This is a genomic window from Streptomyces sp. NPDC048696 (assembly GCF_043198895.1).
Lineage (GTDB): Bacteria > Actinomycetota > Actinomycetes > Streptomycetales > Streptomycetaceae > Streptomyces.
In genome coordinates this window covers 603,715-660,298 of sequence record NZ_JBICVJ010000002.1, presented here as the reverse complement: position 1 = coordinate 660,298, position 56,584 = coordinate 603,715, and the positions used below count along the sequence as shown (strand labels likewise).

Sequence of the window (56,584 nt, the reverse complement as noted above, 5' to 3'; positions counted from 1 at the left end):
GTGGACACCCTGCCCCGCAGCAGCGAGCGCGCCATCGCGCCCCAGGGCGCCCACAGCAGCCCGAGCAGCGCGGCGAGCACCACGATGAACACGTTCAGGCTCGGCATCAGCCAGTGGTGCACCGCCAGCATGAACCCGGTCCCGCCCAGCCAGCCGTCCAGGGCCGCCCGCCGTCCGTCGCGGGCCGAGCGGATCAGCAGCAGCCACGGCACCAGCGCGACATAGGCGAGCCACCACAGGCTCGGCGCGGGGAACGCGAGCGCCGGGAGCGCACCGGCGAGCAGGGCGGCGCCGCCGCGCCACCACCGCGAGACCGCCACGCGGTGGCGCAGCCCCGTGAGCAGATGCCGCAGCCCGACCGGAATCCGCATGCGCTCCTCCTCGACCACCCTGAGCGGTGCTTTTCGCGTGTCCGCCCCCAGTGTGCGTCTTCGGTGTGCTTTCCGGGTGTCTGCCCGGGTGCGCGTTTCCCCGGCGAGGGGTCAGCTGCCGAGCGCCCCCGAGACATGCCGCCACTTCTCCTGGACCGTCACCGTGTCGATGCGCCAGCCGGGCTCCGCGCGCCGCAGGGAGAAGGCGTACCGGCCGCCGGAGACGAAGTTGGGCGCGGCCGGTCCACCGTCGCCGTTGGCGCTCGCGCCCAGGCACATCGGGTTGATGTAGTCGGCCCGCACGCGCGCCCGGTCGCCCGGGTAGCCGCCCAGGTCCTGGAGGGTGAGCAGCCGGTTCACGATCAGATGCTGGCGGACCGGGAAGAGCCGCATGGTCTCGGTGAGCCAGGCCGCCACCTCGGCGGCCGGGCCCTCGATGCCGCCCGCCGCGCGGTAGTCGGCGCGCCCGTCGGGGGTGAACAGCGCCCCGTACGCGGCCCAGTCGGCGTCGTCGACGGCCGCCGCGTAGCCGGTGATGAGTTCGTCGATGGCGAGCCGGTCCATCACGGTCGCGAGTTCCACACGCTGGGTCATCGGCTCAGTCTCGGGCAGCGGGGGCGGCAGGCCAAGAGTGCCGACCGGCCGGGCCGGAGGCCGGGGCCGCTTTCGTGGGCGCCGCCGTGGGCCGAGGCGGCGGGTGGCTCTTGTGGGCGGCGGAACGTACGTGCTACCCGTGGGCGCCATGACCGTACGCAGTGAACGCACCGGCCCCGTCACCACCGTGGTGCTCTCGCGCCCCGACGCGCGCAACGCCGTCGACGGCCCCACCGCCCGCGCCCTCGCCGATGCCTTCCGGGCGTTCGAGGCCGACGACGAGGCTGCGGTCGCGGTGCTCTGGGGCGAGGGCGGCACCTTCTGCGCCGGCGCGGACCTCAAGGCGTTCGGCACCGGGAGCGGCAACGTCGTCGCCGACGAGGGCGACGGCCCGATGGGCCCGACCCGGATGCGGCTCTCCAAGCCGGTGATCGCGGCGGTGGCGGGCCACGCCGTGGCGGGCGGTCTGGAGCTCGCGCTCTGGTGCGATCTGCGGGTGGCCGAACAGGACGCGGTGTTCGGCGTCTTCTGCCGCCGCTGGGGCGTCCCGCTGATCGACGGCGGTACGGTACGGCTGCCCCGGCTGATCGGCGCGGGGCGGGCGATGGACCTGGTCCTGACCGGCCGCCCGGTGGACGCCGCCGAGGCGCTGGCGATCGGCCTGGCCGACCGGGTGGTGGCGACCGGGACGGCCCGGGCGGCGGCGGAGGCACTGGCGGCCGAGATCGCCGCGTTCCCGCAGCTGTGCCTGCGCGAGGACCGCCTCTCGATGCTGGAACAGGAGAGCATGAGCGAGCCGGAGGCCCTGCGCAATGAACTCGCGCACGGCGTACGGTCCCTGAAGGCGGCGGCCGAGGGTGTGGCGCGGTTCGCGTCGGGGGAGGGGAGGCACGGCTCGTTCGGCGGCCCCGGGCCCGGCGTCAGCCGTCCGTGACCTCGCCCGCGTCGGGAAGCGACTTGCGCTGTGCGGAGCTGTCGGGCGAGGGCTCGGCCGCCCCGCGCGGATCGGCCGTCTCTTCCGTCCCAGTCCCCTCGGCCCCGGTCGGCTTCCCCGGCAGGTGGTGGCGCTTGTACCAGGCCAGTACCACCGCGCCCAGGCCGGTCACCGCGATGAAGCCCGTCGCGATCAGGAACACCGGCGAGCTCGGGGACGCGGCGCGGCTGCCCGCGACCACGTACGCCGCCGTGTTCGGGACCGAGCCGAGGCCCGTCGCCAGGAGGAACGGCAGCCAGCCCATCCGTGAGACGGCCGCGCAGTAGTTGGCCGCGGCGAACGGGACGCCGGGGAAGAGCCGGATCGCCAGCATCGAGCGGAAGCCGTGCCGGCTCAGCTGGCCGTCGGCCGCCGTCAGCCAGCGGCCCCGCAGCAGCGGCCGCAGCGCGTCCTGGCCGAGCACCCGGCCGAGCCCGAACGAGATCCCGGCGCCCAGCACCGTCCCGGCGAGCGCCGAGGCGAGGCCCGCCGACGAGCCGAAGAGGGCGCCGGCGGCGAGGTTCAGCAGAGGGCGCGGTACGAACGCCGCGGTGCACAGCCCGTACGCGACTCCGAAGAGCACGACCGCCGCGCCGCCGCTGAGCTGCGGCGGCCAGCCCGTGGCGAGCAGCCGCTGCGGCTGGAGCAGCAGCACGGTCGTGGCGGCCGCCGCGAGTACCAGGACCAGCAGGGTGAGCCGGGACCAGGGCGAGAGCAGGGCCCTGGTGCAGCGCACGGCGAGCCCGGCGGACGGGCGGGCGACGGGGTCGTCGAGCATCCGGGGAGACTAACCGACCCGGGTGTGTGATCGCCGTAACGGGTGTCGCACCGGCTCGGACGGTGAGGTGAACACCTGGCGTGACGGTGAGCCGAACGCCCGGCCCCGACGACGGCGTGACCGGGGACGTCGACGCCCGGCCCCGACCGTGAGGCGAGGACCCGGCCGCCCGACGCCGCCTGCGGGTCCCGCCCGGCCGCGCCGAACCGCCCGTGGGGCCCCGCGTCGCCCCAACTCCCCGGTGGGGAAAACCATTCGACGCCACCCCGTCCCCAGGGGCATGATCGGCCACATGTTCCGGCACGCCTTCCTCGCAGCGCCGTCCGCAGTCGCGGACGCGCCGAAGGCTGCCCTCGCGGCGGCGGCAGTCGCAGCCGTCGCGGCGTTCATCGCTGCCGCAGCGCCCCTCGACGGCGCCCGAAGCTGACCCTTCCCGGAGAGACCGGCGGACCCCGCAGGGGGAGGGTCGGTCGGACTCAGGGGTCCCGTCGCGGCTTCGAGCCATCAGCATCCCGAGGGACACAGCCATGCCCAAGACGGCATACGTACGCACCAAGCCCCATCTGAACATCGGCACCATGGGCCATGTCGACCACGGCAAGACCACGTTGACCGCCGCCATCACCAAGGTGCTCGCCGAGCGCGGCACCGGCACGTTCGTCCCCTTCGACCGGATCGACCGGGCGCCGGAGGAGGCGGCGCGGGGCATCACCATCAACATCGCGCACGTCGAGTACGAGACCGACACCCGCCACTACGCCCATGTCGACATGCCGGGTCACGCCGACTACGTGAAGAACATGGTCACCGGCGCCGCCCAGCTGGACGGGGCGATCCTCGTCGTCTCGGCGCTCGACGGGATCATGCCGCAGACCGCCGAACACGTGCTGCTCGCCCGCCAAGTGGGCGTCGACCACATCGTGGTCGCGCTGAACAAGGCGGACGCGGGTGACGAGGAGCTGACCGACCTGGTCGAGCTGGAGGTCCGCGACCTGCTCTCGGCGCACGGGTACGGGGGCGACTCGGTGCCGGTCGTCCGCGTCTCCGGGCTCAGGGCTCTGGAGGGCGACCCGCGCTGGACGGCGGCCGTCGAGGCGCTGCTCGACGCGGTCGACACCTATGTGCCGATGCCGGTCCGCTACACCGACGCGCCGTTCCTGCTGTCGGTGGAGAACGTCCTGACCATCACCGGCCGGGGCACCGTCGTCACCGGCGCGGTCGAGCGCGGCACGGTCCGCGTCGGCGACCGCGTCGAGGTCCTGGGCGCGGACGTCGAGAGCGTCGTCACGGGCCTGGAGACCTTCGGCAAGCCGATGGACTCCGCCGAGGCGGGCGACAACGTGGCGCTGCTGCTGCGCGGGGTGCCCCGCGACGCGGTGCGGCGCGGTCATGTGGTGGCGGCGCCGGGCAGCACCACGGCGAGCCGTCGGTTCAGGGCGCAGGTGTACGTCCTGTCGGCGCGCGAGGGCGGGCGCACCACCCCGGTCGCCACCGGCTACCGCCCGCAGTTCTATCTGCGCACCGCGGACGTGGTCGGTGACGTCGACCTCGGCGAGACGGCTGTCGCGCGCCCCGGCGACACGGTCACCATGACCGTCGAGCTGGGCCGGGACATCCCGCTGGAGCCGGGTCTCGGCTTCGCCATCCGCGAGGGCGGCCGCACGGTCGGCGCGGGCACGGTCACCGAGGTGCTCTGAGCCGACGTGCTCCGAGCCGACGTGCTCCGAGCGGTGCCACGGTGGGCCCGCCTTCTTCGGTACCCCCGAAGGAGGCGGGCTCCGCGCGCTCCGTCAGACTCTGCGGCATGGGAGACACGGCACTCGTGCTCGGCGCGGGCGGAATCACCGGCGTCGGCTGGGAGATCGGCATGCTCTACGGGCTCGCCGAGGCGGGCGTCGACGTGACCGGCGCGGACCTGGTCGTCGGCAGTTCGGCGGGCTCGGTGGTCGCCGCGCAGATCACCTCGGGGCGCATCGGCCTGCCCGCGCTGTACGAGCGCCAGCTCGCGCGCCCGGACGGCGAGGTTCCGGCCCACCTCGGCCCCGCCACGGTGTTCCGGTTCGCCCGTGCGGCGCTGACCTCCCGTACGCCCGAGGAGTACGGACGCAAGCTGGGCCGCATGGCACTCGCCGCCGACACACCCGGCGAGGCCGAGCGGCGCGCGGTGATCGCCGGGCGCCTGGTGTCCCACGAGTGGCCCAGGCGGAGGCTGCGGATCACGGCGGTCGCGGCGGACAGCGGCGAGCTGCGGATCTTCGAGCGGGAGAGCGGGGTGGAGCTGGTGGACGCGGTCGCCGCCAGCTGCGCGGTGCCCGGCGTGTGGCCGACCGTCGGCGTGGAGGGCCGCCGGTGGATCGACGGCGGTGTGCACTCCCCGGCCAACGCCCAGCTCGCCGCCGGGTACGACCGGGTGGTGGTCCTGGCGCCGCTGGCGATCGGCGGCGGCCCGCTGGACTCGCCCCGCACCCAGGTGGCGAAGCTGATCACGGCGGGCGCGCGCGTCGAGCTCATCACGCCCGACGCGGCCGCCCGCAGGTCGTTCGGCCGCAACTCCCTTGAGCCGTCCCGCCGCGCCCCGGCCGCCCGAGCGGGCCGCGCCCAGGCCGCCGCCCACGCGGCGGCCGTGGCCGAGCTCTGGTCCTGACCCCTTTTCCCTGACGCACAATGGGACGGTGAACGAGCCGATACCGGTGAGCCGGACAGTGGACTGGGGCACCGCCAAGCTGATGCCCGACGTGGACCGCGAGCGGGCCTGGCTGCTCACGGTGAACGGGGCGCCCCAGTCGTACGTCGACCTGGACGACCCGACGTACATCGAGTTCGAGTACGCCCGCAGGCTCGCCCATGTCGTCGACCGCGCGGGGGAGGAGGGCGCCCCGCTGGACGTCCTGCACCTCGGCGGCGGCGCGCTCACCCTGCCCCGCTATGTGGCGGCGACCCGGCCCGGCTCGCGCCAGGACGTGGTGGAGGCCGACCGGGGCCTGATCGATCTCGTCGGCGAGCATCTGCCGCTGCCCGACGGCTGCGGCATCCGGCTGCACGCGGCGGACGCGCGCGCCTGGGCCGAGAGCGCGCCGGCCGACTCGGTCGATCTCCTGGTCGCCGACGTCTTCGGCGGCTCCCGGGTGCCCGCGCACCTGACCTCGGTCGAGTACGCACGGGTCGCCGAGCGGGTGCTGCGACCGGGCGGCGTCTACGTGGCCAACCTCGCCGACGGCGCGCCCTTCACCTTCCTGCGCTCCCAACTCGCCAATTTCCGCGCGGTGTTCGCCGAGGTCGCGCTGATCGCGGAGCCCGCGGTGCTGCGCGGGCGGCGGTTCGGCAACGCGGTGCTGCTCGCCTCGCAGCGCCCGCTCCCGATCGCGGAGCTGGCCCGGCTGACGGCGGGGGACGCGTTCCCGGCGCGGGTCGAACACGGCGACGCGCTGCGGCGGTTCATCGGCACGGCCGTGCCGGTGCCGGACGCCGAGGCGCAGCCGTCACCCGAGCCCCCCGACGGGGCGTTCGGCATCGGCTGAGTCGGCGCCCGCCCGCTGCGGCGCGGGCGTCCCGGACGCCACCGGCGTGGTGCGCCGCACCAGATTGCGTACGTCCGGAACCGTGAGCACCGCGGCCGTCAGGACCACGATCACCGCCGCGCAGCCCCACAGCGCGGACGTCCGGCCGAACGCGCTCTCGGCCGGGCCCGCGAGGGCGGTGGCCAGCGGCACCATGGCGAGCGAGCCCAGCCAGTCGTACGCGGAGACCCGGGACAGCTTCTCCTCGGGGATCTCCTGGTGCATGGCGGTCATCCAGGACACCCCGAACACCTCGATCGACACACCGGTCACGAACATCACCGCGACCAGCACCCCGATCGGCGCGGGCACCGCGAGCGCGGCGGACGGCAGGGCGAGCGGGAAGACGCAGAGCGTGCCGACGAACAGCAGCCGGCGCGGCTTCCAGCGCATCATCACCAGCGCGCCGCCGACCGTGCCCGCGCCGAACGCGGCGAGCGCCAGGCCCCACGGCCCCGGCCCGCCCAGATGATCCCTGGCGACCAGCGGCCCGTACACCGCGTCGGCGGCCACCACCACGGCGTTGACGAGGGAGAACTGCGCCACGATCGCCCACAGCCAGGGGCGCCCGATGAACTCCTGCCAGCCGTCGCGCAGATCGGCGAGGATGCCGCCGCCGGGCGCGCGTGGCGCAACGTCGCTCACGTCGATGAAGGCGCGCAGCGCCCCCGCGACGGCGAACGCGGCGGCGTCGATGGCGAGGACCCAGCCCGGGCCGAACCCGGCGATGAGCGCGCCGCCGAGGGCCGCGCCGCCGATCCCGGCGCCCTGCATCGCCATCCGGTAGAGCGCGAAGGCGCGTCCGGCCTGCTCGCCCTCGACGCTGGAGAGCAGCATGCCCTCGGAGGCCGGGCCGAAGAACGCCTGGCCCACGCCGCCGAGCCCGCTGAGCGCCATCATCTGCCAGAGCGGGGGCGTGCCGTTCAGGACGAGCAGCGCGAAGGCGCCCTGGGAGAGGAAGTTGAGGGCGTTGGCGGCGACCATCACCCGGTGCCGGGGTATGCGGTCCGCCAACGCGCCGCCGACGAGCAGGAAGAGGACGAGCGGCACGGTACGGGCCGCCGCCACCAGGCCCACGTCGCCGCCGTCGCCGCCCGATTGCAGCACCGCGAACGCCGAGGCGATGAGGGCGCCCTGGCTGCCCAGGTTGGTCACGATCGCGGCGGCGGTGAGCAGGGAGTAGTTGCGGCCCGCCCAGGCGGGACGGCGGAAACGGGAAGCGGCGGCGGCAGATGTCACGTGTGGACTATCGCCGCCGCCGCCTCGATGTGCCAAACCGGTTTGCGGTACCGGGGGTGCTACCGCGAGCGGAACCGGCCGGTGATACGGATCAGCCGGTGGGCGGCGTGCTCGCCAACCGGACGGTGCTCAGGATCTTCTGGATCGTTTCTTCGGAGACCGCGTCCTTCACACCGGTGGCCGCGTACAGGTTCCAGGCCACGAAGTCGCCCTTGGCGTTCTTGAAGCCGAAGACGATCGCCTGGCCGTCGGTGGAGCACTTGCCGGTCTTCTTGACCCCGGTCGCCGAGGCGCGGGCCACGCTGCCGGTGATGCCCGCCTTGGTGGTGTACGGGACCGGCTTGACGGTCTTGATGATCTTCTTGTCCGGCTGCGTGTACGCGCCGTACACCCACCAGGGCACCTGGTTCTCGGCGACCTCGTCGGTGTTCTTGGCGCCGTCGGCGCCCTTGGTGCCGGTGCCCGCGAGCTCGGTGTTCTCAAGGTTGCCGTCGTGGTTGGAGTCCTCCGAGCACCACTTGGGCTTGTAGTACGCGGGCGCCGACTGCATGATCAGCGGCTTGCCGGTCGGGTCCTTGTGGTCCTCGAACCCACCGGCCCAGCTCGGTCCCTTGAACTCCCAGTCCGACGGGACGTCGAAGGACGTGCCCCACTTGGGGTTGGTGATGACCTTCCACCCCTCGATGGTCGGCTTCTCCTCCACGGTGGAGCCGCCGCGCGGGTTGTCGGTGGCGCCACCGGGCGACGCGGGCTGCTGCGGCGCCGCGCTCTTGGTCGGCTTGTTGTCGGCCTTGTCGTCCTTCTTGCCGTCGTCCTTCATGACCACGACGCCGGTGACGACGGCCGCGATCACGACCGCGCTCGCGGCCACGATCGCGACGACGGTCGTCTTCTTCTTGTTCCCGCCCCCGTCCTGCGGCGGCATCGGCGGTCCGGGCGGGGCCCCGACCGGGTACTGCGGCACGGTCGGCTGCTGGTACGGGTTGGGCTGCGTCGGATAACCCGGCTGCTGGTAGCCGCCGGCCGGAGCCTGGTACCCCGGCTGCGTCGGCTGCTGGTACGGGTTCGGTGCCTGGTACCCCGGCTGCTGATAGGGGTTCTGATTCGGGTCCTGCGGATTCTGCTCGCCCCCGGGCGGCTGCTGTCCTTGCCACATGGCGAGTAACCATAGAGGGGACAGGTCACTCCTGCTACGTCCGCCCCTGTGGGGGGATGGTCAAGGTCTACTACTGACGGGTAACATCGCTCCCCATGAGCGCTGATCAGATGTCCGTCGGCGAGATGCTCGCCGCCACCGTTCCCATGGCCAGGACCCTGAACCTGGAGTTCCTGGAGACCACCCCGGAGCGGGCCGTGGTCCGGCTGCCGGACCAGGCCGACTACCACAACCACGTGGGCGGACCGCACGCCGGCGCGATGTTCACGCTCGCCGAGTCCGCCAGCGGCGCGATCGTGATCGCGGCCTTCGGCGACCAGATGCACCGTGCCGTGCCGCTCGCCGTCAAGGCGGAAATCGGCTACAAGAAGCTCGCGATGGGCGTCGTGACCGCCACCGCGACCCTCGGCCGCCCGATCGCCGACGTCGTCGCGGAGCTGGACGCCGGGCAGCGCCCGGAGTTCCCCGTCGCCATCGCCATCCAGCGTGGGGACGGCGCGGTCACCGGCGAGATGACCGTGGTGTGGACCCTGCGGCCCAACGCCTGACCGACCGACGTCCGGACGGCGAGGTGCGCGTCGCGCGCAGCCGTTGAGCGGACCCGAGCGGGTAGGCTTCCCGGCGTGGGCCAAGGGGGGCGCACGCCGGGCGTCAGCCCGTCGCTATCGGGAGGAAACGGGCGTTGCACATCCAGGAGTGGCTGGAGAACATCCCCGCCGTCAGTGTCTATCTCCTGGTGGGGCTGGTCATCGGCTTGGAGAGCCTCGGCATTCCGCTGCCGGGCGAGATCGTCCTCGTCAGCTCGGCGCTGCTGGCCTCCCAGCAGGGGCACATCAACCCGGTGATCCTGGGCGCCGCCGCCGTGGTCGGCGCGGTCGTCGGCGACTCGATCGGCTACGCGATCGGCCGCAAGGGCGGCAGACCGCTGCTCGCCTGGCTCGCCGCCAGGTTCCCCAAGCACTTCAGCGAAGGCCATGTCGCCATGGCGGAGAAGTCCTTCCAGAAGTGGGGCATGTGGGCGGTGTTCGTCGGCCGCTTCATCGCGCTGCTGCGGATCTTCGCGGGGCCGCTGGCGGGCGTGCTGCACATGCCGTACTGGAAGTTCTTCATCGCCAACCTGCTCGGCGGCATCTGCTGGGCGGGCGGCACCACGGCCGCCATCTACTACATCGGCACGGTCGCCGAGTCGTATCTGAAGAACTTCTCGTACGTCGGTCTCGGGCTCGCGGCGGTCTTCGGCGTGGTCTCGATGCTCGTCGTCAAGAACCGGGCCAAGAAGGCGTCCGCGGAGGTCGAGTCGGCCCCCGTCGAGAACGTGCCGGCCGCCGACTGACGCTCAGCCCGTCAGGACCGCGGTCAGGGCCCGCCCGAAGACGAGCCGCCCCGCCGGTGCGATCAACGCGTCGAGCGCGCGCGGCAGTGGCCGCACCCGCAGCTCCTCGCGCCAGACGAGCCGCGCCCCGGTCCCCGAGGGATCGGGGCGCACCTCGATCTCGGCCCAGCCGGTGACGACACGCCCGCGCTTGACCATCCGGCAGTGTCCGGGCCGCTGAGCGCCGGGCGGCTCCCACGCCACGACCTCCATCGGGTCCTCGAACGCCAGGCGCCCGATGCCGGTCCGGGCCACGAAGACCGTGCCGACGCCGGTCGGCGCCGGGGTGGTGACGGTGATCCGGGTCAGCGGCACGCTCCCCGAGTGGCGGGGCCAGTCGGTCAGCCGCCGCCATGCCTCGCCGCAGCTCAGCTCCGTACGCCGGTCGATCCGGAAGAGTGCCATGCGGCGATCGTACGGGCCACCCGCGCGCACGCCCCGGCGCGCCGTCGCCTACCGTGCCCCCTGGGTGCGATGAGATCCGTACGAAGGAGTGGCGCATGGCAGAGCGGGCTTTGGTCGTGGGCGTGGGCGGCAGGAAGCCGCAGATCGATCCGGCGGCGTTCACCGCACCCACCGCCGTGGTGCTGGGCGAGGTGACCCTGGCCGCCGGGGCGAGCGTCTGGTACCACACGGTGCTGCGGGCCGACTGCGGCCCGATCGTGCTCGGCGCCGACAGCAACATTCAGGACAACTGCACGGTCCACGTCGACCCCGGCTTCCCGGTCACCGTCGGCGAGCGCGTCTCGGTGGGGCACAACGCCGTGCTGCACGGCTGCACCGTCGAGGACGACGTGCTCATCGGCATGGGCGCCACCGTGCTCAACGGGGCCGTGATCGGGGCGGGTTCACTGGTCGCCGCGCAGGCGCTGGTGCCGCAGGGGATGGTCGTCCCGCCCGGCTCGCTCGTCGCGGGCGTGCCCGCCAAGGTCCGGCGGGAGCTGACCGAGGAGGAGCGCGAGGGCATCAAGGTCAACGCGGCGATGTACCTCGGCCTGGCGCGGGACCACCGCGAGGCGCACGGCGGCTGACGCCCCGGGGCGCGGGAGGCGGGCCGGTCCGGCTGAGCGGAAGATCACAGGTCCGGCCGCCGACCTGCCCGCTTGCCGGTGAGTACCGTGTGCGGGTGCCGAAGAACAGAAACACGTTCTCATCCCTGACCGCCTGGCGGCGCCGGACCGTCGCGGGCGCCGTCCAGCGCGGCTGGCAGTGGGTCCAGAACGCCGGGGCGGTCACCGCCGAGCACCCCGGACGGCTGCGTTTCGGCCGTATCGGCCAGGGCACCCGGCTCGCGTTCCCGCAGGGCACGGTCTTCGGCGAGCCGTGGATCGAGCTCGGCGACCACTGCATCATCGGCGAACAGGTCACGCTCACGGCCGGGATGATGCCGGGCCTCGACCTCGGCGCCGAACCGATACTGCGGCTCGGCGACGGCGTGGTGCTCGGCCGGGGCAGCCACGTCATCGCGGACACCACGGTGACCATCGGCTCCAACACGTACTGCGGCCCGTACGTCTACATCACCTCGACCAACCACAGCTACGACGACCCGCACCAGCCCGTGGGCAAGCAGTGGCCGCGCATGGAACCGGTTCGGATCGGACCGGGCTGCTGGCTCGGGACGGGCGCCGTGGTGCTGCCGGGCGCGCGGCTCGGCCGCAATGTGGTCGTCGCGGCGGGCGCGGTCGTCCGGGGCGAGGTGCCGGACCACGCGGTGGTCGCCGGGGCGCCCGCCCGGGTCGTGCGCACCTGGGACGAGGAGAACGGCTGGCAGCCGCCGCTGCGCACCCCCGCCCCGGTCCCGATCCCGGAGGGCGTCACCCCCGAACAGCTGCTGGCCCTCGCGGAGTTGACGCCCGACGAGGTGTAGCGGTGTGCGGTTCGGCCGCCCGCCCTCACCCCGCCGCCAGCAGCAGCGTGCCGACCAGGGCGATGCCCGCGCCCGCCGCCTGCACCCCGCGCAGCCGCTCCTTGAGGACGCCCCGGGCGGCCAGCGCCGTCACCACCGGGTAGAGCGAGGCGAGCACGGCCGCGACGGTGACCGGGCCCTGCCGGGCTGCCATCGCGTACGTACCGTTGGCGGCCACGTCCGCGAGCCCGACGAAGGCGAGCGCGGGCAGCGCCGCGCGGACGACGCCGAAGCCGCCCTCGGGCAGCGCGTCCCCGCCGCGCTTCACGGACACGTACAGCGCCGCGCCGCCGACCGCGACATTGGTGACGCGCTGCACGAAGAGCGCGAGGAACAGGCCGGTGACCGTGGTCGACGCCTCGGCGATCAGCGCCATCACCGCGCCGAAGCCGAACGCGGCGAGCAGTGTGAGCGCGATCGCCTGCCGCTGCACCGGCGCGCCCCGGAACTGCGGGCCGCCCGCCATCACGACACCCGCCACGGCGACCGCGATCCCGGCGAACTGCAGGACGCCGGGGCGCTCGCCCAGCACCAGGCCGACGCCGACCGGCACGGCGACACCGAGTGAGCCGAGCGGGGAGACCACGCCCATCGGGCCGAGTGCCAGCGCCTTGTAGAAGCTGAGCATCGCGACCGGGCCGACCACGCCCGCCGCCACCGCGAACCAGAGCCGGTGGTCGGCCTGGTGCCGGCCGCCGGTCGCCACCACGATCGCGCCGAGGACCACGACGGCTGTGCACTGCGAGACGACGACCACGGTCAGCGCGGGGAGGCGTCGGGTGAGCAGCCCGCCGCCGAAGTCGGCCAGTCCCCACAGGAGGCTGGTGGCCAGGGCGAACAGTGCTGTCATGGGGGCCTCGCAGTACAGTGCGGTGAACAGTGGGGTGCATCGCACCGTAGTTCAATATATTAGACCTGTCATCCAGAATATTGGATGGCAGGTATTGACCGGCCGCCACTGCGGCCCACACGATGGACGGAATGTGTCGGACCTCGACCTGCTGACCCAGTCCCTGGCCCGCAACGTCAAGCACTGGCGCGCCGAGCGCGGCTTCACCCTGGAAGCGCTCGCCACCCGCGCCGGTGTCAGCCGCGGCATGCTCATCCAGATCGAGCAGGCGCGGACCAACCCCAGCGTCGGCACCGTGGTGAAGATCGCCGACGCGCTCGGCGTGAGCATCACGACCCTGCTCGACTACGAGAGCGGGCCCAGCTTGCGGATCGTGCCGCCGGACCAGGCCGTCCGGCTCTGGTCCACCGAGCGGGGCAGCTACTCCACGCTCCTCGCGGGCACGGAGGCGCCCGGTCCGCTGGAGATGTGGAAGTGGCATCTGATGCCCGGCGACGGCAGCGCCTCCGACCCGCACCCGGCGGGCACGATCGAGCTGATCCATGTCACCCAGGGCACCCTGACCCTGGTCGTGGACGGCACCGACCACCCCGTCCCGACCGGCCACTCGGCCTCCTTCGAGGCCAACGCGCCCCACACTTACCGCAACGACGGCACCGAACCGGTCGAGATGACCATGGCGATCTCGGTCCCGTTCGAGCGGTGAGGGTGGCTCGAACACGTCGTCCCCGCAAAGGGGTTGTACTGTCGCGCCGACTGCTGTGCGATTATTCGCAACGAGCGGGGAAAAGTATGTGCGGAGAGGGCGTCCGCCCTCGATCCTCCGCACGCCTGACTGAGGGGGCTCCCCTGGAACACCTCGTCACGGCCGCCGAAAGGCCCTGTCCAAAGATCGACCGGCAGGGACGCGAGCGGTCGCAGCTGCAAGTACAGGCGGTCAAGGCACGCGCCGGCGAAGTGCCGGTCGGCGTACGGAGACTGATGGCGGCCGACGACGGCTCGACGGTACGGGTCGCCAGCTTCCAGTCGTCGCTCTAGCGCCGGGCATCCGCCGTGGACCGGCCCGCGCCGGCGCTGTCGCAGGTTGTGCTGAAGACGCACAGCCGCTGCGACCTCGCGTGTGACCACTGCTACGTCTATGAGCACGCCGACACCAGCTGGCGCGGTCGGCCCAGAGCGGTGTCGCAGGAGATCCTGGCCGCCTCGGCGGCCAGGATCGCCGACCACGCCCGCATCCACCGACTGCCCACCGTCCATGTCGTCCTGCACGGCGGCGAACCGCTGCTCGCGGGACCGGTCCTGCTGCGCCGCGCGGCCGAGGAGCTGCGCCGCGCCCTGGCCGGGATCAGCGCCCTGGACCTGCGCATCCACACCAACGGCGTCCGGCTCGACGAGGAGTTCTGCGAGCTCTTCCGGGAACTCGGCATCCGGGTCGGCCTCTCCCTGGACGGCGACCGCGCCTCCAACGACCGCCATCGCCGGTACGCCGACGGCCGCAGCAGCCACGCCAAGGTGCTGGACGCGGTCGCCCTGCTGAGGCGTCCCCGCTACCGCGAGCTCTTCGCCGGGCTGCTGTGCACGATCGACATCGAGAACGACCCGCTCGCCGTCTACGACGCCCTGGTCGCCCTCGATCCGCCGCGCATCGACTTCCTGCTGCCGCACGCCACCTGGGACACCCCGCCGCCGCGCCCCACCGGGCAGGCGACCCCGTACGCCGACTGGCTCGACGCCGTGTACCGGCGCTGGGACGCGGCGGGCCGCCCGGTCCCGGTGCGGACCTTCGAGTCGGTGCACCGCACCCTGCGCGGCGCGAGCAGCCTCACCGAATCGCTCGGACTCGCCCCCGCCGACCTCGTCGTGATCGAGACCGACGGCACCTACGAGCAGGCGGACAGCCTCAAGACGTCGTACGACGGCGCCCCGGCCACCGGTCTGAACGTCTTCGAGCACTCACTGGACGACGTGCTGCGCCACCCCGGGGTGCTGGCCCGGCAGAAGGGCATCGAGGCGCTGTGCGCCCAGTGCACCGCGTGTCCGGTCGTCGAGTCCTGCGGCGGCGGCCTCTACGCCCACCGCTACCGCACCGCGAACGGCTTCGACAACCCGTCCGTGTTCTGCCCGGACCTGCTGGCACTGATCACCCGCATCCGTACGCATGAGGAGGTCCGTACAAAAACGAAGGCACCCACGCACGAGCACACCCGTCCGCACGAGGCGACCGCTCACGCGGCGGTCGGGGAAGCCGCCGAGATGGCCGAACACCCTCTGGAACCGGGCGACTTCGACGAGCTGGCGGCCGGATTCGGCGGCGCCGCGACCGTCCGGCGCCTCGCCCTCGCGCAGCTCGACCTCAACCGGGACCTGCTCGCCGCCGTCGGCGGCCGCGTCCGGCCCGCCGACGGGCGGGCGACGGCCGCCTGGGAGCTCCTGGTCGACCTGGACGCGGGCGCGCCGCAGGCCCTCGACGCCGCGCTCGCCCACCCGTACTTCCGGCCGTGGGCGCTGGGCGTCCTCGGGGCCGACGCCCGGGGCGCGCCCGCCGCCGGGCTCGCCGAACTCGCGGCGTCGGCCGCACTGCGGGCCCGGCGCGCCGACGCCGTCACGGTTCCGCTGCGCGAGGGCACCCTGCGGCTGCCGGGCATCGGCCGCGCCCTGCTGCCGGGTGATGCAGAGGAGGCCGAAGTGACCGCCGAGTCCTATGGGTTCACGGTACGGTCCGGCGGCCGTCGGCTGCGGATGGGCTGGGGCGAGGGCCTCGACGGGCGTACCGCGTACTGGCAGCCGGTCAGGCTCGTCGAGGCGGACGGCTGGACGGTCGCCCTGGAGGACACCGACCCGCTGCGCGACCGCTACGAGTGGCCCGTCGCGGACCGGCTCCCGGCGCCCGGGGCGCGCGCCTGGGCCCAGGGGATCGCCGCCGCCTGGTCCCTGATACAGCGTCAACTCCCCGCGTACGCCCCGGGAATCTCGGCAGGACTGCGCGTGGTCACGCCGCTCGCCCCCCGGCTCGGCGGCGACACCAGCGCCACCTGCCGGGACGCCTTCGGGGCCATCGCGGCGGCCCGCCCGTCCGGCCCGGACCTGCTGGCCCTGTTGATCGTCCATGAGTTCCAGCACGTCAAGCTGAGCGCGGTGCTCGATGTCTGCGACCTGTACGACCCCGACGACCGGGGCCGCTACTACGCCCCGTGGCGCGACGACCCGAGGCCGCTGGGCGGGCTGCTCCAGGGGACCTACGCCCACCTCGCCGTCACCGACTTCTGGCGGGTGCGCCGGTCCGCCGCCGAGGGGCCGGCGGCCCGCGACCGGGCGCAGGAGGAGTTCGCGCGGTGGCGCCGGCAGACCACCGACGCCGTCGACACCCTCGCGCGCAGCGCCTCGCTCACCGCGTCCGGCAAACGTTTCGTCGCCGCGATGGGCGAGACGGCGGCCGCCTGGCAGGCCGAACAGGTGCCCGCCCGGGCGCTGACCGGCGCGCGGGACGCCGCCCGGCGCCACCGCGACGCCTGGCGCGCCCGCAACGCGCCGCGCGGTTGACCGGGTGCCGTCGATTCGGCGCGTACAGGCGGTTCCGCCGTGGATCGTCGGCTTTCTACACTGAGGACCCACCCACTCGGACCGGGAGGGAGCGGTGCCGCACGAAGCCGCTGGGGGCGGGGGGCGCGAGCCGAGGCCGTACTTCTTCCTGAGCTATGCGCACACACCCAAGAACGACCCCCGGGACAGGGACCCCGACCTGTGGGTGAGGCGGTTCTTCCGCGACCTGTCCGCGCATGTGATGCAGCTGACCGCGCTCCCGGCCGGGGTGCCCGCGGGCTTCATGGACCAGCACGTGCGCCCCGGCGAGGACTGGCAGGGGCAGATCACCGAAGCCCTGGCGCTGTGCCGGGTCTTCGTCCCGCTCTACTCGCCGCGCTACTTCCTGAGCGAGCAGTGCGGCCGTGAGTGGTTCGCCTTCGCCGGCCGCGACACCCTGCACCAGTCGCGCAGCGAGCGCCGCTCGCCCCCGGCGATCATCCCGGCGCTGTGGACCCCCGTACTTCCGCACCAATTACCCGAGCCCGCCCGCAGGTTGAGGTTCGACCACTCGGACTTCGGCGACGAGTACGCCGACGAGGGCTTCTACGGGATGATCAAGCTCAACTATCTGCGCGACCACTACGAGCACGCCGTCTACCGGCTCGCCAAGCGCGTCGTCAGCGTCGCCGAGCAGACCCGGATCGCCGACGGCGACCCGTTCCAGGACTACGCCACGCTGACCTCGGCGTTCGGCTCCGCCCCCGGGCCCGGCCGCCGCCTGGACGTCACCGTCCTCGCCTGCTCCCGCGACGGCCTGCCGCCGGGACGCGGCCCCGACTGCTACGGCTCCCGGCCGCAGGACTGGAACCCGTACCATCCGATGTCCGCCCGCCCCCTGGCCAGCCACACCGCCGACCTCGTCAGCAACCTCAACTACTCGGTGGTCCTGGGGGAGTTCGACGAGAGCGCCGAGCGGCTGCTGAGCCCGGGGCCGCCCGCCGCCCCCGGGCTGCTGCTGCTCGACCGCTGGGCGCTCGGCTCGGCCCGCCACCGCGAGCTGGTACGGCGATTCTCGGCCGAACCGCGGCCCTGGATCAGTGTGATGATCCCCTGGAACCGGGTGGACCCGGAATCCCGGCTGCACGAGGGCGAGTTGCGCGACACCGCCGACGACGTGCTCGCCGCGCGCGCCTGGGACAGTGAGGGACACCTGACGCGGGGCGGCGGACTGCCTACCCTGGAAGCCTTCAGCCAGGAGCTGCCGCGGGCGGTACGGTCGGCGGTCAGGCACTACGAGAGCGCCGGCCGCACGGACGCGACGCCCGGGCCGGGCACACCGCTTCCCCGAGTGCTGCCGCGCGGAGTCGGATACGGGCGGTCGGACCCGGCCGAGGCACGGCGCGAGCGGCGAGCCGCCGACCAGAGCAAGGCCGACCGGGTGGAGGGCCCCTCAGATGGCCGAGAACCGTGACGGGACCGTCATCACGTTCTACTCGTACAAGGGCGGCACCGGGCGGACCATGGCGCTCGCCAACTGCGCCTGGATCCTCGCGGCCAACGGCCATCGCGTGCTCGCCGTCGACTGGGACCTCGAAGCGCCCGGACTGCACCGCTTCTTCCACCCCTTCCTCGACCTGCGCGCCCTGGAGGCGACACCCGGGCTCATCAACCTGATCACCGAGTACCAGGAGGAGGTGCGCCGCGCCACCCCTGACCGGGACCCCGACTGGTACCGCGGCTACGCGCGCGTGCGTCCGCACGCCGTCTCCCTCGACTGGTCCTTCCCCGGCGGCGGCAGCCTGGACTTCCTCTCGGCCGGGCGCCGCAACCGCGACTACGCCTCGGTCGTCGGCCGGATGGACTGGGACCACTTCTACGAGCACTCCGGCGGCGGCCAGTTCTTCGACGCCATGAGCGCCGACATGCGGGCCCACTACGACTACACCCTCATCGACAGCCGCACGGGCCTCAGCGACATCGCCGACATCTGCACGGTCCAGATGCCCCAGGTCCTCGTCGTCTGCTTCACCCTCAGCGACCAGAGCATCGACGGCGCCTCCGCCGTCGCCCGCGACATCGAGGAGCGCTACGGCGAGCGGAACATCCGCGTCCTGCCGGTGCCGACCCGGATCGACGACGGCGAGAAGGAGAAGGCGGACGCCGGGCGGGCGCTGGCCAGAGAGGCGTTCGCGGGCTTCCCCACCGGCCTCGGCATCGAGGGCGCCGGCGCGTACTGGGGCACCGTGGAGATCCCGTACCGCCCGTTCTACGCGTACGAGGAGGTCCTGGCGACCTTCGGCGACCCGCCGGGCGTCGCCAGCTCCGTGCTCGCCGCGTGCGAGCGGCTGACCTCGGTGCTCACCGACGGCCGGGTCACCGGGCTGCCGCCGATCGACGAGTCGCTGCGGCTCGCCCACGTCGGCGCCTTCACCCGGCGCCGCCCCAAGTCGCCGGTGAACATCGTGCTGAGCCATGTCTCCGAGGACCGGATGTGGGTGGACTGGATCACCTCCGTGCTCGAAGCGGCCGGGTTCCACCCGGTGGCCGCCGACGCCCGCACCCCTCAACCGGACCGGGTCGAGGAGCAGTTCGCCAAGGAGGGCGCCTACCGCGTCCTGCACATCGCGTCCGCCGCCTACCTCAAGTCCCGTGAGGGGCGCGGGCTGTGGGACGGCGAAGCCGCCCAGGACCGCTCCGGCGGCCGCCGCAGGATGCTCCCGGTGCGCGTCGGCGACGTCCGACTGACCCCGCCGCCGGGCAGCCGCGGCCCGGTCGACCTGGTGCGCGTCGACGAGACGCGGGCGGCGGCCGCACTGCTCGGCGCCCTGGAGCGGACCGAGGCGATACCCGTCCTGCCGACCGGCCCCGACCGGCCGCGCTTCCCCGGCAGCACGCCCCGGATCTCCAACATACGGCCGCGCAACAGCTGGTTCACCGGCCGCACCGCCCTGCTCGACCGGATGCGCGACCAGCTGCGCGGCGACAGCCGTTCCACCCACCGCCGGGTCCAGGTCCTGCACGGCCTCGGCGGTGTCGGCAAGACCCAGGTGGCCCTGGAGTACGCGCACCGGTTCCGGGCCGACTACGACCTGGTGTGGTGGATCGAGGCGGAGCGGCCGGACCGTGTGGTGGCCTCCCTCGCCCAGCTCGCCGAGGAGATGGACCTCAAGGCCGGCGACGTCGTCGGCGTGGCGGCCCTGGCGGCGCTCCAGGAGCTGTGGAGCGGCGAGCGCTATCCGCGCTGGCTGCTGATCTTCGACAATGTGGAGGACCCCGACTCGGCGCTGCGTCGGCTGCCGCCGAGCGTCGCCCCCCTGCCGGGCCGGGTGTACGGGCATGTGATCGCCACCTGCCGCAGCAAGCCCGCGTCGGCCCGGGCCGAGAGCATCGGGGTCGACGTCTTCACCCGGGCCGAGAGCGTCGAGCACCTGACCTGGCGGGTCACGGGTCTTTCGCGTTCGGACGGGGACCAGGTCGCCGCCGCCGTCGGCGACCTGCCGCTGGCCGTCGAGGTGGCGGCGGCCTGGCTGGCGGAGACCGCGACGCCCGTCGACGCCTACCTGGAACAGCTCAGGGAACAGAGCACCCAGGTCCTCTCGCTCGGCACCCCCGAGGACTACGGCCATCGCATCAGCGCGACCTGGACCATCTCCATCAGCAGGCTCCGCGAGGAATCCCGGTCCGCCGTACGGCTGTTGGAGCTGCTGTCCTTCTTCTCGGCCGAGTCGGTCTCGATGCGGCTCATCGGCAGCGACGTGATGCTCGACGCGCTCCTTCCGTACGACACCGACCTGCGCGAGCGGTACATGCTGGGCCGGGTCATCCAGACGCTGAACCGGTTCGCCCTGGCCAAGGTGGACCCGGCCGACAGCAGCATCCAGGTGCACCGCCTGGTCCAGGCCGCCGTACGGGCCGCACTCAACCCCCAGGAGCAGGCGGAGGCCAAGCACGTGGTGCACCGCGTGCTCGCACAGGCGCGGCCCACCGAGGGCGTCGGCCGGGACGACCCGGTCAGCGACCCCAGGAGCTGGCCCGAGTTCGAACTGATCTGGCCGCATCTGCTCGCGTCCGGCGTCGCCGACTGCGACGAGGCGAGCGTGCGCCAGCTGATGGTCGACCGGATCCGCTATCTCGTCAACCGCGGCGAACTGGAGAGCGCCCGTGCCCTCGGTGTCCAGCTCGACGACCTCTGGACCGGGCGGCTCGGCGCGGACGACCTCCAGACGCTCGCCATCCGCTTCGAGCTCGCCAACGCGCTGCGGGCCCAGGGGCGCTACCAACAGGCCCTGGAGCTGGACGAGGACACCCTGGAGCGCCAGCGGCGCCACTTCCGCGCGGACCATCGGGCCGGCGACCACCCCAGCGTCCTGATCGTCACCGGCAGCCTCGCCGCCGACCTGCGCGCCGTCGGCCGCTTCACCGAGGCACTGGAGCGCGATCTGTGGATCTACCAGGGGATGCGCCGGCTCTTCGGCGAGGACCACCGGCGCACCCTGATGGCGGCGAACAACCTCGCCATCGACTACCGGCTCACCGGCAACAGCGAGGCCGCCCGGCGGCTCGACGAACGGTCCGTCGAGCGCTGCGCCCTGCTGCTCGGCGACGACCACCCCTTCGCCCTCGCCACCAAAGGCCATCTCGCCATGGACCTGCGGGACAACGGCGAGTACGAGGCGTCCGTGCAGGTGCTGCGGGACGTCCTGGACGGGCTGCGCCGCGTCCTCGACCCGCGCGCGCCCGAAGTGCTGCGCACCGCGAAGAGCCTCGCGGTCTCCCTGCGCCGGGCCGGCCACCCGCACGAGGCGATCCGCATCACGACGAAGTCGTACGAGCGCCTGTACGAGCGGTACGGGCCCACCGCGCCCGACACCCTGGCCTGCGGCCTCAACCTCGCCGCCGACCACGCGGCCGTAGGCGACCCGGGCCGGGCCCTGGTCCTCGCCTGCCGGATGCTGGAGGGCTACCGCCAGACGCTGGGCGAGCACCACCCCTACACGCTGGCCTGCCGGGACAACGTGGTCGTCCACCGACGGGCGACCGAGGGTGCTCAGGCGGCGGCCGACGACGCCGAGCAGGTCCGCGCGGCGCTGGAGGGCGCGCTCGGCCCGGAGCATCCCTTCGTGCACGCGGCGGGCGTGAACCTGGCCAATGTGTACGGCGATCTGGACCGCCCCGACCTCGCGGAACGCTGGGAGCGAGCGGTCCTGGACCGGCTGCTGGACACCCTCGGCCCGCGCCACCCCGACGTCCTGGTGTGCCGCTCCAACCTGGCGGTCACCCTCCGGGCGGCGGGCCGGGGCGAGGAGGCCGCGCGGTTGCGCGCGGCGGTCCTGGAACCGGCCGCGGAGCAGCTGGGCGTGGACCACCCGACAGCGGAGGCGGCGAGGGCCTGGCGGAGGCTGGACCGGGACATCGAGATCCAGCCGGTGTGATCCGGCGCCTTCAGGGGCGCGGGGCTGCGACCTTGTGCGGCTCCGCCGCACGTGGCCCAGCCGCAGGTGGCCCAGCCGGGTCACCACCGGGCGACGTCACCACCGGGCCCAGCGCAGGGCCCGGGTGAACACCTCCAGGGCGCCGAAGTGCGCGGCATCCCACGGTACTTCGCAGTGCGCCCCCGGGATCCGCTGCGCCAGCCACCGCGTGTGGAGCGCGGGCGCGAAGACGTCCTGGGCGCCGTGCCACAGCAGCACCGGCACCCGGATGTCCTCGGGCCGGAACCGCCAGGGCGAGCTCAGCGCCAGCACGTCGTCGACCCATCCACCGGTCGACGTGCGCAGCCCCTCCGCGAAGTTGCGCACCAGCAGCGCTCTGATCGCCGCGTCGGCGAGGACTCCCCGGTCCGGATCGGGCACCATGCCGTGCATCGCGGCGACCGTGGCCTTCGGGTCGGCCCGGATCGCCTCGGCCCGCACCGTCAGCTCGGCGCTCACGGCCTCGGGCCCGCCCGCCGCGATCGTGTACGCGCGGACGTTGTCCTCGGTCATGCCCTCGAACCAGTCGAGCCCGTCGGCGTCGCGCGGCGCCAGCGGCACGAGCGCCACCGCCCTGGCCGTACGGTCCGGCAGCCGTGCGGCGCACCCCAGCGCGTGCGGTGCACCGCCCGAGCGCCCCATCACGGCGAACTCACCGATGCCCAGCGCGTCGGCGATCGCCGCCACATCGTCGGCCGCGTCCACCACCCGGCGTCCGGGCCGACGGTCGGAGTCTCCGTACCCCGGCCGGTCGAAGGTGATCAGCCGGACGCCCATCCGGTACAGGACGGTGCTGCGCGGTGCCGGGCCGTGCCGACTGCCGGGGGTGCCGTGCAGCAGGAAGACCGGCCTGCCCAGCGGGTGCCCACGGGTCTCGACAGCCAGCTCGCGGCCGTCCGGGGTGCGTATCACCTTGTGCAAGGAGCGCCTCCCGTACGTCCGTTCGCAGGCTGGGCTCGCGTCAGTATGCGCGTACGGCACGCGGCCGGTACAGCGGCTACGGCTACCGGGTGTTCCGCTCCTCGTTCCGGGTGTTCCGGGTGTTCCGGATGTCCTGGGTGTTCCGCTCCTCGGGCTCAGCCGAGCCGGGGTATCTCGATCGCCGGGCAGCGGTCCATGACCATGTCGAGCCCGGCCGCCCGCGTCCGCTCGTACGCCGCGTCGTCGATGACCCCGAGCTGGAACCAGACGGCCTTGGCACCGGCCGCGACGGCCTGGTCGGCTATGTCCCCGGCGAGCTCGCTGTTCACGAAGACGTCCACGACGTCGACCTTGAACGGAATCGCGTCCAGCGACGGATAGCCCTGCTCCCCATGCACCGTCTCGGCCTTCGGGTGCACGGGCACGATCCGCTTCCCGTACCGCTGGAGCACGTCCGCGACCCCGTGCGCCGCCCGCCGCTCGTTCGACGACAGCCCGACGATCGCCCAGGTGTCACCGCTCTCGGTGAGGACCCGGTGGATCGTCTCCTGCTCGCTGTTCACGCCGTGCCTCCCGCGGACCTCGGGTCCATCAGCTGGTCTGGATGCTCTTCTCTCCCGGGGAACGAACGGGACCGCCGGGGAATTCCCCCGGAACGGTCCCGACCGCCAGCACATTGCCCTCGCTGATGTACCCGTCGGGCGAGTCGAGCGGGTGGTCCGGGGCGTCCGGGTCCACGAAGCGCCGCCACTGTCCGCTCAGGCCCAGCTCCAGGGCCTGCCCGGCGAGCTGCGCGCAGGTGGGTGCGTAGAACGCCCGGGCCTGCGGGGTGAGCGGGGCGAAGTGCTCGATGAGGACGGTCTGTTGCCGCACCCCGGTCAGCCCCGCCGCCTTGAGATGGCGGTACAGATCCCGGGTGCGCAGCAGCTGGGCCGCGTAGCCCGGGGTCCGTCCGGCCGCGCGGAAGAAGTCCGTGAAGAGATACGGGTCCGTGGGCCGGGCGGTGATGAGATGCGCGTCCAGGTCCTTCACCGCCACGGTCCCGCCGGGCCGGACCACCCGCCGCATCTCCCGCAGGGCGAGAGCGAGTTCCGCGTCGCTCAGGTACTGGACGGTGTTCGCGCACCACACGGCGTCGAACGAGTCGTCCGGGTAGGGCAGCCGCAGGAGATCGGCGCGGCGCACCTCCACCGGGCAGGCCGGGGCCCACCGCGCCAGGCGCTCGGTGGCCAGGGCGGCGTTCTCCTCGGCCAGGTCGACGGCCGAGACCCGGCCCTCGGGGCCGACGAGATCGGCCAGCCACGGCAGGAAGTCCCCGCCGCCGCACCCCGCGTCCAGGACGTGCGCCCCCGGCCGGATCCCGGCCTGCCCGAGCAGCCCCAGATAAGCGTCCCGGCAGGCGTCGAAGTGGGCGTCGACGATGGTGTGGTGGGTGAAGCCGAGCCCGGTGGAGGAGGTGAACCCCCAGGCCCGGTGATCGTCGGCGCGGTGGTCGTTCGTCAGCATCAGCGCGCCTTCTCCTGTTCGGCGACCACTTCGGCGATCAGGGCGTCCAGCTCGGCCAGCGTCGCCGCCGGTGCCTCAAGGGGCGGCAGATGGCCCGAGCCCGGGATCACCACCTGGCGTCCCCGGGGCAGCGCCTCGGCCATCGCGCGCGCGTCCGCCGACGAGACCAGCTCGTCCTCCGCGCCGGTGATCACCACGGCCGGTATGTCGGTGGCCCGCAGCACGTCCGTGGCATCCGCGCGCGCCGCGATCGCCCGCTGGGTCCAGGCGAGCGCAGCGGGGGAGACCCCGGCCAGCGCGGCACGCAACCGGGCCTGCACCTGCGGCCGTTCGCTGTGCGTGGTGGCGCCCACCAGCCGGGGCGCCGTCGACTCGATGACCGCCCGGGCCTTCGCCGGGTCCGCCATCAGCGCGGCGAAGCCCTCCCGTCCCGCCCGCGCGGCCTCGTCGTCCGCCTCCGCGCGCGTGGACATCAGCGCGAGCCCGAGGGCCCGGCCGGGGTGGCGGCGCAGGAACTCCATCGCGACATAGCCGCCCATGGACACCCCGGCCAGGACCGCGCGGTCGATGCCCCGCCGGTCAAGGTCCCGGGCCAGGTCGTCGGCGACCGTGTCGAGGGACGGTGGCCCGTCGCCGAGCGGGGACGTGCCGAAGCCGCGCTGGTCGGGGGCGACGACGGGGTGCCCGCGCCGCACCAGCGCGTACCGCTGCGCGTCCCACATCGAGGAGTCGAGGGAGAGCGCGTGCAGCAGCACCACGGGGACACCCGGTGCCGTGTGTGTCGTCGCGTAGGTCGTCATCGGGTCGTGCTCCCGTTCTCCGCGTCGGTGATGAACTGCCGTATGTGCGCGGCGGGTCCGGGCTCGCGCAGCCATGCCAGGGCCACCGGCGCGGGCGGCAGATCCTCGATCGGGACGACCTTGATGTGCGGCGGCGTGATGGTGTCGAGCGACTGGAACGAGATGTGCACGGCGTCGGTCCGGGCCAGCAGCTCCATCAGGCCCCGCACCGTGCCCATGTCGTGCCGCCGCGGTATCGCGCGGCCCGCCGGGGTGCGGGGCGGCACCACCTCGTCCCACACAGAGGCGGGGAAGGTGCCGGGGCGGCGGAACGCGTCGTAGTCGGCCAGCTCCTCCACCGACACCGACGCGCGCGTGGCGAGTGGATGGTGGGCGCCCACGATCGCGGCACGCGGGTCGTACGCCACCGGCCGGCTGACCGCCAGATCCGGCTCGCGCGGCCCGTACTTGACGATCATGACGTCGAGCTCCTTGGCGCGCAGCCCCCGGAACGGGTCCTCGACGTCGTATCCGACCATCCGCACATCGCTCTCGGCGCGGCCCGCCGCGCGCACTATGGCGGACGCGAGGTGGGGCGAGCCGTGGATGCCCAAGCGGACGGGAGGCGCGCCGGGTGCGCCGCTGGTGGACGGGTCAGACATCGGGAGTCTCCTCGGTCAGCGCGGCGAACGCGCGAAGCTGGTGCGGATGGGTGCGGTCGACGTCGACGCGGAGCGCGGCGAACGGCGTGGCCGCCCCGGTCAGGCTGGGGACGGACCGCAGGGTCAGCCGGTCGCCCGGCGCGATCAGCCCGTCCAGGGCCGCCTCGACCACCAGGTGGTTGAGGTGAACCAGCGCCTCGGGCACGGGCACGCCGGCCGCCGCGATGTACAGGTCGCGGTGAACGGCGGCCCTCGGCGCGGGCCCGCGTGCCGCAGGCCCGTGCGGCGGCGGCACGGTGATCGTGGTCGCAGGGCGGATCGGGAACGGAGCCGTGGACAGGAACAGCTTGAGCAGGCGGCGCAGCCCCGCACTGGTGGCGGCCGGTGCCGGGCCGCACCAGCCGACCGACCCGTCCTCGGCCAGGTGGTCGAAGGAGTAACGGCCCAGCAGGTTCTCCGGGTTCCCGGCCAGGTACACCGTTCGGGTGAATGAGCGCCGCCAGGCCGCCGCGGTGTCCGGGGCGAGTCCGAGCGCGAACGCGGCCGCGTCCCGGACCCAGGCCGCCGGGTCGAAGCCGCGCAGCACCGCCACCGCCTGGACCGCGTCCGCGCCCGGCCGCTCGACGGCCTCGGCGCGTGCCCGCAGCAGCGCGGCGAGGTCCGACTCGCCCGCCGGGGTGGCGAGTTCGGGCCGGGCGCCCCGCAGCCGCCGGTACGCCTCGTCGTGCAGTCGTCGCTGGGTCAGGGGCACAGGAACACCGCCGAGAGCAGATCGCGCGCGGGCGCGGCGCGGTGCCGGGCCAGCAGCCCGGACGTGAGCCGGTACGGGTCCACGTACACGTGGTCGCGGCGGTGCGCGCCCAGCCGCTCGGCCAGGCCGTCCGCCGCGGTCGGCGGTGCGCCGGCCAGCAGGCGTTCGGCCCGCTTGAGGCACTGGCGCAGCAGGTCGGGCCGATGGGACTGGCCCTGGCCCGGGCCCAGCGTGGCGATGAAGTACAGGCGCATGCCGAGGTGGACGGCCGCCTCGTCGTGTCCGGAGGTCGCGTCCAGGAGCGCGGCCGCGTCCTGCCCCCGCCAGCCGCCCGCGCGGGCCGAGCGGATCTCGCCGTCGACCGGCACCCGGCCGACCGGAACGCGGTGCACGGTCGGCCCCAGAGGCGCGAGCACGCGCGCGAGCAGCTGGTAGTCGGGGTCGAGGTCGGGGTCGTACAGGAACACCACCTCGTCGTAGTCGGGTGCGAGCGGCAGGAGTTCGCGCAGCGCGCAGGCGAGGTAGTTGGGGCGGCCGTCGGCGGTGACGATCCGGCGCAGCGGCAGCCCGTGGCGGGTCAGATCGAGATAGACCGGGCCGCCCAGGTCGCGGTGGTCCAGGCACAGACCACGCGCGCGCAGCCGTTCCAGCATCTCCTCCTGGCCGAGGCCGGGCGGCTGGTGCGCGAGGAGCCCGGGGTCGTGCAGGCCGAGGCGGGCGTACTGCGTACGCCACAGCTCAAGGACGCGGGTGGCGGCCGGGTGCACCCAGCCGTGCTGCTCCACGGCGTCGGCGTACGGGCGCAGCGCGGCGGCCGGGGCCTGCTCCTGGGCCGCCCGGTGGCGGACGTAGAGCATGCCGATGTCGTCCTCGGACAGCTCCGTGTAGTCCGTGTCGCCCCGGGTGCGGTCCAGGAACTCCCAGAAGGCCAGGGTCTGTTCGGTGAGGTGGTACGTGGTGTGGCTGAAGCGGTAGTCGACCTCGGCGAGCGCGCCGGTCGCCCGGTACATCACGTCCGTCCAGAACAGCCCCTTGAGGTGGGACGGGCCGAGCGGCTTGGACGGGGTGATCGTGACCGGCGCGAGCAGGACCCGGCGGCGCGCGCTCGTCGCCCGGTGGGCCCGCGGGGAGGGGGCGAGGGCGGGTGAGGTCACGGCCGGCCCCCCTCGGCCTCGTCGAGGGCCCGCAGGAGCTCCTGGCGGGGCGGCGGCGCGGCACCCCACGGTCCGGCGCCGAGCGGCGCCTGGGCGACCCGGTAGTGGAACTTCTCGTCCCCGAACACCTCGTCCGGCGTCCGCAGCCCCATCAGGACCCGCATGAGACCCCGCCACACCATGCCGTCGTGCGCGGCGGCCGCGCGGATGACGTCCTTCGGGCAGCCGGGGTCGGCGGGCGGCTGGGGACGGCCGTGCACGGCGGCGCTCCACCGGCCGATCCGCTCGCGGTCGCTCCCGGCCGCGTGCTCGTACCACGGCCGCAGCAGGGTGTTCGCGACCTCGGCCGCGGCCTGCGAGCGCTCCGCCGCCGGGTGCGCCGCCAGCGCGTCGGCGAGGCCGAAGGCCTGGGCGAGCGCCAGCGACATGCCGCGTCCGAAGAGCGGATTGGTGACACAGGCCGCGTCGCCGACCGGGAACAGACCCGCCACGGAAGGCCGTACGGCGGCGGCGCGCAGGGCGTTGGCCGGGCCGGTGATCACATGGACGCCGGAGAGCGGTTCGCTGACGCTGTCGTCGAGCCACGCCGCCAGGCCCGGTGTCGCACGGGCGAGGGCGGTGAAGACGGCCGGATGTCGCAGCCGGTCCAGTTCGAGGTCGCCGGGCAGCGTGCCCAGGGCGATCGCGAAGGTGCCCGCGTCGCCGGGGTGGAGCACGCCCGCGTAGTGGTCCCAGATGTCGCCGGCCGCGTGGCCCCGGGTGAGCGGGCCGGGCAGTGAGCTGCCCCTGAGCCGGTAGAACCGGGTGAAGCCGCGCAGGCCGGACGGCGTGGTCAGATCGTTGCCCAACCCCACCCCCGCGTCGGCGAGCCAGCTGCGGGACGCCGCGCGCCGGCCGGTGGCGTCCACGACGACATCGGCCACAAGGTGCGTGCCGTTGGCGGTCACCACACCGCGCACCGACCGCTTGTCGGCGTCGAGCCGCAGTCCGCGCACGGTCGCGCCGTGCCGGATCTCGACCTGCGGCAGCGCCTCGACCGTCCGGTACAGGACGAGTTCGAGCGTGGTGCGGCGGCAGCCGAGCGCCACCAGGTCGTCGTCGCCGACCTCGCGGCCCCGGTCGGTGGCTCCCGGCGGCAACGCGCGCGTGAGGTCGAACAGCGGGGCTCCGGCGGCCAGCAGCCGCTCCAGGACCTCGGGCGCGCGCGTGCGCAGCGTCTGCACCCCGAGCGAGGCCAGCGTGTGGGACTGCTGGGCCTGCGGCACGGTCGGGCGCTGCCAGCGGTTGTGCAGATCGGCCATCGCGCCACGGGGCGGCGGGGCCGAGCGCTCCAGGACCACGACCCGGCGTCCGGACCCGGCCAGTGCGAGCGCGGCTGCCAGGCCCGCGACGCTGCCTCCCACGACCAACGCGTCGGCCATGTCAGCGCCGCCGACCGTGGAGGAAGAACACCCGGCGCACGTCCTCGACGTCCCGGGGCGGTACGGGGTCCGGCCAGCGGCCGAAGTCGGCGCCCGGTTCGCCGGGTTGGAGCGCCTGGACGGAGAAGCCGTGGCCGTCGAAGAGCGCTTCGGGTTCGTCCGTCCCGTACAGCCAGGGGCAGCCCCAGCCCGCGAAGATGTCGAGCAGTCCGCGCATATGGGGCAGCGTCAGGGCCGCGGAGTTGACCAGGTCGGCGGCGATCCGGCTGCCCGGCGCCGAGAGGGCGGCGACCCGGCTCAGGATGCGGTGGGTGTCCGGCTCGGGGATGTAGTACAGCAGCCCTTCGAGCAGCCAGGTGGAGGGCAGCGACGCGTCGTATCCGGCCGCCTTGAGGTCGTCCTCCCAGTCGGGCGAGGTGAGGTCGACGGCGACCGTGCGGTGGTCGGGCAGCGGTGTGATCCCCTCCAGCCTGCTGCGCTTGTACGCGAGGACGGCGGGCCGGTCGATCTCGAAGTAGCGCAGCCCCTCGGGCCAGTCGAGGCGGTACGCGCGCGAGTCCATACCGGCCGGCGCCAGCACGATCTGCCGCATCCCGGGCTCGCGCGCGGCCTCCTGGAGGTAGTCGTCGAAGAACCGGGTGCGGATCGCGTTGTAGTCGGGGGTGCTGGGGAGCGTACGGCCGGAGTCCGCCGGGAACGTCGCCGCCCGGATCTCCGCGAGCAGCTCGGGCCCGATGTCGCCGCACAGGGTGTCCGCGTACGGATCCTGGTAGATGCGGTCGGGCCGACGCGTCTCCGCGGCGCGCAGGGCGGCGGTGAGCAGGGCGGTGCGTTCGACGGCGTCGAGCAGTTCGGTCACGCGGGCTCGTCTCCTTCGGTCGGGCGGATGGCGATCGGACGGGTGGGGGCGGGGGTGCGGCGGAGCAGGGTGCGGTGCGTGCGGAGCGCGACGGGCCTGCGCGGGAAGGACGTTCGTCACCCACGCGCGCGTGCCTCTGGAAGGGACCGGCAGGCCCAGGACCACCGGTCGGGGCACGGCCGGGCGGGGAATCCGGCCGTGCCCCCGGTGGCGTCGGTCAGGCGCCGGCCCCGTCGGTGAGGCGGTGCCACTGGGCCGGGTCCTGGCGGAACAGCCGGTCCTTGACCTGGGTGGGGCGGATGCCGGTGGCGACGACCGCCTGCCAGTCGCGCAGGAACGCGTCCGGCCGCAGCCGTACCAGGGCGGGCGCGCCGAGCCGGTGCTCGGCGCGGGCCCGGCGGTAGCCGGCCGACTCCCGGCCGAGCGCGTCGTCGAGGCGCGCCAGGAACCGGCGGGACTCGTCGTCGCTCCACGGGCTCGCCGGGGCCACCGCGAACTCGTAGGCGGGGACGCCCTGTTCGCCGTCCCGCACCCGGCACGCGGCGTTGCGCAGTTCGAGCCCGCCGGCCGCCAGCGCGTCGCCGAGCGCCCGGATCACCTGGGCGTCCCGCAGCCGCTCGCCGGCCGCGTCGGAGAGCGTGCTGCGGCCGGTGTACTCGACGCGCGGCACCCCGTCCTCGCGGTCCACCACGCGCACCACATCACCGACGCTGTAGCGGTAGAGCCCGCCCACATGACTGAAGATCACGTGGTAGTCGCGGCCCGGTTCGAGCTCGTCGGGCCCCAGTGTCGCGGTGTCCGGCGCGAGGTCGCTCCCGGCGTCGGCGAACTCGTAGACCGACGCGGTCACCACCAGGCTGCCGGCCGAAGGATGCCGGTCCAGGGCCACTCCCACCGGCCCCTCGGAGGCCGCGACCGGTGCGGGCAGCGCGGTCACCCCGGCCCCGAACTCCTCGCGCAGCCTGGGCAGATACAGCGAGGCGAGGCCGGTGGTCCAACAGAACAGGGCGCGCATGTTCGGCCAGATGTGAGCCGGGCGTACCCTTGTGAAACGATCGGACAGCCGCTGGAGTTCCGCCGCGCGCGCCGGGTTGGGGGCACCGTGCGGCAGGCCGCCGAGGGTGCCGTCGTGGACCTCCTTGACGATCCGGGGCCACCACAGGTGCAACTGGTACGGGAGCGCCGCGACCATCGCCGGGTTGATCCCGATGACGCAGCGCACATCGCTCTCCACGGCCATCCGCAGCCGCAGATACATCTTCTCCAGGTGCTCGTCCGCCGCGACGGGCACGGGCAGTGTCGCCCAGGGCGCGCCGGTGCCGGGTTCGGCGGACAGCGGTTCACCGAAGCGCGTGCCGAAGTCGACCTGGCTGGCGCCCACATGGGGGCTGCCGGAGGCGGTCGTGGGGGGAGCGGCGAGCGGGTCGTGCTTCAGGTTGAGCACCGCGTCCGGGCGGGCGAGGACATCGGGGAAGTGCTCGATCAGGGGCGCCCACGCCGCGTAGTAGAACGGGAAGAACGTCGTCCGCATGAACCGCGGGGTGACCGGGATCTTCTTGTGCGCGCCCGTGCTGCCGCTGCTGGTGAAGAACACGGCGGGCCGGTCCGCGGTCAGGACGTCCTCCTCGCCCGCGGCCGCCCGCTCGATCCAGGGCGCGAGGCCGGAGTAGTCCTGTACGGGGACGGCCTTGCGGAAGTCGTCGAGGGTGCGGATCCGGCCGAAGCCGTGGGCGCGGCCGTACGCGGTGTCCGCGTTGAAGGCCAGCAGGTCGGTGAGCGTGCGCCGCTGGTGGCCCGCCGCGTCCGCGAACGCGGCCCGCAGCCGGGCCCGCTCGCCGAGCACGCGCGCGTGGTAGCGGCGCACCCGCTCGGGGCTCGCCCACGAGGTGTCGTCCCGGCGTGGTTCAGACGTAGTCATGGCGGACCGCCTCCCGTACGGCCTCGGCGGTGCGCTCGACGCAGTCGTGCTGCTCGACCACCGTGACCGGAAGGTCGCTGATCTCGTCCCGCAGCAGCTTGTCCAGGTCGCTCTGGTAGCGCTCGAAGGAGGCCCGGTCCGGCCGGTCGCCGTAGTACTCCAGGGCGTTGAGCCGCGTCCCGCGGCGGCTGCGCAGCCAGGCCTCGCGGGGCGAGACCTGCAGATAGACGACGCGAGCGGGCTGCGGGAAGGAGCGCCACCAGTCGTACATGGGGTTGTCGCGCACACCCGCGAGACGGCACTTCGCAAGGATCTTGTAGTAGTACGAGTCCACGACGAGCGGCCGTCCGTCGGCGGCCTCGGCGGCGCTCAGGAGCTGGTCGCGCAGATGCACCACCGCCGTCTGGAGCATGCTGGCCATGAAGTCCGGCGAGTAGGCGCCGCCGGGCGCGGCGACGGTCTTGACCACATCGCGCCGCAGCCGTCCGATCAGCGTGTGCCGGGCCGCCAGGAACCGGTCGTCGACCGAGACGACCCGTACGGGCTCCGGGTCGCCGGTGAGCCGGGACATCGCCGATGACTTGCCCGCGTAATCGCCTCCCAGGAGGACGGTGAATAACGGCAGATGTGATGACATATAAGGCTGCTCCTCATGAACCGGCGCACTCTCTGCTGTGGCACGACTCCTCCCCGCAGCCTGTCGCCTCTTGCTATAGCGAGAGTTGAGGATCAAGGGGGAGCCGCAGGTCGGGGTTGATGCGGAGGTCATCCGATGACTGATTCCAGAGTTATGGCCCTCCGGAGACGGTCTTGGCCGTTTCGTCCCGAACCGCGTGATATCCATCACCCCGTGGCTTCCGGCGGACCGCCGAACCCGCACCCACACGGCCGCCACGCGCGCGTGGCCCGGGAGCCGGGCGGACGGGTGTGCGGCACCGCATAGGGTGGCCGTATGCAGGAGCAGTACCGGACGATCGCCCGCGAGGGCGTGCACGAGACCGAGATCAACAGATCGCGGTTCATCTGCGCGCTCGCGCCCGCCGCCACCGAACAGGAGGCGCAGGACTTCATCGCGCGCGTGCGCAAGGAGCACCCGACGGCGACCCACAACTGCTTCGCCTACGTCATCGGCGCCGACGCCTCCGTGCAGAAGGCCAGCGATGACGGCGAGCCCGGCGGCACCGCCGGAGTCCCCATGCTCCAGATGCTCACCCGCCGCGAGGTGCGCTACGCCGTCGCCGTCGTCACCCGCTACTACGGCGGTGTGAAGCTCGGCGCGGGCGGGCTCATCCGCGCCTACGGAGGCGTGGTCGGCGAAGCCCTGGACGCACTCGGCACCGTGGTGCGCCAACGGTTCCGCCTGGCCACCGTCACGGTCGACCACCAGCGCGCGGGCAAGCTGGAGAATGATCTGAGGGCCACCGGCCGCGCCGTGCGCGAGGTGCGCTACGCGGAGGCCGTGACGATCGAGATCGGCATCCCCGAGGCGGACGTGGACGCCCTGCGCGCCTGGCTCGCCGACACCACCGCCGGCACCGCGACGCTGGAGCTCGGCGGAGAGGCGTACGGGGACGCGTGAGAGCTCTGGCCCCTACCGGCAAGGCAGTTGTGCCCCGGGATGTCCGACCCCACCGTTACCCTCGGGGATCATGAGATTCCTGCATACGTCGGACTGGCACCTGGGACGGTCGTTCCACCGGGTCAGCCTGCTCGACGCCCAGGCCGCGTTCCTCGACCACCTGGTGGCGACGGTGCGCGAGTTCGCCGTGGACGCGGTCCTGGTGGCGGGCGACGTCTACGACCGGGCGGTGCCGCCGCTCGCGGCCGTGGAGCTCTTCGACCGAGCCATCCACCGCCTCGCCGACGCGGGCGTGCCCACGGTGATGATCTCCGGGAACCATGACTCGGCCCGGCGCCTCGGCGTCGGCGCGGGCCTCATCGAGCGGGCCGGCATCCATCTGCGCACCGACCCGGCGGGGTGCTCCACGCCGGTGCTGCTGGCCGACGCGCACGGGGATGTCGCCTGCTACGGACTGCCCTATCTCGAACCGGCCCTGGTCCGGGACGAGTTCAAGACCGCCAAGGCCGGGCACGAGCAGGTGCTGAGTGCGGCCATGGAGCGGGTCCGCGCCGACCTCGCGGCCCGGGCGCCGGGCACCCGTTCCGTCGTCCTCGCGCACGCCTTCGTGGCGGGCGGGGAGCCGAGCGACAGCGAGCGGGACATCACGGTCGGCGGGGTCGCCGCCGTCCCGGCCGGGGTCTTCGACGGCGTCGACTATGTGGCGCTCGGGCACCTGCACGGCAGCCAGACCCTCACCGAGCGCGTGCGCTACTCGGGCTCCCCGCTCGCGTACTCGTTCTCCGAGACCACCCACCGCAAGTCGATGTGGCTCGTCGACCTCGCGGCCGACGGCGCCGTCACCGCCGAGCGGATCGACTGCCCCGTGCCGCGCGCGCTGGCCCGCGTCCGGGGCCGGCTCGACGACCTCCTGGCGGATCCGGCCCTGGAGCGCCACGAGGAGGCGTGGGTCGAGGCGACGCTGACCGACCCGGTGCGCCCCGACGACGCTATGGCCCGCCTCGCCGCCCGCTTCCCGCACACCCTCAGCCTCGTCTTCGAGCCGGACCGCGCCCCCGAGGACCCGCTCGCCTCGTACGCGCGACGCCTCCAGGGCCGCACCGACCAGGAGATCGCGGAGGACTTCGTGGCCCATGTGCGCGGCGGCAGCGGCCCCGACGAGCACGAGCGGACGGTGCTGCGCGGCGCCTTCGACGACGTACGGGTCGAGGAGGCGCTGACGCTGGACCACGCGCGCGCAGGCGCGGCCGCGTCCGGCGCCGGGCAGGAGGCCGGGCGATGAGACTCCACCGGCTGCGCGTCACCGCGTTCGGCCCGTTCGGATCCCCCCAGGAAGTCGACTTCGACGCGCTCTCCACGGCCGGGCTCTTCCTGCTCCACGGCGCGACCGGCGCGGGCAAGACCTCCGTCCTCGACGCGGTCTGCTACGCCCTGTACGGGGCCGTGCCCGGGGCGCGCCAGAGCCCCGGCGCGACGCTGCGCAGCGACCACGCGGCGCCGGACGCCGTCACCGAGGTGCTGCTCGAACTCACCGTCGGCGGACGGCGGTTGGAGATCACCCGGCGGCCGCAGCAGAACCGCCCCAAGAAGCGCGGCACCGGCTTCACCACCGACAAGGCGCAGACCTGGCTGCGCGAGTACGACGCGGAGGACGGCTGGCAGGCGCTGAGCCGCTCCCACCAGGAGGTGGGAGAGGAGATCGGGCAGCTCATCGGGATGAGCCGCGAGCAGTTCTGCCAGGTGGTGCTGTTGCCGCAGGGGGACTTCGCCAAGTTCCTGCGCTCGGACGCCGAGGCGCGCGGCAAGCTCCTGGGGCGGCTCTTCGACACCGGCAGGTTCGCCGCCGTCGAGGAGCGCCTGGCCGAGCTGCGCCGGGCCGCCGAACAGCAGGTGCGAGGCGGTGACGAGCGGCTGCTCGCCCTCGCCCAGCGCATGGCGCAGGCCGCCGGGGACAGCGCCGACGCGCGCGAGTGGCCGCTGCCCGACAGCCGCCCGGGCGAGCCGGGGCTCGCCGAGGCCGTCCTCGCCTGGGCCGCCGTCGCGCGCGCCGGGGCCCGTGAACGGCTCGCCGTCGCCGAGTCGGCGCTGGCGGCGGCCGAGAGCCGCGAGGCGGCCGCGCGCACCGCCCTGGACGACGAGCGCCGCCTCGCCGAGCTCCAGCGGGGCCACGCCGACGCCCGCCGCCGCGCCGACGAGCTGGCGGCCGCCGCGCCCCGGCGCGATGCCGTACGCGAGCGCCTGGACCGGGCCCGCAAGGCCGACCTCGTGGCCCCCGCCCTCGCCCTGTGGGAGCAGGCCGAGCGCGAGCATCAGGGAGCCGGCCGGGCGCGCGAGCACTCCCGGGCCCAGCTTCCGCCCGACCTCGCCGAGGCCGGAGCCGAGCAACTGGCCGCCCTCGAACGGAAGATGCGCGAGGACCTGGGCGCGCTGGACGCCGCCCGCCGGGCCGAGCGGCGCAGCGCCGAGATCTCCGCCGAGCTCGCCGGTCTCGACCGCCAGGCGAAGGCCGATGAGGAACTGCTCCTGGAAACGGGCACCTGGCTGGCCGCCTGGGACGCCACCCGGTTGCGCCACCAGGAGCGCGTCGAGACGGCCCATCTGGCCGCCGCGCGCGCGGAGCAGCTCGCCGGACAGCTCGACCCGGCCCGGCGCCGACTGGCCGCCGCCCGCGACCGGGACGCGCTCGAAGGCCGTCTGAGCGCCGCCGAGACCCAGCAGAGCGCCGCCCGCGAACGGGCCAACGCGGCCCACGAGCACTGGCTCGACCTGCGCGAGGAGCGGCTGCGCGGCATCGCGGCCGAGCTCGCCGCCGGGCTGCGCGACGGAGAGGCGTGCGCCGTCTGCGGCTCGGCCGAACACCCCGCCCCCGCGCGCGTGGGCGCCGGCCAGGTGGACCGCAGGACCGAGGAGGCCGCACAGGAGGCGTACCGGGCGGCCGACGCCGCGCGCGCCGACGCCGAGCGCGCGCTCGCCTCGGTCCGCGAGCAGTACGCGGCCAGGCGCGCGGAGGCGGGCGGGGCGGCGCTCGCGGAACTCGCCGACGAGGTGCGGCAGTTGGACGCCGAGTACGGCGAGGTCAGGACCCTCGCCGCCGGACTGCACGCGGCCCGGGAGGCGTTCGAGAGCGCGGAGCGCGAGCACGACCGGCGGCGCGCGGAACAGCAGCAGGCCACCAACCGCGTATCCGCCCGCACGGCCCGGCGTGAACTCCTCGACCGGGAACAGGGCGCCCTGGAAGAGGAGTTGGCGCAGGCCAGGGGAGAGGCGGGCAGTGTCGCCGAGCAGGCGGCGCTCCTGGAGCACCGCGCCGGACTGCTCGCGGCGGCCGCCGCCGACGTCCGCGAGGTCGAGGCCACTGCGCAGCGGCTGAAGGACGCGGACGGACGGCTGTCCGAGGCGGCCTTCCGGGCCGGGTTCGACACGCCTCGGGCCGCGGCGGCCGCCTTCCTGGACGAGTGGCAGCAGAGCGAGCTCCAGCACCGGCTCGACGACTGGCAGCGCGAGGAGGCCGCGGTCGCCGACCGGCTGGCCGAGCCCGCCGCGGTCGCGGCGGCGGCCCGCCCGCCCGCGCGCACCGAACAGGCCGAGGCCGCCCACGCGCGCGTGGCCCGCGCGCTGCGCGAGGCCGCCTCGGCGCTCGCGGCCGCCCGCGCCCGCTGCGACGAGCTCGCCACCCTCGGCCGCCGTGCCGCGGAGGAGACGCGCCGGATGGGGCCGTTGCGTATCGAGTACGACCGGGTGGCCCGCCTCGCCGGGCTCACGGCGGGCACCTCCGCCGACAACGAACGCAAGATGCGCCTTGAGTCGTACGTACTGGCCGCGCGGCTGGAACAGGTGGCGGCCGCCGCGTCGGCCCGCCTCGGCCGGATGTCGGGCGGGCGCTACACCCTGGTGCACTCCGACGCCAAGGGCGGACGCGGCCGCTCCGGTCTTGGCCTGCATGTCGTCGACGCCTGGACGGGCCGCGAGCGGGACACCGCCACGCTCTCCGGCGGCGAGACGTTCTTCGCCTCCCTGGCGCTCGCACTCGGCCTCGCCGACGTGGTCACCGACGAGGCCGGCGGCGTACGCCTGGACACGCTCTTCATCGACGAGGGCTTCGGCAGCCTGGACGACCAGGCCCTGGACGAGGTCCTGGACGTACTGGACTCGCTGCGCGAGCGGGAGCGCAGTGTCGGCATCGTCAGCCACGTGGGCGATCTGCGCCGCCGCATCCCCACCCAGCTGGAGATCGTCAAGGGGCGCGACGGGTCGCAGGTGCGCCACCGGAACGCCGGGGCGGGCTGAGAGCCGAGAGCCGAGCAGCGAGATTCTTGCCCGCTCTTGCCCCGCCCTACCTTGATCATCCATCTCCTTGCGTCCCCCGCTTGTCCCCCTGGGTAGCCTTCTGGGCCCGGCAGGCATCGACGGGAGCTCGCCTCGTGCTTGGCCGCAGATGAGGGTGCGTGTAGCGCACCCATGACCACCGTTTAGAGTTCGCGGCTCATCGATCGGAGAAGCGCGAGCGTCGGAGCTTTGACAGGAGGACGGGGGCACGAGCCGGACGGGGAATGCGTTGGTCAGGCGGGGAGAACCATGCGCTGAGTGCTGCGGTCCCAAACACATTCCTGGTAAAGGCGATTTAGGTCGTGCCTCGCCCCTGGATCTCCGGCATCGCAGGGGGAGTAGTCATGTGATCCGACGCGGTAGTAGAAGCCGTACTCCTCGCATTCGGCTGTGCCGGGGTATCGGCCGGTCCAAATGGTGTTGCAGTTGGGGTGGCAATGGTGGCGTTGGAATCCGGTGAGGGCACAGCGGGCGATGTCGCAGGTTTCGGAGTGGAACGTGTTGAGGCCAGCGGAGCAGGAGGGGCACGTGTCGCTGGCTGGTGATGTTCTGAGAGTGAGGCGGCCGCGCCAGAGGGTGCGGAGGGCTTTGTCGAGTTCGTGATTGTCGGCGGTGCTGTGGAGGCCGAGGGCTTGGTGGAGGAGTTCTCGGAGGAGGTGGTCCGGGAGCTGGCTGGCGGCTCAGTGCACGGTGAGGCCGTTGCGGGGGTGGTAGGTGGTCCAGTGCTTGCGGAGCCGTGTGGAGGATCTGGCCGTTAGGTTGGCTTTGTTAGCGATCTGCGTGATTTGCGTGTAGTTATTTTTGAGCCATTCTCGTGTGGCGCTGCTGTAAAGGTTGATGAGCGTTTGTCGCGCTATCGGTAAGTTTCTGGCCGTGTTGTGTCCGAGGGTGAGAGTGCCCTCGCTGGCGGAGGCGACCATGTCGCTTTCGTGGGATATGTGTAGTCGTGTGGGGCGGCCGTGGAGGGTGAAGGTCTCTCCTTCCATGAGGGTCTTTATGGGGTTTTCTGGGGCGCGCTCAGCGATCTTGGCGAGCTGTTGGTAGATCCAGGTGCGGCGTCGCCGGACGAGTGCTGCCGCCTCTTCGTTGGTTGTCGCTTGGGGGCCTCGTACGACGACGGTGCCGTTGGAGGTGACTGCTACTTCGAGTGTGGTGCGGTTGCTGATGCGGACTGTGACGTCCGTCATGCCCACCTTGATCACGCGCCGGGCGGACTGTGTCACTTGGTCTCCTTGGAAGGGGGTGTTGGGGTGTATGGGGGCCGGGGCGGCAGCTTCCTGGCTGCCGCCCCGGGAGGGTCAGCTGTGGCGGGGGCGCGGGGTGCGGCCCTTGTGCTGCTTGAGCCCGTTGACGAGCACTTCGCCTTCGAGGTCGCTGAGGACGTAGCCGCGTTCCTTGAGGAAGGCCAGCCAGGTGACGGTGTTGATGCGGATGTCATCTCGCCAGGCCCGGTCGCTCATCGCTTCGTGTTCGTAGGCGGCCGCAACTTGCGCGAACAGTGGGCGCCAGCGCCGGGTCTTGCCGGTGCGGGAGATGAGGGTGCCGAAGGGGGCGTCAACGCGGCTGTACCAGGCTTGGCCCTCGTTCGGGTCCGCAATCTTGAGGAACTGGGCCATCAGATCCGTGCGGTGCCGCGAGATGTGCGAGCTGTACGTGTCGAGGGTTCCCAGGATCGTGGAGAGCGTGAACTTCCATATGGCATCCGGGGCGTCGCCGGGGGCATCGCACAGGTTGGTGATGAAGTCGTGGCGTACCTGCCGTGCTGCCCGCCATGCCTTGTTGTTCGCAATGACCTCTCGACGCTTGGCCCTCTCTTCCTCGGCCTGCTGTGTCGGGGTGTCCCGTGCGGCGGCCTTGGTGAGGGTGTGGCCGTGCTTTGCCCAGTCGGCGCACAGCCAGGTGACCTCGGGCTCGGAGGGGTCGATGGACGCTGCGTGCCCGGGGCATTCGGCATGTGTGGTGGGAGTGATCTTCTTGCGGTGCTGGTCGAGCAGGTCCTCCAGGGGGTGCAGCTTGGTGTCGCGCCACGTGGGGTGCCAGTCGACCATGGTGATGTCGGCGGAGACGAGGTCGGCGATGAGGGCGACGCGCTTGGCCATCTCCTCTTTGTGCTGGCGCAGCTTGCTGAGTGCCTGCGCCCAGTGGCCCCGCCTGCCGTTGCCGTCGCTCTGGTCCTCGCGCTTCGCCTGCCTCAGCCGGGTGCGCGCCCCCGGGACTTGTTCAACCTCCTGGTAGTCGGCCAGTTCCAGCAGATCGAAGTCGGCTGCGATGGCGTCGGCCAGGCTCTCCGGGCTGAGCTTTGTTGCTGTCTCGGCGGCCTTCATCTCGTCGCGGGTGAGTCCGGTGATCCGGGCGTGCCGTTCCTTGGCGGCCGGCGGCGCATCCATCAGCGAGAGCTGGCGTGCGGCCTCGATGTAGTCGCGGATGTGCGGGTCGGTGCGCTGCTTGTTCTCCAGGACTGACAGGGCCAGGGCTTCGTCGTCGACGTTGGTGAGATCACGTCGTACGAGGGCCGGTAAGAGGAAGTAGGGGCGGCCCTCCGCCTTGGCTTTGTCGGCGGCGATCAACGCGGCCTTGTGGCGGCGCTGTCCGTAGATGATGCCGAGGACTTCGTTGCCGGGGGCGCCGGAAGGCTGCGGGCGCAGCAGGATGGGGCTCTGCACGCCGGTCTCCTCGACAGAGGCGATGAGTTCGGCATCGGGTTCGGTGGTGTCTTCCTCGTTGTCGTGGTGGTGGCGGTGGTTGAACGGGTCGACGACGAGGGTGTACGGGTCGACCCAAGTGAACTCTCCGGTGAACGCGGGCTTGGCGGTTGCGGTGGGCGGGTCCGTGACGGCCGTGGCCATGTGGGTCTCCTTCGGGTTATGGGTGGGGCAGCGGGGCTGCCCCACCGTCAGGTTCGGATGGTCAGGCGGAGGCTGGCGCCTTGGGCTGTGTGGTGGCGCTGGCCACACGGGCAGAGGAGGAGGCCTTCCGGGTGGGGCGCTTGGCTGCCGCCTTTGTCGAGGCGGGCTTGGGCTTGGCTGCCGTCGGCTTCTTTGCCGCCCGACGGGCTGCGGTGGGCTTCGACTTGGTCCGCCCCGGCTCCGGCTGGGCCGCGGTGGCGGCCGGGGTGGGAGGCTTCTCGACGGTGGACGGGCGTTCCTTGGGCGCGCTGGTGGCGGTGTCGGCCTCGGCGGCGGGCGGGTGAGGTGTGCCGTCGGCACGGAGTTGGGGCCGGGTGGCGTGGAACGCGCCGGGGATGAGGCGGGTTTCGAGGGTGGTCATGATCTGTTCGAGGGGGGAGCCGGTACTGCCGGCGAAAGTGACAGCTGCGTTGTAGCCGCCGGTCGCCTGATTGGGGTCGGCGGCGAAGGTCTGGGCGCTCAGGCCGCCGAACTGATAGCGGAAGCCGATGTGGCGGCCGTCGTGGTGGGTGAAGCGGAGGGTCTTGGAGTCGGCTTCCTCGTCGCATCTGGTCCAGCCGTCGCCGAGGTGGTGTGCGATGGGGTCGGCCAGGAGGAGCAGGTCGATGAGGGACAGCTTGGTGGCGGTGTCGGTGGTCACGTTTCTCTCCAAGAGGCGGGTGGACGGTGCTAGGCGGTTGGTGTGGCTCTCAGGGGGTGGTGAAGAACCTCTAAGTAATATCTAAATTCTACTATCTTAACGAGGTGATCAGCGCAGATAGGGTGGGGTAGTCCGGGGTTAGGTCATGCACCAGCCGGAATCGCAGCCCACGTCAAACGGCAGCTCGTCCTGGGCCTTTCGTACCGCCTCGGCCAGGGGGCGGCCGGTACGGGTAAGGAACACTGGATCGTTCCCCTTCCCTGCCCATATCCGCGTCTCGTTGAGGGCTTCCTCAAGGCTGCACGCGCGCAAGAACAGGTGCGGGCGGTCGCGGCGCATTTCTCGCCATGCGGACAGAGGCTTCAGCGGGCAGAACCAGCACGCCGACTTGCCCGGCATCGGCAGGCCCTCGTCCGCGATCACCTTCTGGCAGTCCGTGCGCCGCATCCCGAGGTCCAGGAGGGGATAGGTCACCCGCTCGTACGGCTCGGTCCGCCGGTTCGCCGCGCGGCTGACCTCGTCCAGGGAGATGCCGACGGCGACCGTCGCCGGGCTGGCCGCACTCGCGCCGTGCCTGCGAAGGTGTCTGCCGATGACCTGGATCTTGAAATCGCGGGTGCAACCACGGGTCCCCGGGGCGCCGTTCGACATGCGTACCGGGATGGGCAGGGCTCGTGACCCTTGACGCATCATCCGGCCCCACAGCGTCTCGGTTTCACCTGCGCGCGTGGTGCGATCCAGGGTGTGCAGCTGGATGCCGTGCTTGGCCGCGTAGGGCTGGGCGACGTCGCGCACATAGTCCAGCGTGGCGGGGTCCTCGCTGTCGTCGCCCACGTTGGCGAACAAGAAGGTGCGGTACGGGATGACGCGACGGGCTGCGAGAACCAGCAGCCCCACGCTCTGAACCCCTCCGCCAAAGCTCACGGCCTTCACGCCGCCGCCTTCGTCGCGAACCCCATCAACTGGTGGGCTCGGCCGACGGCGGAGGCCATGTGTGCGACCTCCCACATGCGGTCCCGGTGCTTGATCACCTCTCGTGCGTGCCGCATGGCATCCTCAACGGCGTTCGGGTTCGCCAGCGAGTCGTCGCAGGCCACCGTCACCCGGTAGCCGAGCCCCCACACGATCGCATTGACGGCAGCGCACGCTGCGGCCATCTCGTCAATGTCGACCATGGACCACTGGTGGTTCGCCGGGTTGATGCCGAACTCGCGTATCCTCTGCGCGGCTGCCCTGAGCAGGCCCCCGCTCCCGGCCGCGGGGTCATGAATATGCTCGCCACCCTTGAGTGTTTTGAACTGGTCTTCGACCGCAGCCACGACGACCACGTGACTCATGGCCTCGGCCACCGGGTCGGGGGTGTGGTACTCGCCGAGCCCCTGCCGGGCGCCGTGCGAGCGCAGCAGCATCATAACCGGGGACAGGACATCGGTCTGGGAGCGTACGAACGGGTCGTGGTGGCCGGTCAGCTCGAAGAGCCCACCGTTCAGCGCGGCCTTGGTGACCTCCCTGACGAGGTGGGAGCGGTGCTCATCAACTTCGTCGTCGTTCAGCCACTCGTGCAGGATGCGGGCCCGGTCGATCAGGTCGGGCCGCTGCAGCCAGTGTGCCGACCAGATCTCCCGGTACATCTGAACCAGGTCCGCCGGGCTTTGGTGAAGGATCTGGGTGCGCAGGTCGGGGCCGTCGCTGTCCTTCTGGCGGATGAGGGCGAGAGCGGCCACGAGGCCCAGAGGGACTTCGCTGTGGTTGCCGCCGTGTCCGGTGTGCCAGACCTTTGTGACGGCCTCGGCGATCGCCAACGCGTGCTGATGCTGGTTTCTCCCGTCGCTTCGCTCGATGGTGCGGGGGTGCTCGTGTGTGGTGGCCGGCGTGGGTGCGGCGGAGGGGGGAGTGGGCGCCGAAGCCGTCGCTCTGCGGGGCCCGACGACTTCCTTGAGGCTGGCGAGAGGCTCTGGTGTCTCGTGGGTGAGTGCGGCGAACAGATCCAGCTGATGGGGCACGGGAACTCCTTGGTTGAGGGGACGTTGGAATGCGGCGGCCCGCCCCGCGGTGAGGCGGGGCGGGCCGAGGAGCTGGACCTCTCCAGCTCGTAACTAAATTCTACTATCTATTGTCTTGGGGGCAACTCGGAACTTCCGGCGCCACGCGACCTCATCCGTGGTTGATCAGCACGGTCCCGTAGGGCGTCTGGCGGACGGTGGCGAGGCCGCCCTCCCATATGTCGGTGCGTACCGCGTCCCAGTCGACGCGACCGAACTTGTCGGTGTAGGGGGCGAGTTCGATGGCGTGTGCCGTGCCGGCGACTTGCTCCAGGATGTCGCTGAGGTGGTCTCCGAATCCGACCAGCCCCGCTCGGTACCGCGTGTACATCGACTCGTACCGCGCCCACCAGTCATCGTCATCCACTGGCGGGATGGCGCCGTCCGGGGTGGTCCACCCGGCGCCCATTCGCACTGCTCCGCAGGCGTGCAGAGCGGCCCAGGCGACAGCCCGCTCGCGCGACCGCAGTGCTGGCCGCAAGGTCACCTTGGATACCTTCGCCGCTGCCAGTTCCCTTGCCTTGTGCCGTCTCAGGGCGACTGTCCTGGCGTGGTCCTCGGTGGCCGCGATGCGGCCCGAGATGAGATAGGTCCACAGTTCGTCTCCGTGTTCGGGAAGATGAAGCTCGACCGCCCACAGGCCGAGGCGTGGGAATTCCATGAGGCGTCTCATTGGGGCCCCTTCGCGAACTGGTCAAGGAAGTGCAGGACGGCTTCCTGGAAGTGCCGCATGGTGCGCTGGTGGGCGATGGCGAGGAGTGTGCGCAGGAGGTCGGGCTGGCCGTCGAGGACTTGCCTGATCTCGCTGAGGGTGTCGCGTTGTCCGCGACCGTAGGCGGTGTCCCCTTCGGCCCCCTGGCTGGCCCAGGGCAGCAGGGTGCGCTTGATGGCTTCTAGGTCGTGGCGCCCTCCTCCTTCCAGGTGGAGCGGTGCGATGGCCTGGCGTGCGGCAGCGCGGGCGTCGGCGCATCCGTCGTCGTAGGTGCAGCGTCGGCGGATGGGCCGCAGCGCCTCGTCGAGGGTGGCGAGTATGAGATCAGGGGCTGGGGTGGCGGCTGGGTGAATGCGGGCGTGCAGCTCGTGCGGCGGCATATTCGCTCCTCGGGTGTGAGTGAGGGGTGGGTCGTTGCGCCGGGCGTCCGGCGCGACCACCCACCCCCTTGTCTCTAAATTCTACTATCTATAGGGGTGGGGGTATCTGCGATTCACGAATGTTCCCCGGGCGATTTCCGCCGGGCAGCGACCGATCAGTCGGGTCAGTAACGCCTCCCGGCGGGCGAAAGTATCCGCCTTCGTAGCAGCCGGGACTTCGCCACCGCCATGGTCGAGAACGGGTGCCAGCGCCTCAAGGTCGGCCGTGATCTCCTCTGCCGTCACGGCGTGGCTCCTCTCGCACGGGCACACCTCGACGGCATCGGCGAGCAGCCCCCGGCGCTGATCGGCGGCAACGCAGCCCGGATGTCTCATGGCGGGGCGATAACGCCGCAGGTGGGAGTGGAAGCGCAGGCCGATCCAGCCGCACAGGCGGCAGCGGACCCGCCAGTGTTCGTCGCTGCCGGGAAAGCCCCCGTACGGCTCGAAGGCGAACTCGGCGATCCGTCGACTGCCCGGATCGCGCCGAGCAGGTTGCGGCGGGTAGCGGGAAGACCCGCCAGGAATTCACGGCCGATGCTGCCCGTCTCTGTGTCGGCGTTCTCGGGGAGGCTGAGGACTGTTGTCATGGACTGTCCTTCATCTGGGACTGGGATGGACCAGGTCAGGAAGCCGCTGAGCGCAGCGCGGCGATTTCCTGGGCCGACTTGCGGGCGCTGACCTCGTCGTAGGGGACGGTGCGCGTCCCCAGGCGGTCGACACGGTTGTCCTGCGTGACCACGCGATTGTGAGGGTCGAGCGTCCACGGCACGGTCAGCGTCTTCGCGTTGACGCGCATCACCTCGTACCAGCGCCCCCGCACCTTCACGAAGTCGCCCTTGGTGAAGTCCGCCTTGCCCCACACCTTGAAGCCGTCTGCCTCGGCCTGTGCGATGACCTCGCGCCAGTGCTTGATCTCCTCGGTCAGGTCCAGGTCCAGGTGCTGGAGCCGGAGTTCTTCGACCACCTCGGGATTGCCGATGTTCTCGGTGAAGCCCCCGGCCGACTCGCCCTTCTGCCACTTCTCCACCCGCCGCAGCTGCGCCTCCAGCTTCTCGATGCGGCGCAGGGTGCGCGGAGGATTGTTGCGGAACTCCTCATAGCGGGCAGCGGTCTGCTCGCGGCTGGACCAGTACGAGGCGCGCTTGTTCTCCTCGATGCTCTTGCCGAAGGTGTCGTGGATCCGCTCACGCCGTCGCCGGTCGCCGCGCTCGCTGTGGTGGCCGATGAGGACGGGCTGGCCGACGGGGATGTGTGATGCCTGGGCGTGTGCCCTGTCGTACAGGGCTTGTGACTTGCTGGCCGCACCGTCTGCGTAGCCGGAGAACCGCTCTGCTCGGGCCTCGGCGCGCTCAGTCCGCTCGCGTTCGGCTTCCTGGAAGGTGCGTCGGTCGTCGTCGTTGACGCTCACCGTCACGGTGAGCCCCGCAGCGCGCAGTCGCTGGGCGAGGGCTTCGAGCATGTTCTTGGAGGCGCGCTTGTCGCGGCTGTGCGGCAGGTACCAGCAGCCGAGGTTGCGCGACCAGCGGGCGGGCTGGCTGTAACCCGACTCGTAGTGGCGGAGCTTGAGTACCTCGGCCGACCCATCGCCCCGGGTGGTGCCGCCAATCAGTGTGCCTTCGCGGCGCGAGTGCGTGATCTCTATCGTCATGGTGATTCCTTGTGGTGCTCAGGTTCGGATGGTGTCGAGTGCGGGGCGCCAGCCGCCGAACAGCTCTTGGAGCGGTGGTGTCTCGGCATCGAGCAGGTACCAGGTGCCTGCCCGGCCCAAGTCGTCGACGGCGCTGATGCGGAAGGTGATTGCCCGGCCGTCACGGTCACGCAGGGGTGCGCCGTCGCCGTGGCGGATGTTCACGTGCTTGCCGACGTTCACGGCCGGTGCTTGGGGAAGCGGGCAGTGAGCGTCAGAACGACGAGCAAGGAGAGGGGGGTGTCGTCCCGGTCGAAGGCGAGCGAGGAGGCCAGGAGCCGTCCGGCTGCTGGTGTGTTGATGAAGGCAGTGAACGCCGCGTCATCGGAGCCGTACTGGTCGGCCCACTCATGGGCGGCCTTGGCGAGCTCGACGGCGTAGTGCTGTTCCAAATCCCCGCCGCGGGAGATGGGCGTGCGGTCTGCCTGCCTCGCCTGCCAGGCTGCCGCGAGAAGGACCACGGTGCGCACCTCCGGCGCCGTGCGCTCCCAACTGCTGTTGAGGGTGGGGTCTGTAGCGAAGGCGCGGAGCGCGTTGCGGTCCGGCGTCAGAGCCAGCAGCTGGGATGTTGTGGTGAGCGCGCGGATGATCTCGGTGATGTTGACGTACACGGGGTTCCTGTTCGTGTTGGATGACTGGTTGGTCACCGGCTGGTGTTGGGGGTGGCTGGTTCGTTGTGGCTGTGCGCCTGGTGGGCTCGGGAGATGGCGGCCAGCGCGTCGTGGTGGCGGCCTAGCTGGAGCAGCGCGCAGACCTCGAACATCACTCGCCAATTGCGTGCTGGAACGGCGGCGGCGAACTCGGTGAAGCTCTCCCGCCTCTGGCTTGCTGGTCGGCGGCTCCAGGCGCGCTGGACGACGAGCTCCGTACACGTGGCGGCGCGCCGCGTTTGTTCACCCGTCAGGTCGAGGCTGCCGATGACCTCGGCGACCGCCAGCAGGGGGATGTGCTTCATCACGGAGGAGGTTCCTTCGGTGGGCGGTGTGCGTGTGCGCAACCTCCTCCAATTTCTATTTTCTACTATCCATCTGGAGGGGGTGCGGCTGGATACGGATCTTGCGGCCGGATGTGTTCAGTGGGGTCGCGAGTGCGTACTTGATGGGGGTCATGCAGTGGCCCGGTGTGGAGCCGCGTACTGGATCAGCTGGATGCCCAACCGAAGAACAGCCAGCTCGCGGTGCCGTCGGCTGCCGTGTACGGCAGCACTCCAGCAGGGCCCCACTTGTCGGATATATGCGGGTCATCGGCAAGCAGTAGCTCGTCCGCCCGGGCCATTGCCGCATCCTCCGTCAGGCCGACTTCCTTGAAGAGCGTGACGGAGTCCTTCTCTGTGATCGTGCCGCTGTATCCGCCGGACCCGTGCATCCTCCTGGCGCGACCCCGCGCCTCCTCGAATGCCTGCAGTATGTCCTGGCCGGTGGCGGTGGCGTAGAAGATCTGGGCTCCCATGGCGCTCCTTCGGTGAGGGGGTGGTTGTGTGATGCGATCCGCCCTGATTGTTCAACGGATCTGCAGGCGGGGTCGGTTCGTGGTTATGGCGCGAGGGTTGCGCTTCCCGCGCCGAGCGCCTGGTCCTGCCGGATGGATTTCAGCCGGTGCGGTCTTGGTCCGCTCGGCGCCGGGGGTTGCTTGGGCGAAGTGGGACATCTTCATGTGGCGCCTTCTTGGGGGCGTGTCTGTTGTTCGCTGCATTCCTGAACTTTCGTGCGAGGTAAGGGGGCTTCTCTTCCTTGTATCTAAATTCTACTATCTCAACTGGGAGAGTCAACATGCTCACCGCGCGGCCCGGGCGGCATCAGACGGCGGCCAGCTCAATGGCCCTGCGGCGCTGCCGCGTGCGAATGCTCGCGGCGCCTGCGTGGCGGATAGCCGCACGATCGGCCGTCGCCCGGCAGGGTGCGCACAGCGGCTCGCCCTGCCGGATGTGCCCCTTCACCCCGCTGCTCGTCCCGCACGTTCCCGCCCGCGACACCAGCTTTCGCAGGACAGGGGCACCCTGCGCCGTGAAAACGGGCTCTCCATCCACCCAGAGCCGCCCCGCACACACTCCGTCGAACCGTGACGACGCGGGCCGCACGTACTGATGGCAGTCCTGGACGAACGGGCACGTGTCGACGCACGCCTGGGCCAGGGGAGCGCACTGGTCTCGAAGCCGCTTGGAATCCCGGACGAGATCCGTCTCGGGAACATAGCCGCTCTGTCCCGCGCACGGCGCGTCGGCGATCCAAGAAGCGGACTTGGTGTCAGTGATCACAGCTACAGGTCCTCGATGATGCGGCGAGTCAAAACAGCGCGGGATGGGCGACGGCGGCTGGAAGGACGGCGTCCTTGGCGCCGGCGGAGCGCAACGCCAACTCGGCAGCCCTCGTGGACCATTGCTGGTAGAAGAGCTCGTTCCACACCTCGGGGGTCCGGTACGGCATCGGACAGGGCATGTACTGCCTCTGATGCCGGCGCTCGTCATCGACGGCCAGGCGAAGGACGCCGTACCGGACCGGATTCAGGCGCTCCGAGATAAGCAGCAGTGCCCCGCACCAGGTCACCTTCCCGTCGCGGCGGCCCGAGGGAGTGTCGAGGATGTACCGGAAGCCGCCTTCGGACTCCGGTCGCAAAGTCGCTTGGGACCCGGAATCCGGCTCCCCGGGAAGCCGCCGGGCTGTGGGCCTGCTGCGCTCGGCGAACTGCTCGCGGCCCCACGCGATCCGAGCCGCCCGGCTGGGCAAGTCAATGAAGTCGAGCAGCATCTCCGGGGAGAAGAAGTCCCGCACGGCCATCTGCACATCGTCAGCGGTCAGATTCACTTGACCGCCCCCGAAACGCTCCGAGGGCAGGCATCCAGGTGTGCGCGGACCGCCGCGATGAGCGACGCGATCGCGAGGTCATCCCGATCGGCGCGGATTCGCGAGGCGTCGGCCTTGCTGTCGTACACGGTGCAGCGCCAGGCGGCACCCGGCTCGTCCTCCGGTACGTGAGCCACATGCCAGCTCTGAAGTACCTCGCGGCGCTCGGGAAGGCTCTCCTCGCTGGCGACCACGATCCGGGCGTCGGAAGGGGTGACGGCACAGACGGTGAGGCCGCCGCGGGACTCGATGCGGGCGGGCAAATCTGCCTCCTTCAGAGCGGCGAGCAGGTCCTGGCAGACGACGGACGCGGCTGACTCGCGAGGGCTGTAGTCGGCACGGATGGCCGCAACGGCTTGGGCGGTGGTGATCACGCATCTCCAATCTCGCAGATTTTTGCAGGGGCCTATTTTGTGACGGATGGGCGCCTGTCTGGCAATCAGAGGCGCTGTCCGTGCAGCACGGGGAAGCGGCTTGGTGGCAGTTGTAGCTGTGCGGGTACGTCGTTCCGGCGGCGCCCGCTGCACTCCTCGTGTGGTGCCGAACTTCTGGGCGGGCTGGCTCGCCTCCGTTGGATCACCGGCCACCCCTCTGGACCGGCGAGAGTATTAAATCAGAAGGGGCCTATTTCTCGGGCCGCAGGCTCCCCTCGCCCGCGCCACATCCGTTCCGTCGTCGTGCCTCGCGCATCTCCCGGATGCGCCGCTGAGCCACATCCGACAGGCCCTCCATCCCGGGCTGGCGCCTGACCTCACTCAGCACCCGCTCGCTCGCTGCCCGCTCCGCCGCCTTGACCCTTTCCTTCTCTGCCCGTTCCCGCGCCCTGCGCTGCTCCCTGGGGCTCGTTCCGCACCCCCTGCACGAGCGGGCCGGACCATCCGGGTGTGCAGGGCATCGCACCAACGTGGCCGCCTCCGGCTGCTGCTCTTCGTCTTGCGCGGTCAGCTCCCTCGCGGCGTCAGCTGCGGGGGTTGGGGGGATCCTCTCCTCTGGGTACTGACTCTGGTTACTACCTATAAACCCCGGAGAACCGTCCTCCGGCGAACCGGTCTCCGGAAAACCGGCACCCGAAAACCCGGTTTCGGTCCCGGCTCCAGCTTCATCCTGGCGCGTGGATGCCTGTTCAGCCTGCCGTGAACGCCTGCGAGCCAGCCGCCGCTCCTCAAGCTGCCGGTACTCCTCAGCCGCCCACTCCTGCGCCTGGTCGTACACCTCGGTGATCCGCGACAACGTGCCATCGCTCTGCCGCTCGTTGACCACCCGGTAGTAGCCGGCATCCTTCAGCTCACGCAGTGCCGTCCGCACCGCCTCCACCCCTTCCTTGCCCGCCTTGGCGATGGTCTCCGCACGCACCCGCCAGGTGTCCGGCTTCGCCAGCAGGTAGGCGAGGATGCCGCGCGAGCGGAAACTGAGGCGGTTGTCTTCGAGGGCAGCCGTCGGCAGCACGGTGTAGCCGGTGCTGAGATGGCGGCGCAGGATGGTCACGGGAAACGACTCCAGGGCAGTGCAGAGGTGCGGAAGATCATTAATGGGGAACGGTGCCCCGCACTGGATGTGCGAGGCCGTCCAACGGGCCGTCAGAGGTTCGTGCGGGCCTTCGTGACGCTGATGGAGATGGGCGTCTTCTGCCCGGACGCCGTGCGCCGGGGTACGACCATGCCCGCGCGGCGCAGGATGGCGACCATGGCTTCCTTGTCCGGGACCATGGGCACCGTCAGTTCGGCATCGTCGAACATCTCGACCATGGTCATGACGTCTACCTCCTCGCGGGCGTTGCCACCGCTCCACCCGAGGTGGTTGTCCCCGTAGTTGCCCTCCGGGGCACGGTCGAGCATCTTGCGGGCCTTGTCCTTAATCCGCTGGCCCGCCCTTTGCTTCTCGTGTCCGCGGACGTAGTCCTCAAGCGCCTTCGCCCGGTCAGCGTCGTCGTGGACCAGGATGGTCTGGGCCGGTCGGCCAGGGGCGACGCCAGGCCAGCAAGCCTCCCTGAACGGGCAGTTGTCGCAGATAACGGAGAGTCCGGGGCCGTCGTGGTCGCGGGACAGCTCCTCCGGTGACACGGCCTCCATGACCCGCTCCACCCACCAGCGTGCCTGTGCGGCGAGCCAGTCGTCGAACTCGAACTCCTGGATGTGCTCCTCGCCTGTGTCCCGGCACACGAAGCGGAAGCGGATGCGGGCGACCTCGACTGGACCGAGCCGGTGGAGATACCGCTGGCCGGGTATGTCTGCGAAGCCGACTGTCTTCAACAGCAGGGCATAGAGCAGGACTTGACGCATCTCTTCTGCCGTCGGCCCGTACCGCACCACGCGGTCCCACACTCGCGCCGACTTGGTCTTGATGTCCTCCACCGTTACCGCCTCCGCCGGTACGAGCGGTCGGTGGCGCTTCGGCAGGCGGGCAGCGGTTGCCACGTCGAGATGCACGGCATCGATGTGCCCGCGCACCAGGCCGTCACTGACGGTGCGCTCGACCAGCCAGTTGTACTCCCGGCGCGCATCCTCCAGCAGGCCCCGGTGAATGTAGGTGCCGAGGATCGCGGCTCTCTTGTCGCCCGCGTTGGTCCGTTCGGCGCCCGCCACGATGTACCCGGCTCTGCGGGCGCAGATCGTGTCCGAGGCGCCCAACTGTGTCTGCACGGATCTCGGCCGCCGGGCGTCGACGGCGTGCGCCGCATCCCAGATCGACACCGGCGATGCGGGCATGGTTTGGACGGTCATGATGCACTCCAAGAAGGAGCCGGACCCGCCCGTCTCGACGGGCCCCGGCAGGGAAGGAACGGCAGAAGGTCAGGAGGCGAGTTCGCCGGGCACCTCGTCGAAGGAGCCTTCGGCGTCCGCGTCCTGCTGTGCGGCGGCCGCCCGCAGCCGCGCCGCATCGCCCGTGGGATCGCTCAGCTTCTTCGGGTTCTCCAGGTCAGCGGCCTTGCGCTCAATGTCGGCGCGCACCACCAGCACCTCTTCACGTGCCAGGCTCTGGTCCTTCGCCACCGAAAGCCACAGTTTCTGAAGGGCCTCGACGCCCTGGGCGGCAGCGGCCTGCACCTTCGGCATCCATGCCTGCGCCAAGTCCCCCGTCAGCTCCGGGGTTGCTCTGGGCTGGTTGTGGATCGAGCAGCCCATTAGGCCGAACACCAGGCGCTCGATGGTGAAGTCCGGCAGCGGCTTCGGCTCGCCGCGCGGCACCTCGAAGTTCAGCGACCTGGCGCCGACGATCTGCGGGTGGTTCTCGCGGCGGAGCCGCACCCACACCGTCGCGTCGTAGGCCAGCGACTTGTGGCCCTCCACCCGCCAGTCCTTCGTGCGCGGGATCGGATCACCGTTGCCGTCAACGGCCGCGATCTCCTTGCCCCGCGCCAGCAGGACCACAATTCCCGGCATCGTACGGACCAGATACATGACCCGTGCCCACCGCTCGTAGGCGTCGTTCCACAGGTTCATGCTCGGCTTGACCTCGGTGTCCGGGTCCTTGCGGAGCTTGGCCTGGCCACTGTTGGAGCGCCGGGCCCGCTCATTGGTCCAGTTCACCAGCATCCGCCACAGCATGGACACCGAGTCGATGACCAGGACGACCGGCTTCTCCTTCGCAGCGGCCGCCCGCTTCGCCTCGGCGTGCACCGCCTCGATCTGGCCGAGGATGTCGCGGTAGGTGCCGTTGTGCTCGATCAGCAGATAGTCGGCGCCCGGCACCTTGGCGTACTCGTCAGCGGTGTCCTCGCCAAGCTCCAGCCAGTACGCCTGGCCGGTCAGCTCGGAGCCGGTGAACGAGGCGGCGGTGTGGGACTTGCCGGCCTTCTCCTCTCCTTCCAGGAGGATGACCGGCCATGGGATGACGCCGGTCGGCTTGCGCGTCCGCAGCTTCGGGACTGGGGGAGTGGACATCTAGATCTCCAAGAAGGTGGACTATTTGAAGTGGCCTATTTCAAGGTGCGCGAAGGCCCCTGGTCTCGAACAGGGAGCACCACTCGGGGCGCCGGTCGAGCAGGCGGCGCACGTACCTCGACCTGAAGTCGTTGTTGAGCCGCCACGGCTCGCCGCGTGTTGCCATGCCGTACTGCCAGCGCAGCACCTCGAAGAGCATTCCGATCCCAACCCGCCGGCCGCCCCGGTCGACGAAGTCGGCAGCCAGCACCTCCAGCTTGTCGAGAATCCACGGGTTGAGCTGGTGGAACGCCTCGAAACGCTCCTGAATGCTGAGCCGTCCCGACGATGGCTCGGGGTGCCGCAGAGGTGCGATCGGTAGTTCAAGCTGGGTCGGAACCATGAGTCTCCCCCTCCTGTGATTTATTGCAGCCTATTTTGTGGCATGAAGTAAAAGCGAATCGAACCGGCTCTTATTTATATTCTACTATCCCTCTCGTTGGGGGCCCACCTCCTCACCCTCCGGCTCCACTCTCTGATCCGCTCCGCGGGCCGACCGACTACTTCTCGGCTGACATGGCGCCGGTGCCGTAGTTACCCCGCTTGGCGATGAAAGAGCCCGGGCCGTCGTACCGGCCCTCGGACAACGCCTCGGCCACAGATTGGTCCAGCTGCCACAAGCCCTTTCGTGTCAGCGACATCGTCTTGTCCGCGGACTCCAGCACAGTGCTGAGCAGCCACACGTGCGACCCGGACAAGTGATAGTCCGATGCGGGAAGGGCCTCAGACTTCGACTTCACCAGCTGCCCGACGTGGACCTGGTCGACGCCGAAGAGGCTGGCGTACTCCTGAGCCCCGACCAGCGGCGGCAGCTCGCCCTTCACCTTCGGCCGCACGCCAGCTCCTTGAGCCTTCTCCAGCTTGCCCAGCGCCTCTTCGTCGAGCTGTCGGCCGCGACTGCCGGGCGGCAACGCCAAGTCGACAACGAGCCCTCCAGGCCAGAACGGCTTGCCCGAGACGATCACCGCGTCCTCGTAGGAGATCGTCCCGCGAGGAACCCAGCGGTCACTCACCGCCGTGGGTGCAATGTTGTACACCATCGCGATCTCCTTGCGTCCCATCACCAGCGGCTTGGCCACGACCTTCTCCTCTTTATGTGCGCGGGATAGTAGAATACGCGTATGGAACTCGGTGTGGCTGAGTTCGCGGCGCACCTGCGGATTCTCGGAGACAGTCGGCGCAGGCGTGGGTCCGTGTGTCGCTACGCGGACCTCTCCCGACTGCCGCGTCGCAGCTCTTCCCCTCGGGTCGTCGAGGTGCGCCGGAAGACCGTATGTCTACCGGTCTGACCCAACGAGCGGACCTACGGGGCCTGCGCCGTCGCGCAATCCGAGACAGCGCAGCAACAGCGCCTCCGGGCAATGGCAGAAGGCGCTGTTGCTGATGTTCGCCAGTTGGGCAAGCCGCTCTGTTCAGGAAGTCGGCGTTTGCTCAGGTCGATCGGTCACAACGGCGATAGTCGGATGGGCGACGCGATCGGTGCTGTACAGCCAGTTCGGCAGAAGGTTCTGTACGACCGGTAGTGCCATCACCCTCGTCACGGCAGCCGCGACCGCAAGCACGACGGTGACGCCGGCGGTCGTCTGCGGGACACCAGCCGCATCGACAATGAGCGGCAGACCAGCAGCCAGACCCAGCACAGTCTGGAGAACGGTCCGCAGGGTCTTCTGATTGGCATCGGACACGGGGAGGCCCTTCTACTTCGCGGGGATCTTCAGCGTCTGACCCGGGTGGATGATGTACGGCTTGTCGATGCCGTTGGCGCGGGCGATGGCCTGCCAGTTGACGCCCAGCTGCTCGCCGATCTGCGAGAGCGTGTCTCCGGCGCGCACTGTGTACGCCGACGTGCTCGGCTGGTCCGGCTTGCCGCGCAGCCGGGACGCCACGCGCTGGCGCATGCTGTTCATCGTGAAGCCCTTGGGATCGACCTTCCCGGGCTGCCACTCCAGGTGGCCGATCACACTTGCTGCACCCCAGCCGTGGGCTCGGCACAGTGCCGCCGAGACGCGCTCGATGGCGTCGAGTTGGGAGGCCGGCCACGGGTCGCGACCGTCGCCGAGGTTTTCGCACTCCCAGCCGTAGAAGTGGGTGTTGCCGTCGGTGTCGGCCTCGTTCGCCGAAGGAAGAGCACGCTCGGCGATCACCGCCTGGAGGACGTCGCCGTCGCCCTTGCCCGCATGGTTGGCCCGGCCGTTGCCGATCAGGTGGACCGTGCCGTCCTTGGCGATCACGCCATGGCAGAGCGGGCCAGGAAGGCCCTCATAGCCGTTCTCGCAGATACTGATGGTGCTGCTCGTGCCGGACGTCACCGTGTGATGGATCATGACGCCGTTGACCGGGCCCCACGGGCCCTTGTGATTCCGGTTATGAGTACGCCAGCCAGGCCGCTCCACGACGCGCACGCCTTCCGCTCGTAGCGCCGCAACCAGCTGGTCTGCAGTAAGAGGGGTTGCCAAGATCGGTTCTCTAACTCCCCGCGCCCGAAACATATTTACTCAGCCCGTCGAATGATCACTGTGCCGTACCGCGCGAGGCCAGCCACAGCTGGACGACCATCACCAGCAGCGGAGCCACGAACGAGGAGAGCACCAGGCGCCGCGTCGCGACGACCTGCGCCTGATCCTCTCGGCGCTGCTGTTCAACCCGCTCAGTGATCTGCTCACATTCGCCCCGCAGGCTGACCAACCCGGTCTCGACCTGCCCGATCCGCTGCTCGATCGTCCGCTGGTCTGCCCGGTATACGTCTTGGGTGACCACCTGGTCGAGACGGGCCGCAAGTTGCGCAAGATCCCCGCGCAGATCCTCGCGAAGTTGAGAGACAGCCCGGTGCAGCTCCCACAGCGTGGGCTCACTGCCCGGCGGTATAGACACGTGATCACTCCCCGGCGATCCCCGCACCTCATCCGATCGTACGAGTGCCAAGGCGGGAAGAGGGAATCGTGCGACGCAGGAGGGGGTAATGGCCGTCGCCCGGGGGCGGATCGCTTCGGGGCCGCAACGGCGTCGGCGGCCGGGTACGACGGGACTGAACCCGCCATACGCCGTCGTTTATCGGACGAGGAATGCCTTGGTGGTCCGCTTAGCAGACCGGCGCCTTCCCTCCCTAGCTCCCGCTCGGCATCGTTGACATGCACTGCATGCGCAGACCACTCATCGAACTCGGATGTCTCAAGCAGCACCAGAGGAACGGGAGGGCTCATGAACAGGCCGCCGTTGTCCCGGCGTACGGTACTCACAGCTGCGGGCGGAGTGGCCCTGACCGTCGGCGTGGCAGGGCTGGGCAGCACCGCCGTAGCCGCACCCGGCCGGGCGAGACCGATGGCCGTCACGGCCTCCGGCAGCAGCGACGTGGGTGCAGCCTTCGTCGTCACGGTGGGCAGTAACGGCGGGCTCTTCACGAACTACGCCCTCGACAGCGCCAGCTCAGCGGATTCGTATACGCCCGCACTGCCGGTCGGTGACACAGGGATCGCCCCAGACGGGGGCGGGGTGGCGGGCACCCTCCAGTCCGAGCGCCAGGTCGATGCGTTCGTTGTCGACAACGACGGCAGGCTCCAAGTCACCTGGTGGGACTACACCACACCGTCTGCTGCCCATCGCGCTGAGCTGACGCCGACGGCCTTCGCCCCACGCGGCGCCGCTCTGGCGACCGGGACGCAGGCCAACGACCAGCGTGACGTGTTCGTTGTGGGTAATGACGGTGTGCTGTATGTGTTGTGGGAGGCGAATAACAGTGCCTGGTCCCAG

At 71.6% G+C, this 56,584-nt stretch carries 56 protein-coding genes (1 of these 56 cut by a window edge); 16 read left to right on the top strand and 40 right to left on the bottom strand.

The window, feature by feature from the left end:
- Together lnt and ACGFRG_RS06005 are read right to left on the bottom strand one after the other, a co-directional pair.
- Nucleotides 1-371, bottom strand: the beginning of a protein-coding gene (gene lnt / locus ACGFRG_RS06010) for an apolipoprotein N-acyltransferase (protein WP_393261771.1). 1,222 nt of this gene lie to the left of the window's left edge; only the first 371 of its 1,593 coding nucleotides appear in the window; it begins with the start codon at nt 369-371; its stop codon lies off the left edge, out of view.
- A 111-nt stretch (nt 372-482) separates the two neighbouring features.
- Nucleotides 483-965 (bottom strand): nuclear transport factor 2 family protein, encoded by a 483-nt coding sequence (locus ACGFRG_RS06005; protein WP_361424309.1) that lies wholly within the window; start codon nt 963-965, stop codon nt 483-485.
- A 148-nt stretch (nt 966-1,113) separates the two neighbouring features.
- Between ACGFRG_RS06005 and ACGFRG_RS06000 the strand changes: the two genes are divergently transcribed.
- On the top strand, nt 1,114-1,899 hold the full coding sequence (locus ACGFRG_RS06000) for a crotonase/enoyl-CoA hydratase family protein (protein WP_393261769.1): 786 nt from the start codon (nt 1,114-1,116) through the stop codon (nt 1,897-1,899).
- Here ACGFRG_RS06000 and ACGFRG_RS05995 read toward each other — a convergent pair.
- A complete protein-coding gene (locus tag ACGFRG_RS05995) occupies nt 1,886-2,716 on the bottom strand; it encodes a TVP38/TMEM64 family protein (RefSeq protein ID WP_361424315.1) in 831 nt (276 codons plus the stop codon). The two genes, ACGFRG_RS06000 and ACGFRG_RS05995, sit on opposite strands and share 14 nt — an antisense overlap.
- Nucleotides 2,717-3,243: 527 nt before the next feature.
- Between ACGFRG_RS05995 and tuf the strand changes: the two genes are divergently transcribed.
- From tuf to ACGFRG_RS05980, 3 genes are all read left to right on the top strand, one after another.
- Nucleotides 3,244-4,413 carry an elongation factor Tu gene (gene tuf, locus ACGFRG_RS05990; RefSeq protein ID WP_361424318.1) on the top strand — a complete coding sequence of 390 codons (1,170 nt, stop codon included), beginning with the start codon at nt 3,244-3,246 and terminating at the stop codon, nt 4,411-4,413.
- A gap of 107 nt (nt 4,414-4,520) precedes the next feature.
- Entirely contained in the window at nt 4,521-5,360 is an 840-nt protein-coding gene (locus tag ACGFRG_RS05985) for a patatin-like phospholipase family protein (RefSeq protein ID WP_393261766.1), read from the top strand.
- Nucleotides 5,361-5,388: 28 nt separating this feature from the next.
- Complete coding sequence (locus tag ACGFRG_RS05980; protein WP_361424324.1) at nt 5,389-6,234, top strand: fused MFS/spermidine synthase; 846 nt, start codon at nt 5,389-5,391, stop codon at nt 6,232-6,234.
- Here the strand turns inward: ACGFRG_RS05980 and ACGFRG_RS05975 are convergent.
- Both ACGFRG_RS05975 and ACGFRG_RS05970 read right to left on the bottom strand, forming a co-directional pair.
- Nucleotides 6,196-7,512, bottom strand: a complete 1,317-nt coding sequence (locus tag ACGFRG_RS05975) for an MFS transporter (RefSeq protein ID WP_361424327.1) — start codon at nt 7,510-7,512, stop codon at nt 6,196-6,198. The two genes, ACGFRG_RS05980 and ACGFRG_RS05975, sit on opposite strands and share 39 nt — an antisense overlap.
- 91 nt (nt 7,513-7,603) lie before the next feature.
- A complete protein-coding gene (locus tag ACGFRG_RS05970) occupies nt 7,604-8,668 on the bottom strand; it encodes a hypothetical protein (RefSeq protein ID WP_393261764.1) in 1,065 nt (354 codons plus the stop codon).
- Between the two features lie 110 nt (nt 8,669-8,778).
- Between ACGFRG_RS05970 and ACGFRG_RS05965 the strand changes: the two genes are divergently transcribed.
- Nucleotides 8,779-9,216, top strand: coding sequence for a DUF4442 domain-containing protein (locus ACGFRG_RS05965; RefSeq protein ID WP_393261842.1), 438 nt, complete (start codon nt 8,779-8,781; stop codon nt 9,214-9,216).
- A gap of 134 nt (nt 9,217-9,350) precedes the next feature.
- Nucleotides 9,351-10,001, top strand: a complete 651-nt coding sequence (locus ACGFRG_RS05960) for a DedA family protein (protein WP_393261761.1) — start codon at nt 9,351-9,353, stop codon at nt 9,999-10,001.
- 3 nt (nt 10,002-10,004) lie between these two features.
- Here ACGFRG_RS05960 and ACGFRG_RS05955 read toward each other — a convergent pair whose 3' ends face one another.
- Nucleotides 10,005-10,445, bottom strand: a complete 441-nt coding sequence (locus ACGFRG_RS05955) for an SRPBCC family protein (protein ID WP_393261758.1) — start codon at nt 10,443-10,445, stop codon at nt 10,005-10,007.
- A 95-nt stretch (nt 10,446-10,540) separates the two neighbouring features.
- On the opposite strand from ACGFRG_RS05955, the gene ACGFRG_RS05950 reads away from it, so the two are divergent.
- Nucleotides 10,541-11,071 carry a gamma carbonic anhydrase family protein gene (locus tag ACGFRG_RS05950; RefSeq protein ID WP_361424343.1) on the top strand — a complete coding sequence of 177 codons (531 nt, stop codon included), beginning with the start codon at nt 10,541-10,543 and terminating at the stop codon, nt 11,069-11,071.
- Nucleotides 11,072-11,166: 95 nt separating this feature from the next.
- Nucleotides 11,167-11,910, top strand: coding sequence for an acyltransferase (locus ACGFRG_RS05945; protein WP_361424346.1), 744 nt, complete (start codon nt 11,167-11,169; stop codon nt 11,908-11,910).
- A 25-nt stretch (nt 11,911-11,935) separates the two neighbouring features.
- Here ACGFRG_RS05945 and ACGFRG_RS05940 read toward each other — a convergent pair whose 3' ends face one another.
- A complete protein-coding gene (locus tag ACGFRG_RS05940) occupies nt 11,936-12,799 on the bottom strand; it encodes an EamA family transporter (protein WP_393261754.1) in 864 nt (287 codons plus the stop codon).
- A gap of 133 nt (nt 12,800-12,932) precedes the next feature.
- Between ACGFRG_RS05940 and ACGFRG_RS05935 the strand changes: the two genes are divergently transcribed.
- The 4 genes from ACGFRG_RS05935 (at nt 12,933) to fxsT (ending at nt 21,753) form a co-directional block, all read left to right on the top strand.
- A complete protein-coding gene (locus ACGFRG_RS05935; protein ID WP_393261751.1) occupies nt 12,933-13,505 on the top strand; it encodes a helix-turn-helix domain-containing protein in 573 nt (190 codons plus the stop codon).
- A 347-nt stretch (nt 13,506-13,852) separates the two neighbouring features.
- A complete protein-coding gene (locus tag ACGFRG_RS05930) occupies nt 13,853-16,339 on the top strand; it encodes an FxsB family cyclophane-forming radical SAM/SPASM peptide maturase (protein ID WP_393261748.1) in 2,487 nt (828 codons plus the stop codon).
- A 94-nt stretch (nt 16,340-16,433) separates the two neighbouring features.
- A complete protein-coding gene (locus ACGFRG_RS05925; protein ID WP_393261746.1) occupies nt 16,434-17,792 on the top strand; it encodes a TIR-like protein FxsC in 1,359 nt (452 codons plus the stop codon).
- A complete protein-coding gene (fxsT, locus tag ACGFRG_RS05920) occupies nt 17,776-21,753 on the top strand; it encodes an FxSxx-COOH system tetratricopeptide repeat protein (RefSeq protein WP_393261744.1) in 3,978 nt (1,325 codons plus the stop codon). Before ACGFRG_RS05925 ends, fxsT begins: the two co-directional genes overlap by 17 nt.
- 96 nt (nt 21,754-21,849) lie before the next feature.
- Here the strand turns inward: fxsT and ACGFRG_RS05915 are convergent, their stop codons facing one another.
- From ACGFRG_RS05915 to ACGFRG_RS05865, 11 genes are all read right to left on the bottom strand, one after another.
- Complete coding sequence (locus ACGFRG_RS05915; RefSeq protein ID WP_393261741.1) at nt 21,850-22,713, bottom strand: alpha/beta fold hydrolase; 864 nt, start codon at nt 22,711-22,713, stop codon at nt 21,850-21,852.
- Between the two features lie 155 nt (nt 22,714-22,868).
- Complete coding sequence (locus tag ACGFRG_RS05910) at nt 22,869-23,276, bottom strand: CoA-binding protein (protein WP_361424364.1); 408 nt, start codon at nt 23,274-23,276, stop codon at nt 22,869-22,871.
- 28 nt (nt 23,277-23,304) lie between these two features.
- On the bottom strand, nt 23,305-24,219 hold the full coding sequence (locus tag ACGFRG_RS05905; protein WP_361424367.1) for a class I SAM-dependent methyltransferase: 915 nt from the start codon (nt 24,217-24,219) through the stop codon (nt 23,305-23,307).
- Nucleotides 24,219-25,019: an alpha/beta fold hydrolase gene (locus tag ACGFRG_RS05900; RefSeq protein ID WP_393261738.1), complete on the bottom strand. Its 801-nt coding sequence runs from the start codon at nt 25,017-25,019 to the stop codon at nt 24,219-24,221. Before ACGFRG_RS05900 ends, ACGFRG_RS05905 begins: the two co-directional genes overlap by 1 nt.
- Nucleotides 25,016-25,660 (bottom strand): LysR substrate-binding domain-containing protein, encoded by a 645-nt coding sequence (locus ACGFRG_RS05895; RefSeq protein ID WP_361424373.1) that lies wholly within the window; start codon nt 25,658-25,660, stop codon nt 25,016-25,018. Before ACGFRG_RS05895 ends, ACGFRG_RS05900 begins: the two co-directional genes overlap by 4 nt.
- Complete coding sequence (locus tag ACGFRG_RS05890; RefSeq protein ID WP_361424376.1) at nt 25,653-26,411, bottom strand: DUF6182 family protein; 759 nt, start codon at nt 26,409-26,411, stop codon at nt 25,653-25,655. Before ACGFRG_RS05890 ends, ACGFRG_RS05895 begins: the two co-directional genes overlap by 8 nt.
- Nucleotides 26,402-27,565 carry a hypothetical protein gene (locus ACGFRG_RS05885; protein ID WP_361424379.1) on the bottom strand — a complete coding sequence of 388 codons (1,164 nt, stop codon included), beginning with the start codon at nt 27,563-27,565 and terminating at the stop codon, nt 26,402-26,404. Before ACGFRG_RS05885 ends, ACGFRG_RS05890 begins: the two co-directional genes overlap by 10 nt.
- Nucleotides 27,562-28,986: a hypothetical protein gene (locus ACGFRG_RS05880; RefSeq protein WP_393261734.1), complete on the bottom strand. Its 1,425-nt coding sequence runs from the start codon at nt 28,984-28,986 to the stop codon at nt 27,562-27,564. Before ACGFRG_RS05880 ends, ACGFRG_RS05885 begins: the two co-directional genes overlap by 4 nt.
- A gap of 1 nt (nt 28,987) precedes the next feature.
- Nucleotides 28,988-29,845 carry an SAM-dependent methyltransferase gene (locus ACGFRG_RS05875; RefSeq protein ID WP_361424385.1) on the bottom strand — a complete coding sequence of 286 codons (858 nt, stop codon included), beginning with the start codon at nt 29,843-29,845 and terminating at the stop codon, nt 28,988-28,990.
- Nucleotides 29,846-30,062: 217 nt separating this feature from the next.
- Nucleotides 30,063-31,763, bottom strand: coding sequence for a GH3 auxin-responsive promoter family protein (locus ACGFRG_RS05870; RefSeq protein ID WP_393261731.1), 1,701 nt, complete (start codon nt 31,761-31,763; stop codon nt 30,063-30,065).
- Nucleotides 31,750-32,400 carry a hypothetical protein gene (locus tag ACGFRG_RS05865; RefSeq protein WP_361424391.1) on the bottom strand — a complete coding sequence of 217 codons (651 nt, stop codon included), beginning with the start codon at nt 32,398-32,400 and terminating at the stop codon, nt 31,750-31,752. Before ACGFRG_RS05865 ends, ACGFRG_RS05870 begins: the two co-directional genes overlap by 14 nt.
- 315 nt (nt 32,401-32,715) lie before the next feature.
- Here ACGFRG_RS05865 and ACGFRG_RS05860 point away from each other — a divergent pair, with 315 nt between their 5' ends.
- From ACGFRG_RS05860 to ACGFRG_RS05850, 3 genes are all read left to right on the top strand, one after another.
- Nucleotides 32,716-33,342: a YigZ family protein gene (locus ACGFRG_RS05860; RefSeq protein ID WP_361424394.1), complete on the top strand. Its 627-nt coding sequence runs from the start codon at nt 32,716-32,718 to the stop codon at nt 33,340-33,342.
- Between the two features lie 70 nt (nt 33,343-33,412).
- On the top strand, nt 33,413-34,624 hold the full coding sequence (locus tag ACGFRG_RS05855; RefSeq protein ID WP_393261728.1) for an exonuclease SbcCD subunit D: 1,212 nt from the start codon (nt 33,413-33,415) through the stop codon (nt 34,622-34,624).
- On the top strand, nt 34,621-37,629 hold the full coding sequence (locus ACGFRG_RS05850) for an AAA family ATPase (protein WP_393261726.1): 3,009 nt from the start codon (nt 34,621-34,623) through the stop codon (nt 37,627-37,629). The genes ACGFRG_RS05855 and ACGFRG_RS05850 overlap by 4 nt, the downstream gene beginning before the upstream one ends.
- 719 nt (nt 37,630-38,348) lie before the next feature.
- On the opposite strand, the gene ACGFRG_RS05845 is transcribed toward ACGFRG_RS05850, so the two are convergent.
- The 22 genes from ACGFRG_RS05845 to ACGFRG_RS05740 form a co-directional block, all read right to left on the bottom strand.
- The gene (locus ACGFRG_RS05845) at nt 38,349-38,891 is read right to left on the bottom strand and encodes a YgjP-like metallopeptidase domain-containing protein (protein WP_393261724.1); all 543 of its coding nucleotides are present in this window, start codon (nt 38,889-38,891) and stop codon (nt 38,349-38,351) included.
- Nucleotides 38,892-38,966: 75 nt separating this feature from the next.
- The gene (locus ACGFRG_RS05840) at nt 38,967-40,514 is read right to left on the bottom strand and encodes a ParB/RepB/Spo0J family partition protein (RefSeq protein ID WP_393261722.1); all 1,548 of its coding nucleotides are present in this window, start codon (nt 40,512-40,514) and stop codon (nt 38,967-38,969) included.
- A gap of 61 nt (nt 40,515-40,575) precedes the next feature.
- Nucleotides 40,576-41,214, bottom strand: a complete 639-nt coding sequence (locus ACGFRG_RS05835) for a hypothetical protein (RefSeq protein WP_393261719.1) — start codon at nt 41,212-41,214, stop codon at nt 40,576-40,578.
- Nucleotides 41,215-41,352: 138 nt separating this feature from the next.
- A complete protein-coding gene (locus ACGFRG_RS05830; protein WP_393261716.1) occupies nt 41,353-42,147 on the bottom strand; it encodes a phosphoadenosine phosphosulfate reductase in 795 nt (264 codons plus the stop codon).
- Nucleotides 42,144-43,016, bottom strand: coding sequence for an N-6 DNA methylase (locus ACGFRG_RS05825; protein WP_393261714.1), 873 nt, complete (start codon nt 43,014-43,016; stop codon nt 42,144-42,146). Before ACGFRG_RS05825 ends, ACGFRG_RS05830 begins: the two co-directional genes overlap by 4 nt.
- 352 nt (nt 43,017-43,368) lie before the next feature.
- A complete protein-coding gene (locus tag ACGFRG_RS05820) occupies nt 43,369-43,917 on the bottom strand; it encodes a hypothetical protein (protein WP_393261711.1) in 549 nt (182 codons plus the stop codon).
- 8 nt (nt 43,918-43,925) lie between these two features.
- Complete coding sequence (locus ACGFRG_RS05815; RefSeq protein ID WP_393261708.1) at nt 43,926-44,348, bottom strand: hypothetical protein; 423 nt, start codon at nt 44,346-44,348, stop codon at nt 43,926-43,928.
- A 664-nt stretch (nt 44,349-45,012) separates the two neighbouring features.
- Complete coding sequence (locus tag ACGFRG_RS05810; RefSeq protein ID WP_393261707.1) at nt 45,013-46,038, bottom strand: DUF3560 domain-containing protein; 1,026 nt, start codon at nt 46,036-46,038, stop codon at nt 45,013-45,015.
- Nucleotides 46,039-46,056: 18 nt separating this feature from the next.
- Entirely contained in the window at nt 46,057-46,260 is a 204-nt protein-coding gene (locus ACGFRG_RS05805) for a hypothetical protein (RefSeq protein ID WP_393261706.1), read from the bottom strand.
- Nucleotides 46,257-46,688 (bottom strand): hypothetical protein, encoded by a 432-nt coding sequence (locus ACGFRG_RS05800; protein WP_393261704.1) that lies wholly within the window; start codon nt 46,686-46,688, stop codon nt 46,257-46,259. Before ACGFRG_RS05800 ends, ACGFRG_RS05805 begins: the two co-directional genes overlap by 4 nt.
- A gap of 32 nt (nt 46,689-46,720) precedes the next feature.
- On the bottom strand, nt 46,721-47,032 hold the full coding sequence (locus ACGFRG_RS05795; RefSeq protein ID WP_393261703.1) for a hypothetical protein: 312 nt from the start codon (nt 47,030-47,032) through the stop codon (nt 46,721-46,723).
- A gap of 185 nt (nt 47,033-47,217) precedes the next feature.
- The gene (locus ACGFRG_RS05790; RefSeq protein ID WP_393261700.1) at nt 47,218-47,526 is read right to left on the bottom strand and encodes a hypothetical protein; all 309 of its coding nucleotides are present in this window, start codon (nt 47,524-47,526) and stop codon (nt 47,218-47,220) included.
- An 833-nt stretch (nt 47,527-48,359) separates the two neighbouring features.
- On the bottom strand, nt 48,360-48,878 hold the full coding sequence (locus ACGFRG_RS05785) for a hypothetical protein (RefSeq protein WP_393261697.1): 519 nt from the start codon (nt 48,876-48,878) through the stop codon (nt 48,360-48,362).
- Complete coding sequence (locus ACGFRG_RS05780; RefSeq protein WP_393261695.1) at nt 48,875-49,291, bottom strand: hypothetical protein; 417 nt, start codon at nt 49,289-49,291, stop codon at nt 48,875-48,877. The genes ACGFRG_RS05785 and ACGFRG_RS05780 overlap by 4 nt, the downstream gene beginning before the upstream one ends.
- A gap of 250 nt (nt 49,292-49,541) precedes the next feature.
- The gene (locus ACGFRG_RS05775; RefSeq protein WP_393261692.1) at nt 49,542-50,402 is read right to left on the bottom strand and encodes a hypothetical protein; all 861 of its coding nucleotides are present in this window, start codon (nt 50,400-50,402) and stop codon (nt 49,542-49,544) included.
- 92 nt (nt 50,403-50,494) lie between these two features.
- Complete coding sequence (locus ACGFRG_RS05770) at nt 50,495-51,637, bottom strand: PD-(D/E)XK nuclease family protein (protein ID WP_393261690.1); 1,143 nt, start codon at nt 51,635-51,637, stop codon at nt 50,495-50,497.
- Between the two features lie 69 nt (nt 51,638-51,706).
- Nucleotides 51,707-52,798 carry an AAA family ATPase gene (locus ACGFRG_RS05765; RefSeq protein WP_393261688.1) on the bottom strand — a complete coding sequence of 364 codons (1,092 nt, stop codon included), beginning with the start codon at nt 52,796-52,798 and terminating at the stop codon, nt 51,707-51,709.
- Nucleotides 52,799-52,838: 40 nt separating this feature from the next.
- A complete protein-coding gene (locus tag ACGFRG_RS05760) occupies nt 52,839-53,180 on the bottom strand; it encodes a hypothetical protein (RefSeq protein ID WP_393261685.1) in 342 nt (113 codons plus the stop codon).
- Between the two features lie 157 nt (nt 53,181-53,337).
- The gene (locus ACGFRG_RS05755; protein ID WP_393261683.1) at nt 53,338-53,991 is read right to left on the bottom strand and encodes a hypothetical protein; all 654 of its coding nucleotides are present in this window, start codon (nt 53,989-53,991) and stop codon (nt 53,338-53,340) included.
- Nucleotides 53,992-54,249: 258 nt separating this feature from the next.
- Nucleotides 54,250-54,522: a hypothetical protein gene (locus ACGFRG_RS05750; RefSeq protein WP_393261680.1), complete on the bottom strand. Its 273-nt coding sequence runs from the start codon at nt 54,520-54,522 to the stop codon at nt 54,250-54,252.
- Between the two features lie 12 nt (nt 54,523-54,534).
- Complete coding sequence (locus ACGFRG_RS05745) at nt 54,535-55,293, bottom strand: N-acetylmuramoyl-L-alanine amidase (protein ID WP_393261677.1); 759 nt, start codon at nt 55,291-55,293, stop codon at nt 54,535-54,537.
- 55 nt (nt 55,294-55,348) lie between these two features.
- Nucleotides 55,349-55,708, bottom strand: coding sequence for a hypothetical protein (locus ACGFRG_RS05740; RefSeq protein ID WP_393261674.1), 360 nt, complete (start codon nt 55,706-55,708; stop codon nt 55,349-55,351).
- A 447-nt stretch (nt 55,709-56,155) separates the two neighbouring features.
- Here ACGFRG_RS05740 and ACGFRG_RS05735 point away from each other — a divergent pair.
- On the top strand, nt 56,156-56,584 hold a 429-nt coding region (locus ACGFRG_RS05735; RefSeq protein WP_393261671.1), incomplete at its 3' end, for a hypothetical protein.

What these genes read in the sequence shown, in the direction of transcription:
- ACGFRG_RS05870 (WP_393261731.1), bottom strand. Translation starts at nt 31,763, where the DNA reads ATGACTACGTCTGAACCACGCCGGGACGACACCTCGTGGGCGAGCCCC.
- ACGFRG_RS05770 (WP_393261690.1), bottom strand. Translation starts at nt 51,637, where the DNA reads ATGACCGTCCAAACCATGCCCGCATCGCCGGTGTCGATCTGGGATGCG.
- ACGFRG_RS05790 (WP_393261700.1), bottom strand. Translation starts at nt 47,526, where the DNA reads ATGGGAGCCCAGATCTTCTACGCCACCGCCACCGGCCAGGACATACTG.
- ACGFRG_RS05820 (WP_393261711.1), bottom strand. Translation starts at nt 43,917, where the DNA reads ATGGAATTCCCACGCCTCGGCCTGTGGGCGGTCGAGCTTCATCTTCCC.
- tuf (WP_361424318.1), top strand. Translation starts at nt 3,244, where the DNA reads ATGCCCAAGACGGCATACGTACGCACCAAGCCCCATCTGAACATCGGC.
- ACGFRG_RS05995 (WP_361424315.1), bottom strand. Translation starts at nt 2,716, where the DNA reads ATGCTCGACGACCCCGTCGCCCGCCCGTCCGCCGGGCTCGCCGTGCGC.
- ACGFRG_RS05940 (WP_393261754.1), bottom strand. Translation starts at nt 12,799, where the DNA reads ATGACAGCACTGTTCGCCCTGGCCACCAGCCTCCTGTGGGGACTGGCC.
- ACGFRG_RS05840 (WP_393261722.1), bottom strand. Translation starts at nt 40,514, where the DNA reads ATGGCCACGGCCGTCACGGACCCGCCCACCGCAACCGCCAAGCCCGCG.
- ACGFRG_RS05865 (WP_361424391.1), bottom strand. Translation starts at nt 32,400, where the DNA reads ATGTCATCACATCTGCCGTTATTCACCGTCCTCCTGGGAGGCGATTAC.
- ACGFRG_RS06000 (WP_393261769.1), top strand. Translation starts at nt 1,114, where the DNA reads ATGACCGTACGCAGTGAACGCACCGGCCCCGTCACCACCGTGGTGCTC.
- ACGFRG_RS05765 (WP_393261688.1), bottom strand. Translation starts at nt 52,798, where the DNA reads ATGTCCACTCCCCCAGTCCCGAAGCTGCGGACGCGCAAGCCGACCGGC.
- ACGFRG_RS05760 (WP_393261685.1), bottom strand. Translation starts at nt 53,180, where the DNA reads ATGGTTCCGACCCAGCTTGAACTACCGATCGCACCTCTGCGGCACCCC.
- ACGFRG_RS05895 (WP_361424373.1), bottom strand. Translation starts at nt 25,660, where the DNA reads ATGTCTGACCCGTCCACCAGCGGCGCACCCGGCGCGCCTCCCGTCCGC.
- ACGFRG_RS05880 (WP_393261734.1), bottom strand. Translation starts at nt 28,986, where the DNA reads ATGGCCGACGCGTTGGTCGTGGGAGGCAGCGTCGCGGGCCTGGCAGCC.
- ACGFRG_RS05900 (WP_393261738.1), bottom strand. Translation starts at nt 25,019, where the DNA reads ATGACGACCTACGCGACGACACACACGGCACCGGGTGTCCCCGTGGTG.
- fxsT (WP_393261744.1), top strand. Translation starts at nt 17,776, where the DNA reads ATGGCCGAGAACCGTGACGGGACCGTCATCACGTTCTACTCGTACAAG.
- ACGFRG_RS05950 (WP_361424343.1), top strand. Translation starts at nt 10,541, where the DNA reads ATGGCAGAGCGGGCTTTGGTCGTGGGCGTGGGCGGCAGGAAGCCGCAG.
- ACGFRG_RS05850 (WP_393261726.1), top strand. Translation starts at nt 34,621, where the DNA reads ATGAGACTCCACCGGCTGCGCGTCACCGCGTTCGGCCCGTTCGGATCC.
- ACGFRG_RS05970 (WP_393261764.1), bottom strand. Translation starts at nt 8,668, where the DNA reads ATGTGGCAAGGACAGCAGCCGCCCGGGGGCGAGCAGAATCCGCAGGAC.
- ACGFRG_RS05815 (WP_393261708.1), bottom strand. Translation starts at nt 44,348, where the DNA reads ATGCCGCCGCACGAGCTGCACGCCCGCATTCACCCAGCCGCCACCCCA.
- ACGFRG_RS05795 (WP_393261703.1), bottom strand. Translation starts at nt 47,032, where the DNA reads ATGAAGCACATCCCCCTGCTGGCGGTCGCCGAGGTCATCGGCAGCCTC.
- ACGFRG_RS06005 (WP_361424309.1), bottom strand. Translation starts at nt 965, where the DNA reads ATGACCCAGCGTGTGGAACTCGCGACCGTGATGGACCGGCTCGCCATC.
- ACGFRG_RS05860 (WP_361424394.1), top strand. Translation starts at nt 32,716, where the DNA reads ATGCAGGAGCAGTACCGGACGATCGCCCGCGAGGGCGTGCACGAGACC.
- ACGFRG_RS05855 (WP_393261728.1), top strand. Translation starts at nt 33,413, where the DNA reads ATGAGATTCCTGCATACGTCGGACTGGCACCTGGGACGGTCGTTCCAC.
- ACGFRG_RS05905 (WP_361424367.1), bottom strand. Translation starts at nt 24,219, where the DNA reads ATGCTGACGAACGACCACCGCGCCGACGATCACCGGGCCTGGGGGTTC.
- ACGFRG_RS05955 (WP_393261758.1), bottom strand. Translation starts at nt 10,445, where the DNA reads ATGGCACTCTTCCGGATCGACCGGCGTACGGAGCTGAGCTGCGGCGAG.
- ACGFRG_RS05985 (WP_393261766.1), top strand. Translation starts at nt 4,521, where the DNA reads ATGGGAGACACGGCACTCGTGCTCGGCGCGGGCGGAATCACCGGCGTC.
- ACGFRG_RS05810 (WP_393261707.1), bottom strand. Translation starts at nt 46,038, where the DNA reads ATGACGATAGAGATCACGCACTCGCGCCGCGAAGGCACACTGATTGGC.
- ACGFRG_RS05965 (WP_393261842.1), top strand. Translation starts at nt 8,779, where the DNA reads ATGTCCGTCGGCGAGATGCTCGCCGCCACCGTTCCCATGGCCAGGACC.